Origin of the sequence: Burkholderia sp. E168m15 (assembly GCF_016586105.1) — a bacterium.
Lineage (GTDB): Bacteria > Pseudomonadota > Gammaproteobacteria > Burkholderiales > Burkholderiaceae > Burkholderia > Burkholderia orbicola.
The window spans coordinates 1-47,272 of sequence record NZ_BCPO01000043.1; the positions used below are offsets into that span (position 1 = coordinate 1).

60 protein-coding genes and 1 pseudogene are annotated in these 47,272 nt (G+C 65.8%); 39 read left to right on the top strand and 22 right to left on the bottom strand.

All coding sequences use genetic code 11. From position 1 onward, the window contains the following. The 6 genes and pseudogenes from JMF86_RS07520 to JMF86_RS07545 form a co-directional block, all read right to left on the bottom strand. Positions 1-1,124, bottom strand: a pseudogene (locus tag JMF86_RS07520) (hypothetical protein); the annotation flags it as partial. Next, positions 1,121-1,753, bottom strand: a complete 633-nt coding sequence (locus JMF86_RS07525; RefSeq protein ID WP_201316889.1) for a hypothetical protein — start codon at positions 1,751-1,753, stop codon at positions 1,121-1,123. The gene JMF86_RS07525 and the pseudogene JMF86_RS07520, both read right to left, overlap by 4 nt. A gap of 139 nt (positions 1,754-1,892) precedes the next feature. Continuing rightward, on the bottom strand, positions 1,893-2,138 hold the full coding sequence (locus tag JMF86_RS07530; RefSeq protein ID WP_201316919.1) for a zinc-finger-containing protein: 246 nt from the start codon (positions 2,136-2,138) through the stop codon (positions 1,893-1,895). Then, a complete protein-coding gene (locus JMF86_RS07535; protein WP_201316890.1) occupies positions 2,083-2,397 on the bottom strand; it encodes a hypothetical protein in 315 nt (104 codons plus the stop codon). Before JMF86_RS07535 ends, JMF86_RS07530 begins: the two co-directional genes overlap by 56 nt. Further along, on the bottom strand, positions 2,390-2,725 hold the full coding sequence (locus tag JMF86_RS07540; protein WP_201316922.1) for a hypothetical protein: 336 nt from the start codon (positions 2,723-2,725) through the stop codon (positions 2,390-2,392). The genes JMF86_RS07535 and JMF86_RS07540 overlap by 8 nt, the downstream gene beginning before the upstream one ends. Before the next feature lie 3 nt (positions 2,726-2,728). Then, the gene (locus JMF86_RS07545) at positions 2,729-2,965 is read right to left on the bottom strand and encodes a hypothetical protein (protein WP_201316891.1); all 237 of its coding nucleotides are present in this window, start codon (positions 2,963-2,965) and stop codon (positions 2,729-2,731) included. Between the two features lie 232 nt (positions 2,966-3,197). Between JMF86_RS07545 and JMF86_RS07550 the strand changes: the two genes are divergently transcribed. The 6 genes from JMF86_RS07550 (at position 3,198) to JMF86_RS07575 (ending at position 6,896) form a co-directional block, all read left to right on the top strand. Beyond that, positions 3,198-3,902 carry a site-specific DNA-methyltransferase gene (locus JMF86_RS07550; RefSeq protein ID WP_201316892.1) on the top strand — a complete coding sequence of 235 codons (705 nt, stop codon included), beginning with the start codon at positions 3,198-3,200 and terminating at the stop codon, positions 3,900-3,902. Continuing rightward, positions 3,899-5,008, top strand: coding sequence for a DUF1376 domain-containing protein (locus JMF86_RS07555; protein ID WP_201316893.1), 1,110 nt, complete (start codon positions 3,899-3,901; stop codon positions 5,006-5,008). Before JMF86_RS07550 ends, JMF86_RS07555 begins: the two co-directional genes overlap by 4 nt. Then, positions 5,005-5,268, top strand: coding sequence for a hypothetical protein (locus JMF86_RS07560; RefSeq protein ID WP_201316894.1), 264 nt, complete (start codon positions 5,005-5,007; stop codon positions 5,266-5,268). Before JMF86_RS07555 ends, JMF86_RS07560 begins: the two co-directional genes overlap by 4 nt. 163 nt (positions 5,269-5,431) lie before the next feature. Beyond that, complete coding sequence (locus tag JMF86_RS07565) at positions 5,432-5,902, top strand: RusA family crossover junction endodeoxyribonuclease (RefSeq protein ID WP_201316895.1); 471 nt, start codon at positions 5,432-5,434, stop codon at positions 5,900-5,902. A gap of 11 nt (positions 5,903-5,913) precedes the next feature. Further along, complete coding sequence (locus tag JMF86_RS07570; RefSeq protein ID WP_124503277.1) at positions 5,914-6,240, top strand: hypothetical protein; 327 nt, start codon at positions 5,914-5,916, stop codon at positions 6,238-6,240. Continuing rightward, complete coding sequence (locus JMF86_RS07575) at positions 6,237-6,896, top strand: hypothetical protein (protein WP_201316896.1); 660 nt, start codon at positions 6,237-6,239, stop codon at positions 6,894-6,896. Before JMF86_RS07570 ends, JMF86_RS07575 begins: the two co-directional genes overlap by 4 nt. 316 nt (positions 6,897-7,212) lie before the next feature. Here the strand turns inward: JMF86_RS07575 and JMF86_RS07580 are convergent, their stop codons facing one another. Then, positions 7,213-7,395: a hypothetical protein gene (locus JMF86_RS07580; protein WP_156349303.1), complete on the bottom strand. Its 183-nt coding sequence runs from the start codon at positions 7,393-7,395 to the stop codon at positions 7,213-7,215. Positions 7,396-7,590: 195 nt separating this feature from the next. Here JMF86_RS07580 and JMF86_RS07585 point away from each other — a divergent pair, with 195 nt between their 5' ends. Genes JMF86_RS07585 through JMF86_RS07610 form a run of 5 tightly spaced genes read left to right on the top strand, consistent with a single transcriptional unit; the run spans position 7,591 to position 10,418 of the window. Next, positions 7,591-8,250 (top strand): putative metallopeptidase, encoded by a 660-nt coding sequence (locus tag JMF86_RS07585; protein WP_201316920.1) that lies wholly within the window; start codon positions 7,591-7,593, stop codon positions 8,248-8,250. A gap of 18 nt (positions 8,251-8,268) precedes the next feature. Further along, positions 8,269-8,748, top strand: a complete 480-nt coding sequence (locus JMF86_RS07590) for a DUF2280 domain-containing protein (protein ID WP_201316897.1) — start codon at positions 8,269-8,271, stop codon at positions 8,746-8,748. Beyond that, positions 8,699-9,376 carry a glycoside hydrolase family protein gene (locus JMF86_RS07595; protein ID WP_236593002.1) on the top strand — a complete coding sequence of 226 codons (678 nt, stop codon included), beginning with the start codon at positions 8,699-8,701 and terminating at the stop codon, positions 9,374-9,376. Before JMF86_RS07590 ends, JMF86_RS07595 begins: the two co-directional genes overlap by 50 nt. Next, positions 9,373-9,921, top strand: a complete 549-nt coding sequence (locus tag JMF86_RS07605) for a hypothetical protein (protein ID WP_201316898.1) — start codon at positions 9,373-9,375, stop codon at positions 9,919-9,921. Before JMF86_RS07595 ends, JMF86_RS07605 begins: the two co-directional genes overlap by 4 nt. Beyond that, positions 9,918-10,418: a DUF2514 family protein gene (locus JMF86_RS07610; protein ID WP_201316899.1), complete on the top strand. Its 501-nt coding sequence runs from the start codon at positions 9,918-9,920 to the stop codon at positions 10,416-10,418. The genes JMF86_RS07605 and JMF86_RS07610 overlap by 4 nt, the downstream gene beginning before the upstream one ends. 177 nt (positions 10,419-10,595) lie before the next feature. Here JMF86_RS07610 and JMF86_RS07615 read toward each other — a convergent pair whose 3' ends face one another. Then, on the bottom strand, positions 10,596-11,630 hold the full coding sequence (locus JMF86_RS07615) for an acyltransferase (RefSeq protein ID WP_201316900.1): 1,035 nt from the start codon (positions 11,628-11,630) through the stop codon (positions 10,596-10,598). A 281-nt stretch (positions 11,631-11,911) separates the two neighbouring features. Between JMF86_RS07615 and JMF86_RS07620 the strand changes: the two genes are divergently transcribed. Next, entirely contained in the window at positions 11,912-12,112 is a 201-nt protein-coding gene (locus JMF86_RS07620; protein WP_059584186.1) for a hypothetical protein, read from the top strand. A 28-nt stretch (positions 12,113-12,140) separates the two neighbouring features. Here the strand turns inward: JMF86_RS07620 and JMF86_RS07625 are convergent, their stop codons facing one another. Both JMF86_RS07625 and JMF86_RS07630 read right to left on the bottom strand, forming a co-directional pair. Then, on the bottom strand, positions 12,141-12,566 hold the full coding sequence (locus tag JMF86_RS07625) for a hypothetical protein (protein ID WP_059584185.1): 426 nt from the start codon (positions 12,564-12,566) through the stop codon (positions 12,141-12,143). A 58-nt stretch (positions 12,567-12,624) separates the two neighbouring features. Continuing rightward, a complete protein-coding gene (locus tag JMF86_RS07630) occupies positions 12,625-13,116 on the bottom strand; it encodes a hypothetical protein (protein WP_201316901.1) in 492 nt (163 codons plus the stop codon). A gap of 52 nt (positions 13,117-13,168) precedes the next feature. Here JMF86_RS07630 and JMF86_RS07635 point away from each other — a divergent pair, with 52 nt between their 5' ends. From JMF86_RS07635 to JMF86_RS07645, 3 genes are all read left to right on the top strand, one after another. Further along, the gene (locus tag JMF86_RS07635) at positions 13,169-13,849 is read left to right on the top strand and encodes an SOS response-associated peptidase family protein (RefSeq protein WP_201316902.1); all 681 of its coding nucleotides are present in this window, start codon (positions 13,169-13,171) and stop codon (positions 13,847-13,849) included. A gap of 380 nt (positions 13,850-14,229) precedes the next feature. After that, the gene (locus tag JMF86_RS35000; protein ID WP_236593003.1) at positions 14,230-14,787 is read left to right on the top strand and encodes a DUF6566 family protein; all 558 of its coding nucleotides are present in this window, start codon (positions 14,230-14,232) and stop codon (positions 14,785-14,787) included. Positions 14,788-14,974: 187 nt separating this feature from the next. Further along, positions 14,975-15,490 (top strand): GNAT family N-acetyltransferase, encoded by a 516-nt coding sequence (locus JMF86_RS07645; RefSeq protein ID WP_201316921.1) that lies wholly within the window; start codon positions 14,975-14,977, stop codon positions 15,488-15,490. A 94-nt stretch (positions 15,491-15,584) separates the two neighbouring features. On the opposite strand, the gene JMF86_RS07650 is transcribed toward JMF86_RS07645, so the two are convergent. After that, positions 15,585-16,049, bottom strand: a complete 465-nt coding sequence (locus JMF86_RS07650; protein ID WP_027807372.1) for a hypothetical protein — start codon at positions 16,047-16,049, stop codon at positions 15,585-15,587. A gap of 301 nt (positions 16,050-16,350) precedes the next feature. Here JMF86_RS07650 and JMF86_RS07655 point away from each other — a divergent pair, with 301 nt between their 5' ends. Beyond that, a complete protein-coding gene (locus tag JMF86_RS07655; RefSeq protein WP_201316903.1) occupies positions 16,351-16,746 on the top strand; it encodes a hypothetical protein in 396 nt (131 codons plus the stop codon). Positions 16,747-16,950: 204 nt separating this feature from the next. Further along, positions 16,951-17,088, top strand: coding sequence for a hypothetical protein (locus JMF86_RS07660; protein ID WP_201316904.1), 138 nt, complete (start codon positions 16,951-16,953; stop codon positions 17,086-17,088). A 426-nt stretch (positions 17,089-17,514) separates the two neighbouring features. Here JMF86_RS07660 and JMF86_RS07665 read toward each other — a convergent pair whose 3' ends face one another. After that, the gene (locus JMF86_RS07665) at positions 17,515-18,258 is read right to left on the bottom strand and encodes a DUF695 domain-containing protein (protein ID WP_201316905.1); all 744 of its coding nucleotides are present in this window, start codon (positions 18,256-18,258) and stop codon (positions 17,515-17,517) included. A 190-nt stretch (positions 18,259-18,448) separates the two neighbouring features. Between JMF86_RS07665 and JMF86_RS07670 the strand changes: the two genes are divergently transcribed. The 4 genes from JMF86_RS07670 to JMF86_RS07685 all read left to right on the top strand — a co-directional run bounded on the left by JMF86_RS07670 (position 18,449) and on the right by JMF86_RS07685 (position 20,323). After that, positions 18,449-18,757, top strand: a complete 309-nt coding sequence (locus tag JMF86_RS07670; RefSeq protein WP_011545327.1) for a hypothetical protein — start codon at positions 18,449-18,451, stop codon at positions 18,755-18,757. Positions 18,758-18,797: 40 nt separating this feature from the next. Further along, positions 18,798-19,046: a hypothetical protein gene (locus JMF86_RS07675; RefSeq protein WP_201316906.1), complete on the top strand. Its 249-nt coding sequence runs from the start codon at positions 18,798-18,800 to the stop codon at positions 19,044-19,046. Positions 19,047-19,146: 100 nt separating this feature from the next. Further along, positions 19,147-19,689, top strand: coding sequence for an aspartyl-tRNA synthetase (locus JMF86_RS07680; protein WP_201316907.1), 543 nt, complete (start codon positions 19,147-19,149; stop codon positions 19,687-19,689). Between the two features lie 160 nt (positions 19,690-19,849). Further along, a complete protein-coding gene (locus JMF86_RS07685) occupies positions 19,850-20,323 on the top strand; it encodes a VOC family protein (protein ID WP_012328424.1) in 474 nt (157 codons plus the stop codon). A gap of 76 nt (positions 20,324-20,399) precedes the next feature. Here JMF86_RS07685 and JMF86_RS07690 read toward each other — a convergent pair whose 3' ends face one another. Then, positions 20,400-21,371 carry a diguanylate cyclase gene (locus tag JMF86_RS07690; protein WP_201316908.1) on the bottom strand — a complete coding sequence of 324 codons (972 nt, stop codon included), beginning with the start codon at positions 21,369-21,371 and terminating at the stop codon, positions 20,400-20,402. 263 nt (positions 21,372-21,634) lie between these two features. Between JMF86_RS07690 and JMF86_RS07695 the strand changes: the two genes are divergently transcribed. After that, the gene (locus JMF86_RS07695) at positions 21,635-21,853 is read left to right on the top strand and encodes a hypothetical protein (protein WP_201316909.1); all 219 of its coding nucleotides are present in this window, start codon (positions 21,635-21,637) and stop codon (positions 21,851-21,853) included. Between the two features lie 159 nt (positions 21,854-22,012). Here the strand turns inward: JMF86_RS07695 and JMF86_RS07700 are convergent, their stop codons facing one another. Both JMF86_RS07700 and JMF86_RS07705 read right to left on the bottom strand, forming a co-directional pair. Then, positions 22,013-22,636, bottom strand: coding sequence for a phospholipase D family protein (locus JMF86_RS07700; protein WP_012328425.1), 624 nt, complete (start codon positions 22,634-22,636; stop codon positions 22,013-22,015). Between the two features lie 344 nt (positions 22,637-22,980). Further along, positions 22,981-23,469 carry a helix-turn-helix domain-containing protein gene (locus JMF86_RS07705; RefSeq protein ID WP_201316910.1) on the bottom strand — a complete coding sequence of 163 codons (489 nt, stop codon included), beginning with the start codon at positions 23,467-23,469 and terminating at the stop codon, positions 22,981-22,983. A gap of 187 nt (positions 23,470-23,656) precedes the next feature. Here JMF86_RS07705 and JMF86_RS07710 point away from each other — a divergent pair, with 187 nt between their 5' ends. Then, on the top strand, positions 23,657-24,094 hold the full coding sequence (locus JMF86_RS07710; RefSeq protein WP_201316911.1) for a PaaI family thioesterase: 438 nt from the start codon (positions 23,657-23,659) through the stop codon (positions 24,092-24,094). A gap of 147 nt (positions 24,095-24,241) precedes the next feature. After that, entirely contained in the window at positions 24,242-25,294 is a 1,053-nt protein-coding gene (locus tag JMF86_RS07715; RefSeq protein ID WP_012328428.1) for an NADP(H)-dependent aldo-keto reductase, read from the top strand. A gap of 98 nt (positions 25,295-25,392) precedes the next feature. Here JMF86_RS07715 and JMF86_RS07720 read toward each other — a convergent pair whose 3' ends face one another. Together JMF86_RS07720 and JMF86_RS07725 are read right to left on the bottom strand one after the other, a co-directional pair. Next, on the bottom strand, positions 25,393-26,679 hold the full coding sequence (locus tag JMF86_RS07720) for an MFS transporter (protein ID WP_201316912.1): 1,287 nt from the start codon (positions 26,677-26,679) through the stop codon (positions 25,393-25,395). 36 nt (positions 26,680-26,715) lie between these two features. Next, positions 26,716-28,137, bottom strand: coding sequence for a M20 family metallopeptidase (locus tag JMF86_RS07725; RefSeq protein WP_077179193.1), 1,422 nt, complete (start codon positions 28,135-28,137; stop codon positions 26,716-26,718). A 163-nt stretch (positions 28,138-28,300) separates the two neighbouring features. Here JMF86_RS07725 and JMF86_RS07730 point away from each other — a divergent pair, with 163 nt between their 5' ends. The 4 genes from JMF86_RS07730 to JMF86_RS07745 all read left to right on the top strand — a co-directional run bounded on the left by JMF86_RS07730 (position 28,301) and on the right by JMF86_RS07745 (position 32,030). Continuing rightward, positions 28,301-29,254: a LysR substrate-binding domain-containing protein gene (locus JMF86_RS07730; protein ID WP_200160678.1), complete on the top strand. Its 954-nt coding sequence runs from the start codon at positions 28,301-28,303 to the stop codon at positions 29,252-29,254. A gap of 64 nt (positions 29,255-29,318) precedes the next feature. Continuing rightward, positions 29,319-30,446, top strand: coding sequence for a tRNA 2-selenouridine(34) synthase MnmH (gene mnmH, locus JMF86_RS07735; RefSeq protein WP_201316913.1), 1,128 nt, complete (start codon positions 29,319-29,321; stop codon positions 30,444-30,446). Continuing rightward, positions 30,443-31,501: a permease gene (locus tag JMF86_RS07740; protein ID WP_012328432.1), complete on the top strand. Its 1,059-nt coding sequence runs from the start codon at positions 30,443-30,445 to the stop codon at positions 31,499-31,501. The genes mnmH and JMF86_RS07740 overlap by 4 nt, the downstream gene beginning before the upstream one ends. Before the next feature lie 106 nt (positions 31,502-31,607). Beyond that, on the top strand, positions 31,608-32,030 hold the full coding sequence (locus JMF86_RS07745; RefSeq protein WP_006484198.1) for a hypothetical protein: 423 nt from the start codon (positions 31,608-31,610) through the stop codon (positions 32,028-32,030). A gap of 44 nt (positions 32,031-32,074) precedes the next feature. Here the strand turns inward: JMF86_RS07745 and JMF86_RS07750 are convergent, their stop codons facing one another. Next, on the bottom strand, positions 32,075-32,908 hold the full coding sequence (locus tag JMF86_RS07750) for an ABC transporter permease (RefSeq protein WP_201316914.1): 834 nt from the start codon (positions 32,906-32,908) through the stop codon (positions 32,075-32,077). 6 nt (positions 32,909-32,914) lie between these two features. Next, entirely contained in the window at positions 32,915-33,829 is a 915-nt protein-coding gene (nodI, locus tag JMF86_RS07755) for a nodulation factor ABC transporter ATP-binding protein NodI (RefSeq protein WP_027809857.1), read from the bottom strand. Between the two features lie 331 nt (positions 33,830-34,160). On the opposite strand from nodI, the gene JMF86_RS07760 reads away from it, so the two are divergent. Then, positions 34,161-34,658, top strand: a complete 498-nt coding sequence (locus JMF86_RS07760) for a universal stress protein (RefSeq protein ID WP_006476080.1) — start codon at positions 34,161-34,163, stop codon at positions 34,656-34,658. 86 nt (positions 34,659-34,744) lie between these two features. Here the strand turns inward: JMF86_RS07760 and JMF86_RS07765 are convergent, their stop codons facing one another. The 3 genes from JMF86_RS07765 to lexA are packed head-to-tail and all read right to left on the bottom strand — an operon-like array spanning position 34,745 to position 36,505. Then, positions 34,745-35,467 (bottom strand): DUF2939 domain-containing protein, encoded by a 723-nt coding sequence (locus JMF86_RS07765; RefSeq protein WP_201316915.1) that lies wholly within the window; start codon positions 35,465-35,467, stop codon positions 34,745-34,747. A gap of 29 nt (positions 35,468-35,496) precedes the next feature. Beyond that, positions 35,497-35,832: a hypothetical protein gene (locus tag JMF86_RS07770; protein WP_006476078.1), complete on the bottom strand. Its 336-nt coding sequence runs from the start codon at positions 35,830-35,832 to the stop codon at positions 35,497-35,499. 25 nt (positions 35,833-35,857) lie between these two features. Continuing rightward, positions 35,858-36,505, bottom strand: coding sequence for a transcriptional repressor LexA (lexA, locus tag JMF86_RS07775; RefSeq protein WP_006476077.1), 648 nt, complete (start codon positions 36,503-36,505; stop codon positions 35,858-35,860). Between the two features lie 264 nt (positions 36,506-36,769). Between lexA and JMF86_RS07780 the strand changes: the two genes are divergently transcribed. From JMF86_RS07780 to JMF86_RS07825, 10 genes are all read left to right on the top strand, one after another. After that, on the top strand, positions 36,770-37,807 hold the full coding sequence (locus tag JMF86_RS07780) for a sulfate ABC transporter substrate-binding protein (protein ID WP_011545345.1): 1,038 nt from the start codon (positions 36,770-36,772) through the stop codon (positions 37,805-37,807). Positions 37,808-37,930: 123 nt separating this feature from the next. After that, positions 37,931-38,827 carry a sulfate ABC transporter permease subunit CysT gene (gene cysT / locus JMF86_RS07785; RefSeq protein WP_006476075.1) on the top strand — a complete coding sequence of 299 codons (897 nt, stop codon included), beginning with the start codon at positions 37,931-37,933 and terminating at the stop codon, positions 38,825-38,827. Further along, positions 38,827-39,768: a sulfate ABC transporter permease subunit CysW gene (cysW, locus tag JMF86_RS07790; RefSeq protein WP_201316916.1), complete on the top strand. Its 942-nt coding sequence runs from the start codon at positions 38,827-38,829 to the stop codon at positions 39,766-39,768. Before cysT ends, cysW begins: the two co-directional genes overlap by 1 nt. Positions 39,769-39,781: 13 nt before the next feature. Continuing rightward, on the top strand, positions 39,782-40,840 hold the full coding sequence (locus JMF86_RS07795) for a sulfate/molybdate ABC transporter ATP-binding protein (protein ID WP_011545347.1): 1,059 nt from the start codon (positions 39,782-39,784) through the stop codon (positions 40,838-40,840). Positions 40,841-40,915: 75 nt separating this feature from the next. Continuing rightward, complete coding sequence (locus JMF86_RS07800; protein WP_006476072.1) at positions 40,916-41,842, top strand: CysB family HTH-type transcriptional regulator; 927 nt, start codon at positions 40,916-40,918, stop codon at positions 41,840-41,842. 176 nt (positions 41,843-42,018) lie between these two features. Next, complete coding sequence (locus JMF86_RS07805; RefSeq protein WP_201316917.1) at positions 42,019-42,330, top strand: hypothetical protein; 312 nt, start codon at positions 42,019-42,021, stop codon at positions 42,328-42,330. A 252-nt stretch (positions 42,331-42,582) separates the two neighbouring features. Continuing rightward, positions 42,583-43,533, top strand: a complete 951-nt coding sequence (locus JMF86_RS07810; protein WP_011545349.1) for a sugar ABC transporter substrate-binding protein — start codon at positions 42,583-42,585, stop codon at positions 43,531-43,533. Positions 43,534-43,678: 145 nt separating this feature from the next. After that, positions 43,679-45,292: a sugar ABC transporter ATP-binding protein gene (locus tag JMF86_RS07815; RefSeq protein WP_124677608.1), complete on the top strand. Its 1,614-nt coding sequence runs from the start codon at positions 43,679-43,681 to the stop codon at positions 45,290-45,292. After that, entirely contained in the window at positions 45,289-46,308 is a 1,020-nt protein-coding gene (locus JMF86_RS07820) for an ABC transporter permease (protein WP_006476069.1), read from the top strand. The genes JMF86_RS07815 and JMF86_RS07820 overlap by 4 nt, the downstream gene beginning before the upstream one ends. A 35-nt stretch (positions 46,309-46,343) precedes the next feature. Continuing rightward, on the top strand, positions 46,344-47,272 hold a 929-nt coding region (locus tag JMF86_RS07825), incomplete at its 3' end, for a LacI family DNA-binding transcriptional regulator (RefSeq protein WP_201316918.1).

Consider the following 47,272-nt stretch of genomic DNA (forward strand, 5'->3'; position numbering starts at 1 on the left):
ATTGTGCGCGCAAGCATGTACAGCGCAAACGCGCGATCGGTCGTCAGCCCCTCCAGAGCCTCTGCCTGCGCGGGAGATTGCGGGGCGGCGTAGAGCTTCGTGCCGATCTCGGGCATCTTCCCGGCACGCCACGAAACCTCCTTCAGATCCGGCCCGAACGCGACGATCTCGCCAACCGGTTCCGCCGCCTGCGCGGGGGCGGCCCACGATCCGCATTGCTCGATCGCGTTGAGCGCGCAGTCGCGCAGCTCGTCCAGCGTCGCGACAATCGCATCCGGTTCACCTTCAGGGCTGTTGCGGTCAGGGATTTCGCACACGTTCGTCAGGAACGTTTCGAACCAATGCGGCAGCGCCATCGTTCCTTCCGTCCTGTCGCGTTCGCGGAGGGGGGCGTGGGCAAAGGCGAGCGCTTCGAGCCACGTCGCACGTTGGCTGTCCCACACGTCCACGGCAACGCCTTCCGTTTCAGGGCGGTCGTAGCCCATCAGCTTCACGAACGCCGCTCGCTCGTCGGTCGGCGCGGGTGCCGGTGGGGTACGGGCAAACGCACGCGCCTCACGCTCGACCAGTTCAAGATCGATGCGAGCGATCCCTTGCAAGTTGTGCTCTATGGTCGGCGCTGCTGCGGGCTGCTCGACGCGGAAGCCGCCGAACGCGTGCGCGATGAACTCGGTCAGGATGAAACGGTCGTCGGCGTTCGGCTCGCGCGAATCATTGCTCTCGCCGACGATCTCGAACGTCTCGATTGCGGCGAGTGCGATTTGCGTCGTGATCGATCCGGGCTGCTCGACAGCGGATGAGCAGAATAGCGGCGCAGCATCTTTGACCGCGCGAATCCAGCGCTGCTGTGTGACCGAATCTGCCCCGTTGAAGCAGTGCGGGTCGCTTCCACAATATCCAAGGTTGCAATAGATACGATGCGCGGTTTTCCGCGCCGATTCTTCCGTCAGCGGATCAGCGCGGCTAACTTTCGAACTTGTCTCATTGCCGTCGCCGGCGCGCGCGTCGACAATGACTTCGGCGGACGGGACAACCTCCGTGAAGGGTCTGTCCATTCCCGACCGCTGTTGCGCAGCCTCGCTCGCCTGTTCGGGAGCGGGGCCTTTTCCGTTGTGGGTGGTCATCTTTCGTCTCCAGATTCGAGCGGGCCCGTGTCGCGCCATGCATATGATGTGCGCGGCTCCGAAGGGCCGGGCAGCGGCGAGTGCTTAGGCTTCGTAGCCTGCTTCGCGCGGATCTGTTCGACCATCGTCCAGACACGGGCGAGTTCCGTCTCGCCGGCCGCGTGCATGTCCAGGCCGTTCGCGAGGCAGAGCGCGGCCAGCGTGACCATGACGCCGCCGACCTCCTGCTTCGGCTCGCCCACGGGCCGCGACCAGGTGTAATCGACCAGCGCATGCGCTTCCTCGCGCGTCATGCCGCACGCCTGCACGAGCTCGCCGGCCTCCTCGAAGAACCGGTGATTGCGCTCGAGCTTGTCCGCCGAGATCACGGCGCCGAAGCACGCAAGCATCCACGGCTGCACCCGCTGCTGGAACGGAGTCGGCGCGGGAGGCTGCGGGGCGCAGGCGAGCATGGCTGCGTAGCAGAGCCGGGCTTTGTGCGCGGCTTGCTGGCAGCCAGTCATCTTTTCGAATGCGTCCCATACTTCGGGATCGCTGAAGAACTCAGCGGGCCACGATTCGAAACCATTCACAACCATGCTCTCGGTCGGCTCGATTGGCACGAGCCTCCATCCAGTCGGGATCGCCACCGGTTCCTCCGCCTGCGCGGGGACGGCTGGCTGCCGTGCATCGCGGCGAACGCCGGCCGCAGAAGGTTGCGTTCGTCGTCGCTCAGCTCGGTGTGTTCGAGGCGCGCGAGCGCGCGCCAGAGCGGGTCTTGCGTATCGGTCATCGGGGTGGCTCCTGTTGAATGACGGTGACGACGCGATCGCATGTCGCGACGTCGAACCAGCCGATGTGACATTCCTCGTGGTTCGCGATGCCGAGCTGCCGAGCCAGCCAGATATATGCGTCGGTGCGCGTCATGCGGCCGGACTGCCAGATCGGGTTGAAGGCCGCTTTCGCTCGTTTCCGCGCGTCACGAGTAGGACCGTCGGCCAGCGTGCCGAGTGGGATGGCCGTGAAGGGGTGCAGGCCGACGTATGCCCGGCATGAGCGACAGAGGAACGCCCACGGCCAGGTGCAGCGCGTCTATCAGGTGTGCCATCGGTTGAAGGTGCGCGTCGAGCGACCGATCGGCCGCGAGCGAGCGCGCGTAAGCGTCGGCCGACTCGGTTTCGCCCACGTCGGACGGCAATTCGCCATACGCGAAGCTCGAATCGGCCCGCTCCTGCACCAGTTCCTTCGTGCGCTGCAGCCATGCTTGGCCGAGCGTGTGTTTGTGCTCATTCATTTGAGACACCTCCTGCGACCGTGATGTGCCGGACCGGTGCCGGCACTTTCTTCCGGCCGGCCTTGATCAGCACGGCATCGATGGCGAGGAGGACGCCGGAGGTGAGCAGCGGGCGCCCGTTGTGGCGCGCGGCTTCGTCCTCGGCGGCGACGAGTTCGAGGGCCATCAGCGCGTCGCTCGCGACAGACTCGTCGAACAGTGGATAGGCCATGCGACCCGACTTCATGCGCGACAGCCTGCACTGCGCGCTTTCGCCCGACAGCATCAGCTTCAGCGCAGATTCGTTGACGAAGCCGACTGGTCCCGGCGTGTGCTTGATCTCGTTCATGCTTCACCTCGCGCGCGGAGCATGGCGTCTGCGATCGCGTATCGCCTCACGCGCCATGCTGCGCATTTCTTCCTCGCGGGCGCTCTTCATCGAGAGCGTTAGTGGCCGCATCGCCTTCGCGGCGAAGTAGTCGCACAGCGTCATGCCGTTTGCGCCTTGGTGCATCGTGTCGCCGTTGTCAGCGGTGTACGTCTTCGTGGTCGACGGAAACGCCGGGCCGCCGGTCTTGGTCGTGTCCATCATGCCTCCTTCGGCTCGTCGAGCATCCAGTCGATCCACGCGAGGCGGTCGAGGCGGCGCTGGGCGTAGCCGCGATTGCCGAATTCGTTGCGAGCCTGCCACGAATCCAGCCCGCTGAACGGGGAGCCGAGCTGTTCGCCGATGTAGCCCTTCAGCTCGACGGCAGCCCGAGCGAACTCGGGGTAATTGACCGCGACGTAGGACAGTGCGTGACAGATGGACGCGACCGTGGATGAACGATGAGGCGGCTCGCGCGGCCCACGCCGAGCGCGTGCGCGGCAACGTCGAGAAGGCGGAAGCGCTGGGCCGCTGGCCCGCAAACGTGATCCACGACGGCTCGCCGGAAGTGCTCGAGGCGTTCGTGCGGTTCGGCGAGAAAACGAGCGGCAAGCCATCCGGCATGAAATCCGGCGGAAAAGGGAATGCCTTCGGTCATTTCAACGGCGGCATTCCGGTTACGGGGTTCGGCGATAGCGGTTCGGCCGCGCGCTTCTTCTACTGCGCTAAGGCGACGCGCGCGGACCGCAACGAGGGCGTCGGCGGCAGCGACGCGCCGGCCGTTGCCAGCGGCGCGACGATGCGCGAGCGGGAGGACGCAGACTGGCCGGCGCGCAACGGCAACCATCACCCGACAGTGAAACCGACTGACCTCATGGCCTACCTCTGCCGGCTCGTCACGCCTCCCGGTGGCACCGTGCTCGACCCGTTCATGGGTTCAGGCTCGACCGGGAAGGCGTGCGTGCGTGAACGATTCGGATTCGTCGGTATCGACCTCGCGCTCGAATACATCGATATCGCACGGGCGCGCATCGAGCATGAATTGTCGCGTGTCGCCGCAGCGGCGGCTGATCGTGAGGCGCTCGCGCGCCAACGAGACCTTTTCGCGGACGCCGAGTCGGCGACCGCATGCGCCTCGGCGTATGGACTTTGCGAATGAACGACCTCCCGAATCCTCTCACCCCAGCGGACTGCAACCTCCGCGATTTTCCGTTCATGCCGCTCGAGGTGAAGCGCCTGTTGACGTCCGAAACGTGGATCCTCGGCAACGGCGACGAGCGCGCGGCCGCGATCACGTTGTGGCTCGAGAGCTGGCATCAGATCCCGGCCGCGAGCCTGCCGGCCGACGACCGCATGCTCGGCCATCTGTCCCAGTCGAAGAACTGGAAACGCGTGAAGGAACACGCGCTGCGCGGTTGGGTGAAGTGCGCCGACGGCCGCCTCTATCACCCTGTCGTCGCCGAGAAGGTGCTCGAAGCGTGGGTATCGAAGCTGACCAGCAGCTTATCCGGCACCACCGGCAACGCGAAGCGCTGGGGTATCGAGGTCGACACCGTAGCCGTACGCGCCCAGATCGTCGAGGCTGCGAACCTCCTGAAAGCGATCGCCCCGCAATCCGAATGGCTGCGAAAAAAGCAGGTCCGGGAGATCGTATCCGATTCGCGTCGCGATCCCGATCCGATCGCCCCCCGATCACCAACGCAATCGCCCCCCGATTCGCCCCCCGATCGCAAGGGAGAGGGAGAGGGAGATGTAAACACAGCAAGCGGCGGCGGCACAGCACAGGGAGGTGGGGAAGAACCGCCGATCGCCGCCGCCGCTTTCGTCGAAATCCTTCGCTCGTCGGGCGTCGGCTTCGCCGCCGACGACACGCGGTTGGCCGGTTGGCCCGGTCGCGGCGTGACGGCCGACGACCTGCGCGCGGCCATTGCTACGGGGCGCAAGCGCCGGGAGCGCGAGCGCTCCGAGCAGCCGCTCAACGCCGGGCTGCTCGACCTGATCCTCGGCGACCTGCTCGCCGCGCGCGCCGCGAAGCCCGCGACAGGTGCACGCACCGTCGGCGACTGGTGGCGCTCGTGGACCGGCATCGTCGAGCACGGCGGCACGCTCGGCGTCGAGCAGGGCCGCGACGAACCTCCGTTCGATTTCAAGCTGCGCGTGTTCGACGCCGCGGGCGACGGCCCGTGGTGGGACGACCACAACCGCGCGTTTCGCAACACTGCTGGCCCGGTCGCGGCCGGCGCTTTGATGGGGGAAGGGCGATGAACTGCAAAGTCGGCGACATGGCAGTCCTGATCCAAGGGGTGAATGCCGGGCATGTCTGCGAAGTGTTGAGCCCGTGGGGCACGAGGAACGGCCGTTTCGTTTGGAACGTGCGCATGGTCGTTTCGCTTCCGCGCTTTCTCGACGGCGACCGCTCTCGGCCTGATTCGCCATCGCGGGAGGGGCAATGCTGCGACGTGAACCTGCGCCCGATCAGCGGCGTGCCCGTGACGGACGACGTGGAAGACGAGGTGACGGCATGACGAAGCCCCGCATTTTCCGCGCGATCTTTCGCTCGCACATCGGTTTCGAGTGGGTTTGTCGCTCGAACGGTGCAACGGGCTTGGGCAGCACGCCGCAAGAGGCATACGAGCGTTGGAAGGCAGCGTATTGGGAGCCTGCTGAGCAATACGGGAGGGGCGTGAAGTGACCCAGCAATCCCTCATCACTGCCTCGCCAATCGCGCAGCGCGTCGAGTTCGTCGTTCCCGGCACACCGATCGCGAAGGGCCGCCCGAAGTTCGCGCGCCGCGGCGCCCACGTCAGGGTCTACACGCCCGAGGAGACGGAGCGGTACGAGAACCTCGTGAAGATGGCCGCCCGCGCGGCGATGCGCAGCGCGTCGCCTTACGCCGGCCCGATCCGCCTGATCGTGCACATCGGCCTGCCGATCCCGGCGAGCTGGTCGATGAAGCGTCAGGGCGAAGCGGCCGCCGGCGCCATCGGCGCGACGAAGAAGCCGGACGCCGACAACGTTGTCAAGGCGTTGAAGGACGGCATGAACGGAGTGGTGTACGTCGACGATGGCCAGGTCGTCGACCTCTGGGTGTCGAAGCGCTACGCGCGCACGCCGGGCGTGCGCATCGAGGCGATCGAATTGAATCTGAAGTCAGCATAAGGAGCGGGGCCTTGAAAGCTAAAAGCAAACTCACCATCAACGCGATGATCGCGGCCATGAAGCCCGGCGTCCGGTATTCGGCGCACGACCTCGCACGCCGCTTGAAGCACCCCGTTTCGTCGGTGCGCCAGCTGCTGTCGCTCGACGTCGCGCTCGCGCGGCTCGACTGCCATTCGGCGAGCCGCGGCCGGATGTACTCGCTCGCGGGCACGAGCCGCTCGCCGGGCTCGCACGTCGACACGCGCATCCGGCCGGACTTCACGAGCAACCTATCGGGCTACATGGCCGAGCTGAACACGCGCCAAGCGCTGGCGATGATGACGCGGGGTGGCCGGTGATCGCCATCTTCGAGAACACGCAGCAGGCGCTGCACGTCAGCTTTCTCGTGACGTCGCTGCCGCCGCGGCAGAAGCAGCAGTTCCGCCTGGCGCTGATCCAGATCCTCGAATCGGTCGGCCGTCTCAGTGACCGGCAGGCTGAATTCCTCGAATACCTGTACGGCACCTCGTCGGGCACGATCAACTTCGACGGGCTGAGCGGTGACGAAATCCGGGCCCAGTGCGCGATGGTCGTCGGCGCGGTGCGCGATCACCTGCTGAAGCCGGAACGCAATGCCGTGTGGCTGCGATACGCCTGCGGCATGCCCGCGCGGCCGGCGAGCGCCACGCGCGCAGCAGACCCGGGAATCCCGCCGTCGGCCGAGTGGAAGCGGGCGCTGGTCGAGATGCGCACGTATCTGCGGCCGTCGCTCACCGTGACGAACGGCAAGGCGATCATGGCGCTGATCGCAGGCCATTCGCAGGTGCGGCTGCGCCAAGACGGGCTGTCGTATCGTGAAATCGCCGAGGAGACGCACGTCACGGTTCGAACGCTCGAGCGGAACGCGCAGATCATCCGGAGGCGGCTCGTCGAGCTGGAGCACCAGGCCGTGAAGCGGCTGACGCCGCTCTTCGAGCGAAACAACGTGACGATCGCGGAGGCCGTTGAGGCGTAAGGGGTACGGCGAAAATTCCCCTTGCAAATGTGGCGGACAGGGTATAAATTTTCGTCACATTGCAGAGTTGCGACCAAAGCCCGCTGAGCCGACAAGCCAGCGGGCTTTTTCGTCGTGGTGTGCCGCGCTATACTCGACCCGGCCTTAGCTGCGCCGGCGGGAAAGACGCGGCGAGGTGATCAGCCAGCGCGCCGAAAGGTGCAGACGGGTTTCCGCCGCCCTGCTGGCACCAGATTCGTTGAGCCCGCTGAGCGAAAGTCAGCGGGCTTTTTACTGGGTCGGCTGGATCTAAACCGACTTTTAATAGTCCCGATTCCTACAGCGCGTCTATTTCCTTGGCGATCTTGGCCACGGTTGCGCCGATAAATTGTCCGAGTTGCTCTCCATTTTTGGCAGGGTCAGTGAACCACCGGTCACCGGTGGCTGGTGCGACCAAACCGGATGCGAGTGCTGTTTTGACGAGTTCGACGGCCTGTTCGGTTGCTCGTGCGGTAGTCATTAATGCTCTCCTGTTTGCGCTTATTAGACGATTTTCCGCGACCGCGTTCTAAGCACGCGGCCATGAGGATATTGCGTTAATCGAGTGATTTAAGTCAACGCCGTTTAATTATCTTAATAATTTCGCTATTTGAATAAAATTGGCGGAATTGACTTGAGCGTTTCATTATTCGAATCAAACTGCAGATGTCACAAGATGAGCAGATCTGCCGCGATAGCGAATGTGTTACCAGTATCTCGTCCGGTGCCGCCCGACATCCTCTTCGACGACTCGAACTGGATCCGGCACATCACGCCGGCCGATGGCGTCTCCGAATGGGTGAACGAGACGCTATTGCGCGATGGCGCGCCGCTGCACAACCCTGACCACGAGCACCTCATCGGCGCTGATGTCGCCTACCTCTGGGCGGCCGTCGAGAACGTGCGCCAGATGCGGCGCGTCGTCGGCCAGTGCGAAGAGGTGACGATCCGCGCCGGCGGCTGGCAGCGCGCCCGGCAGGAACAGCAGTACCTCGAATGGTTCGGCCGCGTGCCGGCGTTCCTGATCACGCTCGACGCGCACTACGCGCGCGAGTGCAACGACCTGCAGTGGTGCGCGCTCGTCGAGCACGAGCTGTATCACATCGGCCAGCGCACCGACGAGTTCGGCGCGCCGGCTTTCACGAAGGACGGCATGCCGAAGCTCGGCATCCGAGGGCACGACGTCGAGGAATTCGTCGGCATCGTCCGGCGCTATGGCGTGGCTGGCGGCGCCGGCGACACCGCGAAGCTCGTCGCCGCAGCCCAGCGCTCGCCGGAGGTCGGCCACGCCGACATCGCGCGCGCTTGCGGCACCTGCATCCTGCGGGCCGCATAACCCGACCGTTTTCCCGCTATGGCAGCACTTCCCGACCCGATCAAGGTGTTCATCGTGCAGTCGCTGGCGTGCTTCGACACGATCTCGCGCACCGCGAAGGCCGTGCGCGATGAGTTCGGCGTCGAGGTGTCGTCGCAGCAATGCGAGCGCTACGACCCGACGAAGCGGGCCGGCGCAACGCTCAGCAAGAAGTACCGCGAGATATTCGAGCGTACGCGCGCGGAGTTCCTTAGCGACACATCGCGCATCGGCGTGTCGCACCGTGCGGTGCGCCTGCGCGCGCTCGACCGAGCCGTCGCGGAAGCGGAGCGACGCAACAACCTGCCGCTGATGGCGCAGCTGCTCGAACAGGCTGCGAAGGAATCCGGCGACGCCTACACGAACCGGCGCCGCCTCGAACACACTGGGGAGAACGGCGGCCCGATCGAGAACAGGACGGTCGTCGTCGATGAAAGCCAGGTCGCAGCCGCCGTCGCCAAACTCGAAGACGAGTATTGACCCCGCCATCGAGCGGGCCGTCCTGAAGGCGAAGTGCGAGCGGGATCACCTGTTCTTCAGCAGGTACTTCTTCAAGCACCGGCAGGCGATCAAGTTCCGGGTCAACTGGCACCACGTGCTGATCGCCGACACGGTGCAGCGCGTGATCGACGGCACGCTGAAGAACGTCGTCATCAACGTGCCGCCGGGCTCGTCGAAGACCGAGCTGGTCGCGATCAACCTGATCGCGCGCGGCCTCGCGCTGAACCCGCGCGCGCGGTTCCTGCACATCAGCTACTCGGACGACCTCGCGCTGTTGAACAGCGAGACGGCGCGCGACATCGTCGCATCCGACGAGTACCAGGCGCTCTGGCCGCTGAAGGTGGCTGACGACGCGAAGTCGAAGAAGCGCTGGAACGTGCTCGTCGACGGGAAGAAAGCCGGCGGCGTGTACAACGTCGGCGCAGGCGCGTACTGCAGCAGCACGACGGCGAAGCGGTTCAACGCCGGCGAATGGAAGGGCGCGTGCCGCGCGATGAACGAGGCGGACAACGGTCGGCCGCAATGGGTGACGGCCGGCGGCCGCGTGCTGCCCGGTCTGGTGAAACGGCGCGCGGAAGAGCGTGCCCTCTGCGAGCGCGGCCTATGACGACCACGAAGACCCACGAGACGCGGCGCACATTCGCCGAGGATGTCTTCTACCCGGATCACGAGCCGCGTACCGAGTCGCCGACGTTCCGCGCGAGCAAGCGCGAGATGAAGGCAGCCGGCGGCTACGTCTGCGCGGTATGCGGTGACGACCAGGCCGTCGAGTCGCATCACCGGTTCTTTGAGTGGGCGTTCTCGCACGCGATCGACTGGAAGTGGATCCGCGGCGTCGCGCTCAACCAGGTCGACACGATGTTCAGCCACAAGCTGCAGCGCACCGTGCCGATCCCGCGCCAGCACCCCGTCTGGGACGTGATCAGGCTGACGCAAGGCTTCGACTGGGAGGCGTTCGACCCGGCCCGGCCGGAGGCGTTCGTCGATTCGACCTACAACCAACTGCTGCTGTGCGCGCTCCATCACCGGGGCAAAGATCACGGCCGGCACGAGGAAAGCGACCCGGTCTGGAGCGTGCAGGCGTTCCTGCTTCCGGACTTCGTCTACTCGCCGGACGAGCTGAAGCAGTTGCACGCGAAGGAACGGAAATGACACTTCTGAGGCTGGTTTGGCCGTATGTGCTCGCTGTGCTGCTTGGCTTTGCCGCCGGCGTCTACGGTGAGCACCTGATCAGCGCGCGCGAGATCGCGGGCATGAAGGCTGACGCCGCGACGGCTCAAGCGAAGGCGGTGGATGCCGCGCGCGCGGAGGAACAACGCCGCACCGCGGCCCAATCGGAGATTGCGAAAGATGCGAACCAACAACGAACTGCCGCGCTTGCGGATGCTTTTGCTGCTCGTGCTGCCGCTGGCAGCCTGCAGCAGCGCGTCGACCAGCTCGTCGCGGCCGCCCGCCATCCCGCCTCTGCCGCCGGAGGCCCGGCAACCGGCGACGCCCTCGATCTGCTTGCCGACGTGCTCGGCCGGTCTGACGAAACGTCGGGAGAGCTGGCAGCGATCGCTGACCAACGCGGCATCGCCGGCCGGCAGTGCGAGCGTGACTACGACGCGCTGACCGGCGCCACCAACCAGACGGAGGAATCCAAATAAAAGAAGATATTGAGCGGCGCGATGCTCGCGCTGACGGCGGTCGCGCACGTTGCAAAGGTTCTTGTGCAAATCCCGACACGACGGGTTCGAGGAGCGGGCAGGTCATCGTGTTGCCCGCTCCCTCAGGGGCGGCCGCGTGGGGTAGCGTTTCAGCTAGCGTGCTGGCGCCCTCATTCGCTAGGCAGTCCGCGCTGCTTTTGCCCGCGCGCCAGCGAAGCCATTCTTCAGGGTAAGCGCCGGCTTTTCGATCAAGAACCACGAGGCCATGGCGATCGGGGTCACGATCGCGATGGAGAGTAGCGACAGGACGATTGGATCCATACCTGTACCGAAGTGCCACACCAGCATCTGTTGAACGAGGAAGCCGTAGATGTAGACGCCGTACGAGACATCGAACCGGTTCAAGAACGCCAGTTTCGGCAGACGTTCCGCCGCGAATATGACGATGAATGGCAGTAGCAGAGTGAGCGCGTACGCCCGGAGCTTCCAGTCGGGAATGGAAGCGAACAGATAGTACGGCAGCAACGCGAGCAAGACGGAAGCTACCCATAAGATCCAACTGCGGGGCAGCGCCACGGTTGCAAGGAACGCTCCACCCCAAAAGAACACGCCGAGCCGCGCGAGTTGGAAGGTCTTCACACCGAGCATCGTTCCCTCAGCCCATAGCATATCGCCCATCAGCGCTGCGTAAAATCCTACCAGCATCAGCAGCACTCCTCGCCAGTTCAGCGCCCCCGCCCACGATACGCCGAGTAGCAGCAGGTAACATGTCACCTCGAGCGATAGAGTCCACAGCGAGCCGTTTATGACGTCGACCGGGTTCGTTGTGAAGAAGTGCGGCAGGGTAGGGACGAGTCGGAACAGCGACAGGTTCGTCAGGTATGTGAGCCAGTCCGGAAACCACGTATGCGTCATGAGCGGACCGGCGACGAAGATCGTCAATAGCAGCAATACCGCTAGTCCCGGGAAGATTCGCAGCGCGCGGTTGCGCAGATATACCAGTGGGTGCGGATTGCGCTGCAGCGACTTGCAGACCAGATATCCGCTAATCGCGAAGAAAGCGTTCACACCGAACTCGCTGAATTGCGGAAAGCCATGCCGTTCCAGCCAATCATGCGGAAGCCCAAGCACAACGTAGCTGTGTGTGAGGATGACGGCATATGCCGCGAGCAGCCGCATCGCGGTAAATGCGTTCTGATTATTTGGTGCCATATTGCCCCGCAGTTTGTTTTCGCCCGAATGTTACCCTACGGCGGCGGGTCTGTTGACATCGGCACGATCTTAGCCTCGTGCCCATCCGCGCACGCGTCGACAAACTCGGCCCGCTTTTCGAGCGCGGCACTTCCGTTCCCGGGCATCACGGACCTCGCGATTGCGAGCGTAATCGCGGCGCTGTCCAGAATCTACAGCCAGCAGTGCGAGCGCGACTACGACGCGCCGACGCCGACACGTTGATCTACTAGACTTTCGTTGCCTTGGTGACGGAGGTTCTAATGGATAACCCCGCGATCAACTGGAAAGTGGCCCCGAAGACCGCTCGATGGTGGGCCATGGATGCCGACGGACGTGCGCACTGGTATTGCATGCCGGACATCAAGCCGTTCACGGACTTCTGGGGCGTCGATATGGTTGAGGCTCCGGCGTTCGAATTCGGCGGGGACTGGCGGGTGAGCTTGGTCGAGCGGCCAACGTGACCGCAGGCGGTGCCGGGAGCGGTAGGGGCTAGTTGATCGGCTCGAGGTAGAATCCGCGCGCGGTCAGGTCCATCGTGACGTCGCTGAACGAGTCGAAAATTTCGTATCCGCATTCGACGTACGTGGTCTTGGAATCGAACCGGAGTTCCTCGACGTTGCGCTTCCATGTAAGCCGCACGTCAGTCGAGTGCCCCGGATCGAAGTGGGTGACGATCAGGTACGGGGGACGAACGCCGCGAGGCGGGTACTGCGTTCGTAGCACCAGCTCGACGTTTACGACGACATGGTGTTCCGGGATGCGGTCCGCGTAACGCAGCAGGTACGCCCGCAGCGAACGGCCGTCCCCCCGGTCCTGCGCCGAGGCGAAGCCAAACCAGTCATCGTCGGAATTGCTGAATTCTTCCGCAATTGTGCGCATGTCGGCCTCCAGTGCGACGAACGTCCAGAATGCCACAGGTGCGTCGCTAGGTCAGACCCATCGCGCGATCGTCCGAGCCCCTTTAAGCCCCGCACTACCGCATCCCGGCCCGCCGCATCTCGTCGCGCAGCAGATGCATCAGCCGATACAACTGGCCCTGCGCGCCGGCAAGGTCGCCTTTGTTCGCGACGTTCTTGTCGGTGTAGAGGTACCAGGCCTCGATGCGCTCGAGCGACTTCCGTAGCGCACGGATTTCGAGGATCAGCCACCGCACCTGAAGGTCGGTGTACTCCCGCCATAGCGCGCGCAGCTCGGCGTCCGTCGGCGCGTCAAATTCAGGCACCTCCGGCCGCAGTTTGAACCGTGGATCCGTTAGAGGAACCCGGTTGCGATCGATCCTGGTTGCTTCTATCGGTGCGGATGTACCGAGGAACACCGACCGCGGGTCCTCGTCGATCCAGTGCTCAAATTCGCGTTTGGTGAGTTCGACCGGGGTCCTTAGGCGGTTCTTCTCGCCCCGGAATCCGTACTCCCAGATGTAGGCCCACTGCGGCTTGATCACGGCTGCACCACTGTATAAAAACACAGTGTATCCCGATGTAAGATAGGGCCGTCAAGATCGAAAATTGGGGACGGCGATGTGCACGAACTACGTCGCGCCGGGCGAGGACCCAGGCCTGAGCGAGCTCAAGATCGACAGTTTTCGGGACCTGTACCGCTGGACGCCGTGGAAACCTGAGATCTACCAGGACTACGACGCGCCGATCGTCGGCTACGTCGATGGGCAGTTCAGGCCGCTGATCGCCAACTTCGGCTTCTGGCCGCGCGCGCTGCAGAAAGCCAACGTCGAGAAGGCGAAGGAGCAGGGCCGCAAGCTGCCGATCATGCGCAGCACGATGAACGTGCGCGACGACAACCTCGGCAAGTCGCCGCTGTACGGGCCGACGTGGCGTGCCGGCCGCCGCTGCCTGATTCCCGCGAAATGGATCTACGAGCCGAACTGGGAGACGGGGAAGCACATCCGATACCGGATCGGCCTGGCCGGCTGGCGGCCGCTATGCGTCGCCGGGATTTGGCGCACGCTGCCGCGGCCGGACGGCACCGAGCAGCACACCATGGCGATGATCACGGTCAACGGCGACGAGCACCCGATCATGAAGCACATGCACCGGCCCGGCGAAGAGAAGCGGTCGGTCGTCATCCTTCGGCCCGACGATTGGGAGGAATGGTTGACGACGTCGAACGTCGAGGCGGCGCGCGCGATGCTGCAGCTGTACCCGGCGGAGGACATGGCGGCTGAGCCAGCGGCAGCCGAATGAGGTGAATTTCTCTGGAAGATGAGGAATTTTCGCGACGCCAGACAAGGCTCTCGCGACATCGCATGTTCCAATGTACCCGTCTAAGTCTATGAAATATAACAAAATTGTATAAAGATTGTGATTCCTGTCGTCGTGGGTTCGAGTCCCATCAGCCACCCCAACAAATTCAAGCAAAAAGCCCGGTTCGATGAACCGGGCTTTTTGCTTTCTGGCGTTCGGACACAGCCGTCGTGTGTCTTGGTCACGGCGTTTTTAACGAAGTGGCATCCCCGTATTCAACGAAACAATCGCGATGCCATTTTGGCCTTGCGCTTCAAAAGAGCAATTGCGTAAAGCGCGCTGCGCGACAGCAACATCAAGTGCATGTAAGGGGACACCCTTTGCACAAGAGAATCAAATGCAATGGCGAGGAATTCGACGGTTACGAAATCATCGTCGAGTCCGTGCAGCCGGCGCCGGGTAGCATGTGGCCGCCGAACGTTCTGGTTAGTAAAGACGGAATCGAGTCGCCGCGGCGATATGACTTCGATACCGAATATCGGAAATCAGACGAAGCAACGAGGGCGGGTGTCGAAGTCGGGCGCGTGTTCGTGCGTGGTATCGGCCGATACCACCGCTTGTCCGGCATCTGCAATGTGATGCCGGAGAAGGCCTGGGCCTGCTTCGTTTCGCGTTTCCTTGTCGTTGCGCCGACAACGTTCGTACCAGTTTACCCGCAACGCTTCCTTACCCGCCTAAGGTTCCCGGCCATCGTGCCGTTATCTTGCCTGGACAGCCCTCGTGCCTCGAATGCTGATCCGTTTTCTTGCCTGTTCGCGCAAAACGCGGGCAGGCTTTTTTCGTTTACGCCCGTTCATAACAGATTGATTGGCGGAATCGAACAGAGGTTTGGCGCAAATCGACAAAGAGCAACAGTCTTACATGCGTGTAATGTGTGACCTTCCTCGTGCCCTCATGGTTTTGCAGGGCCGTTCGATCCCGACGACCGGAGAAGGTGTCGGGATTTTTTTTGCCCGCGTGGCGATCTCCCGACGACGGGCCCCTGCGAAATGCATCTCGCAAAGCACGGTATATTTTGCGACGACACATGTCGACCGAGAAAATCTGCAGAAGGAGTTGCTACCGATGCCGGTCACCCGGACCACACTGCGCGCGGCCACGCCACACGATGCGAACCACATCGCTCGCCTGCACACGCTGAGCTGGCAAACCGCCTATAGCCACATCCTTCCGGCCAGCTATCTGTCCGACGAGGTGCCGACGGAACATGCGGTCCGGTGGCGCAAATACTTCGATAGAAACGAGAACGAGTGGGGCCTCGTGCTGATTGCCGAGTCGAATGGCGAGCCGGTCGGCTTCGTCAGCGCCGAACGCCCCGTCGACCCGGCGCTTGGTGTGTTGCTCGACTGCCTGCACGTCCATCCTTCGCATCACGGCGGCGGCACCGGCAAGCGCATGATCGAAGCCGTTCGCGCATGGGCCCGGTCGATCGGCGTGGACAAGGTCCATCTGCAGGTGCTCGAGGGCAACGTGCGTGCGATCGGGTTCTACGAACACAACGGCTGGCAATTGGCCGGTGTCGAAACCAGCCGCATCGGCCGGACGGAAGTCACCGACCGGATTTACGCGATCCAGGCTTGAGCGCTTGCCGACATCGACACGAGCGGCGGAAAGCGAGGGCGGCTGCGGGTGGCCGCGATGGAAGCACCAGATGAAAGCCGCCCGGACTTTGACTTCACTCGCCGCAATACCGCACAAGCAAATCGGCTTCGGTCTCGTGGATTTCGACGGGCAAGATCGTGGCACCGGCATGCGCGAGATAGCGCGCGCGATGCTGGCCGTTACGGAACGATGCGACGCCGATTTTCGACAGGCCGGGAATGCCGAGCAATGTCCGCGTTCTCGTCTCGCGAAACGTGATGAACGGCATGTCCGGAATCCGCTCCCGGTTCGGATCGAGGAATTCGCGAATGCCCGCGGCCTTTCCAGGCGCCCAGTACTGAACCGACGGCAGCACATAGTCGGTGGTGTCGCGGTCGGCGCAGGCCAGCAGTTTCTTCAGGTCGATCGTCACGACCCGATGTCGAGAGTCGTCGGACGAGAATACCCGCTTGAGGTGCGTGTAGGCATAGGGCGCGTGCCCGGGAAGCTGGACGATCCAGACATCTACGCCGCTTTGTCGTGCGTGAGCGAGCGTCATGATTTCCTCTGGTGGCGCAAGCGGTCTTTGTGATTCGAGTTTAGCAGCGCGATGACGGCTGCGGAGCACGTCGATACCGGAAACAGGAAAACGGAGCGGCTGACGGCACCATCGAAAGAGTGGAAAAAAGATGAGAGCGGTCATACGTCGACCGTTCATATCGACAATTCGCGAGAATATCGCGATAACGCCAGCGAGAATGGCGTCCCGAGTGAAATTCACGCAAGATTCACACAGTGTCGCGAAGCACGTCTGGCGCGGGCATCATAAAAATCGAGAGAGCGGATTGAGCGGAGAAGCCATGTCGTCGAAACTCGAGATCGAATATCTCGATTGCCGTTTCACCGCGACGCTCGAAATCACGGAGTCCGGCCGTACCGTCGTTGTCGACAGGCAGCTCGAATCCGAGACGCGAAGCAAGACGCTCGCGTGGATCGTGTTCGATCGGTTTCTGGCGCGCAATGATTTCGCCGATGAAGAAGACGCACGCGCCAATATCGTCGCGTGGCTGGAGCAGCTTGCCGATCCGAGGCCCGTCGCATCGACCGGAATTGCGACGGCCAGCGCGATGGTAACCGGGACGGTGGCGACAGATTCGTCGACAGCCGGAATCGTCGGCGATGCCGCCATTGAAATCGTCAGCAATCTCGACTGGATCGCTTGGGTTGCCGACTGGTTTTGCGGTGGCTCGTCGTAGCAAAGAATGCGCGTTTTCGTGACGCAGATCATTGTGTGCGCGAAATTCTGCACGAAAAACGGAGTGGAAATCGCCTGGTATGAAAAAATAGAATAATCCTGCTTTGACAATACTCGCGACTTACCGGAAACTGCGCCCGGGCCTGAAAATTCCACTTGAATTAATACAAAATAAAACGCCAGAAATGAAAAAAGAACGCTGTCGATGGCCGTCGCAATGGCGACTGCCGCCGGCCTGACAGGTTGTACTGCGATGCGGTTCGAAGACGGCCGATACGAAGAAACGCTCGACCGGTTTCCCGTCAACGAGGCCGGCAAGCAACGCGTCGCGCTTGAATCATGACGATATGCGCCGGGACGCGAGCATGCCGGTTGCCGTCACGTTGTCACTAAAGGGTGAGTTGCCGCACAGACCGTCGCGCGACCCGCGATCACAATTTGACCGGTTGACCGTTCTTCCCCGGCCCGGTCAACCATTTCCCCGCTCGCTCGCGCAGGAGCGGGGGCTTTTTGCCCCTCGACGCCGGAAGGTTGCGTCGGCGGAACCGGACAGGCGTTCGGCGGGCTGCGCGACGGCACTCGTTCGCACCCCGACATCCGTTCGCCCGATCCGTACGAATTGCTTTCCTCGTGCCTGAGCGAACCCTCAGGCCCATCGCCGGTTGTTGCCGGCGATGCCTTGATCCCGGCGGCGCGTAACAACGCTGCCGGGATGTTTTTTGCGTCGCATGCGTGTCGTCACATCACGCGCAACCGGCACGCACTCCGCTTAACCTGCCTGTTCAACGCTGGTTTCCCATCCGTCGTAGTTCCCGCCGAGCGCGCGTACCTCGCGACTGAGCGCGACCGTATGGCGCGTGATGTCGGCAAGCGCCAGCGTGCTTTCGTGCGAAAACCGCACCGCCGACTTGCCGTCTTCGGTCGGCGCGACCGATTCGACCGGATAGCCTTTCGCTTCGGCCCAGTCCGCGAACTGGTGCGCGTCGCTCGGGTCGGGGAAGTATGCCCAGTGCATCACGCGCCGGCTCACGTCGGGCGCGTCGCCTTGCTGCCGCAGCCCATCCAGCGTGCGCATGTCGCGCATGATCTGCCAGTCGTCGTCGGTCGGGTAGAGCGTCTGCCAGTATGTCGTCTTGTCCGGATCGTCCTGATGGGCATACTGCAGCGCATAGGTCGTCTGGTCGGCCAGCGAGTCGACGATTTCCGCGGCTGCTTCTTCGTCGAACGGCACGTAGAAAAGAAAATCCCGGTTGCCGTCGACGGTGATGCGGCCGACCTGCACGCCGCCTTTCGCGATGATCGCGGCGTCGAGCAGATCCTCGATCTTCGCGAGATCGGCGAATTCGTCGCCGGTCGGCAGCCCTTCAGGCGATGGATGCACAAAGGGGACCCGCACGCTGAGCAGCGACGTGCGCGGATCGCCTTCGGCGATTTCCGCGAAGCCGTGGTTGAAGCTGATGAAAGCCTGATGGTCGCCCATTCTGGCAGGGAAGGTTCCCCAGGCGTCGCTCATGTGTTTCTCCCGTACACGATCGTCTGTTGACGGTTGCAAAGCGTCCCAATGTATCATCGAAAATCGCGTTGGCCGAAGCAGCGCACGCGATCGCAGGCCGTGCGCGCCGCGCGGGCGAGATCCGGGTTGGTCGCAGCGCGCCGCGCGCCGCATGCATGCGGCCGGCCGCAAAAATTCAAGGGAGATGCCGATGTCGACGTTTGCGGTGAATGGTGTCCGAATCGATCCGCTCAGCGCGCGCGTGACGCACGTGCGCTGGGCGGCCGTGAACCCGGCCGATCGCTCGTGGGCGGCGACGCCCCGCGAGGCCCCGGTGGCGGACGTGGCGCGCGCGCTCGCGTCCGGTAACGATGTCCGCGCGATCTTCTCGGCATCGGACACCACCGCAATCGGCCCCAGGCTGAAACGCGTGCTGTATCGCGATGCGTCCGAAGGCATCGAACTCGACATCGATGCAACGAGTGAGTCGCGCACGTTGCGCGATCTGCCGCAGATCTGACTGCGGGCCGTTACTCAAAACGAATCGCGCGAGCGTACTCATGATTCTCTCCAGATTCGCCATCGCCCCGCTGGCATTTGCGCTCTGTCTGGCGCTTGCCGCCTGCCAGACCGCGTCCGCGCCTGCGCCCGTGCAACCGTCGCCCGAGACCGCGTCGGCGACCGTTCCCGCCTCGTCGCCGCCGGCCGCGCCGATTCGCGGCATGGGCGTCGCGCCTCGTCTGGCAGGGCAGAGCCACTGGGCCATCGGGCAATGCACGACCAACGGTACCGTCAAGGTATGCAATTGACCGACGTCGGCGCAATGGCGCGTGATTCGCGCAGGGATCGGAATCCCGGCGTGCCGCCCGCGCCGATGGGCCGGCGGCCGTCGACACGAGCCAGCGGGCAATGAACGACGAACGCGAAACGACGGATTCGGGCTGGCACGTCGATCTCGTCGACGGAACGGTCACCGGTTCGTTGCCGGTCACGCTGGCAGTCGACAGCCGGAGCCTGAAAAGCAGGGCGGCCGTGTGTGCAGGGCTCGCCGCGGCGACCTTGTGTGGTTATGTGGCTGCCCCGACGCTCTGGCCGGTAGCGGCGCTGGCCGTGTTGCTGGCGCTGGCCAGTGCCGCGTTGTTCGTCTCGTCGCGGCGCAAGCTCGCGCTGCAGGTCGACGAGACGGGCTTCCGGCTGATCGGCTCCGCGCGCGAAAAACCCGTCACGCCGTGGCGTGACGTCACTGGATTCCGGATCGTCAGCGTTGCCGGAAATCGTTACATCGGCTATCAGTTCTCCGCCCATTCGTCGCGCACGAAGGTGCCGGGCGGCGTGATGCTGCCGATCGCCCGGTTTGCCGATCTTCCGCTCGATGCGGTGGCCGCGTTGCTGGAAGCCTGCCGCCGTCAATTCGGCCTGCCGGACGAACCGGCCGACCGAACGGGCCGATGACGCCCGATGCGGCGTCCTGCGCCCTCATCAGTCAGGCGAACAAAAAAATCCTGGGCACCGTGTCGATTTCCGTCGGCGTCGTCCGTCGTAGCATCGGAGGCGTGCGCATCGCGCGTCCGTCCCGATTTTTGATATGACAACCGACTGAAGGAGCGACACCATGCCCACGTCCGTCAAGCCGATCCCGGAAGGGATGCGCACGCTGACCCCGCATCTGATCTGTGCGGGTGCAACCGCGGCCATCGATTTCTACAAGCGCGCATTCAATGCGACCGAACAGTTTCGCCTCGCGATGCCCGACGGCCGGCTCGCGCATGCGTGCCTTGCGATTGGCGATTCGACGCTGATGCTGGTGGATGAAATGCCCGAGCATGGTGCGCTGGGCCCGAAGGCGCTGAAAGGCACGCCCGTCTGCCTGCATCTGTACGTGCCGGACACCGATGCGGCGATCGCGAAGGCGGTCGAAGCCGGCGCGACGGTCACGATTCCGGCCGCCGACATGTTCTGGGGCGACCGTTACGGGCAGGTCGAGGATCCGTTCGGGCATCGCTGGTCGCTGGCGACGCATCAGCGCGACCTGACGCCCGAGCAGATCGCGGACGCAATGGCCAGCGCGCCGCCCTGCGGCAGTTGAACCGGCGCCTTGTACGCTCGTGGCCGAGCGCGGCGCGCCCGGTTGATCCCGCCGCGCCCGCTTCGCTCGCCTGCGGTCATGCGCCGGCCGTCCTGCCGCGCTGCTTGTGTTCGTACATCAGGCGATCGGCCGACGCAAGCAGCTCGGCGACGGTGCGATGACGTGCGCGATCATAGGCAACGTGGCCGACGCTGAAGCGGATCGCATAGCCGCGTGCGTCGGCTGCGTTGCGCTGCGCGAGCGCCTGCGTCACACGTTCGACGGGTTCGGCGACATCGGCCGGATCGGCGGCGCTCAACAGCACGACGAACTCGTCGCCGCCGAGCCGTGCGATGACGTCGCTGTCGCGCAGCGCACCCGTCAACGTCTCGGCGAACGCCTTGAGCGCGCGATCGCCTTCGGCGTGACCGAAGCGGTCGTTGATCGCCTTGAAATCGTTCAGGTCGAAGAACAGCAGCACGACGTGACGGCCGACGCGATCGCACAGGCTCAGCACATGGCGGGCCAGAATCTCGAAGCCGCGCCGGTTCGTCAGCTGCGTGAGTTCGTCGGTGGTCGCGAAATGCAGCGCGGCGATCTCGCGCTCGGTCATGTGGGCAAGATCGCCGAGCAGTGCGAGTTCGTCGGGTTCGAGCGAGCGGGGGCGCGTGTCGATCAGGCACAGCGTGCCGACGGGGGCGCCGTTCGGTGCGGTGAGCGGCCGGCCGGCGTAGAAACGGATGCCGGGCGTGCCGGTGACGAGCGGGTTGTCGTGGAAGCGATCGTCGTTCAGTGCATCCTGGATCACCATCGTATCGCCCGAGAGCAGTGCGTGCGCGCAGAACGATACGTCGCGCGGCGTCTGCGTGGCGTCGAGGCCCGCATGACTCTTGAACCACTGGCGATTCGCGTCGACGAGGCTGACGAGGGCGATCGGTACGTCGAACAATCGTCGCGCGAGACGCGTCAGGCGATCGAAGCGCTCTTCGGGCGGTGTATCGAGGATCGAGAGCGAATGAAGCGTATCGAGCCGGGCCGCCTCGTCGGCCGGTTTCGGTGCGATTTGCATAGGTCTTGTCTCTTGTCCCGGCCGTCGAGCCGTCATGGGTCGTACGTCGGACAGTATCGCGCATTCTTCGATGCATCGCCATGCCGCACGTCTCGCGGCTGCGGGGATCGGCTCCGTGAGGGCCGGCGAAGATACGGTGAGAAGCCGGTGTCATCGCCCCGTGTTGCGTCCTGATGCGGAATCGGGCAGCCGATACCTCAAGGTGCGCGTCGCCATGCCGTAAAACAGGACGAGTCCAATCGTTCATCGCATCCCATCGCACCATGGTTCGAATTCTTTACGCGGGTTATCTCGCGTTTGCGCTGTATCTCCTTTACCCGTTGGTGCACGACACGCTGACATTCAGTACCGATTGCGTGCGCAGTGCGCTGCCGATGGGTGCCCCCTGGCTGTCGCCGAATGCGGCAAGCAGTGCGGACGAGCACGCGAACCGCTGTGTGTCGAGCCCGCATGTCGGCATCGCGACCGGGCGGGGGGCCTGACATCCATTGAATGCGGCGGCGTTGCGCGCGACGGGCGCTTCGCAACGCGGCATGCTGGCCATTCGGCCGAATTGAACATCGGGCCGCGCTCGCCGATCATCTGCAACACGTCGCGTGCATGCGAGCGATCGGGCGTCGGGCGAGAGCGCGTGTCGCGCGTCAGTAACTGGAGCGGTACGGCGTGCCTTGATCGAAGCGGCTTTGCCAGTGCGTGAGGTAGCGCGACGCGAGTTGCGGATTGTTCCAGACCACCACGACGTTCTCCGAATTGCGGCTGGCTGCCGACGCGCTGTAGTTGAACGAACCCGTTTCGACGTGCTCGGCGTCGATCACGAGGTACTTGTCGTGATGGATCGCATAGGCGTCGATCGTGCGCGTCGGAATGCCCGCGTTGACGAGCAGGTTCAGTGCCTGCTTGCTGTTCTTCGCGCGGTTGCCCTTGTCGTCGACGACCACCGCGACATTGACGCCGCGGCGCTTGGCGGCAAGCAATGCACGCGTGACGGGCGGCGACGTGAACGAGTAGGCGGCAACCCGGATCGAGCTGCGCGCCGCGCCGATCGCTTTCAGCACGAGCGCCTCGGCGCCGCCGTCCGGCGAGAAGGCCGATTCGACGACCTGGGTCGCGGGTGCTTCGTGAGTGGGAGCCGGCAGCCATCGCGACACGAGGTCGATCGCTTGCTGGAGCAGCGATTCGCTTTGCGTCTTGCCGAAGGCGGCGAACGGGGTGGCGAGCAGGGAAGCGGCGAGACAGGCGGCGGCGAGGCGATTGCGCGACAACATCTTGGACAGCGAATAATTTCGAGACAGCGGGCCGTGAGTGTAACGCACGCGTGGCGGCCCGGTCACGTGCGGATGCGAAGCGCTGGTCCACGCGGTGATCGGCACGGGTGGAGAGGGTGACGCAAAGTTGCGTCATGCAGCCCGCGTGTGCGAGCGGGGCGATCGACGGATAGCGGATCGGGCCGCGATGGCATGCGATTGCGTTCGTCGTTGCAAGGCGCTTGCGTGGCGAGCAACGCGCGCGCCCCGGTTGGAAGGACCTGGACTCAATGCGGCCCATGGCCGAAGCGTATGTGCAGCGAGTGCGTCAGACAGTCATTCGCGAGCCGCGTGTAGCGCGTCCGTCAATCCCTGGCTGCAGACGCCTCAGCCCCGTCGGACACGATCCACCCGGGCCCGGGCTCGGGCTGCACGTCGCGCGCGTCGAGTGGTTCGCCACAGGCCGAGCACACGGTCACCGCGTGAATCAGTTGCCCGCAGGTTCGGTGGCGCAATTGCACCGGCGGCCCCTGGCCGTCGTCCTTCCAGCGGTCGCCCCACGCCATGAGCGCGAGCAGGGCCGGGTAGAGGTCGAGCCCCTTTTCGGTCAGCCGGTATTCGAAGCGCGGCGGGCGCTCCTGGTACGCGCGCTTGACGAGCACGCCTTCGTCGACGAGTCGCGCCAGCCGTTCAGCCAGCACGTGGCGCGTCACGCCAAGCTGGGTCTGGAACGCATCGAAGCGGCGGCAGCCGAGGAACGCGTTGCGCAGGATCAGCATGGTCCAGCGGTCGCCGAGCACGGCGAGCGTGCGCGCGACCGAACAGTTCAGCGTGCCGATGTCATCCCATTTCATCGTCGAGTCTCTCGTCTCTTGCGGCGGTCGTGCGGCGGTTCAGCGAAATAGCGGGTTCGATTATAGAACCCGCCTTCGGTCGCAACGGGCGCGGCCGCGTTGACAACGGCCGGCATCGTTGACAATAATGAGTTCCAATTTAGAACTTACTCGCGCGGCGACGCGCTTTCAACCCGGAGACAACCCGATGAACCCGTTTTCCCTGTCTGGCCTCGACCTGCTGCGTGCCGCCGTGTCGGGCGACGCGCCCTTGGCATCGATTTCCGAGACGATCCCGATGCGTCCGCTCGACGTCGAGCTCGGTTACGTGAAGTTTTCGGCGCGGGCGGACGGCCGGCACCTGAACCCGCTGGGCGGTGTGCACGGCGGGTTCGCCGCGACGGTGCTCGATTCGGTCACCGGGTGCGCGGTGCATTCGATGCTCGACGCGGGCGTCGGTTACGGCACCGTCGATCTGCACGTGAAGATGCTGCGGCCCGTGCCGCGCGACGTCGAGCTGATCGCGGAAGGGCGCGTGATTCACCTGTCGCGTTCGCTGGGTGTCGCGGAGGGCACGCTGAAGACGCCGGACGACAAGATCGTCGCGCACGCGTCGGCGACCTGCTTCATCCAGCGGCCGCAGTGACGGGAGGGGGCGACACCCCCGTCCGGGCGGGCGCGTGAGCGTGCGGAGCAGCGCCGAAGGCCGCTTGTAAGCGTGCGCGGGGCCCATCTGAAGCAGTGGCTTCAATGTGATAGCGTTCCTGCTTTCCACCGACGCGACAGGAACAGCATGGAATACCGCACACTCGGCGATTCGGGCATCGAGGTCAGCCTGATCGGTCTCGGCACGATGACGTGGGGCGAGCAGAACTCGGAGCGCGACGCGCACGAGCAGATCGACTACGCGCTCGGACACGGCGTGACGCTGATCGATGCCGCGGAGATGTATCCGGTGCCGCCGAAGCCCGACACGCAGGGCCGCACCGAGCAGTACATCGGCACCTGGATCGCGCAGCATCGCGCGCAGCGCGACCGCATCGTGCTCGCAACGAAGATCGCCGGGCCGGCGCGGCAGCCGCACAATCCGCGTCATATTCGCGGCGAGGGCAACCAGTTCGACCGCAAGAACCTGACCGAAGCGCTCGACGGCAGCCTCAAGCGCCTGCAGACCGACTACGTCGATCTCTACCAGTTGCATTGGCCCGATCGCAGCACGACCACCTTCGGCCGTCCCGCGTATCCGTGGGTCGACGACGCGTACACGGTGCCGATCGAGGAAACGCTCGGCGTGCTCGCGGAATTCGTGAAGGCCGGCAAGGTGCGCGCGATCGGCGTGTCGAACGAAACGCCGTGGGGTGTCGCGCAGTTCCTGCGCGCGGCCGAGCGGCTCGGGCTGCCGCGCATCGCGAGCATCCAGAATCCGTACAGCCTGCTGAACCGCACGTTCGAGAACGGGCTGTCGGAGTTCACGCATCGCGACGGCGTCGGCCTGCTCGCGTATTCGCCGCTCGCATTCGGCTGGCTGTCGGGCAAGTACGAGAACGGCGCGCGTCCGGCCGGCGCGCGGATCACGCTGTTCGAGCGCTTCCAGCGCTACAGCAAGCCGCAAGCCGTCGAGGCGACGTCGCGTTACGTCGCGCTCGCGCAGCGTCACGGGCTGTCGCCCGCGCAACTGGCGCTCGCGTTCGTCAACAGCCGCCCGTTCGTGCGCAGCAACCTGGTCGGCGCGACGTCGCTCGAGCAGTTGAAGGAGAACATCGGCAGCGTCGACGTGACGCTGTCCGACGAGATCCTCGCAGAGATCGACGCATTGCACGAACGGCAGCCGAACCCGGCGCCGTAAACGGCGCGCGGCCCGCGCGGCAGCGATGCCGCGACGGGCCGAGTCGCACCGAGTCCGGCGGTTTCAGCGGCAGCCTTGCTGCGCCGCCGTTTCTCGCGTCAGCGCATTTTCAGCCGCGTGCGCGCGACGAACAGCGCGGCGAGGCTTAGCAGCGCACATCCCATCAGATAGAGCGCCGGCGACAGCCGGTTGCCGGTCGTGCTGATCAGCCAGGTGATGACGAACGGCGCGAAGCCGCCGAACAGCGTGACGCCGGTGTTGTAGCTGACGGCGAGCCCGGTGGCGCGCGTCTGCGACGGGAACAGTTCGGCCATCAGCGCCGGCAGCGCGCCGCAGTACATCGCCTTCAGCGCGCCGATCCAGACCAGTGCGGCGAGCATCGTCGCGAACGACGCGTGGCGCGTGAGCCACGCGAACGTCGGCCACACGGTCAGGAGCATCAGCACGGCCGCGACCGCCATCATGCGGATTCGCCCGGTGCTGTCGGACAGATGGCCGACGACCGGCGTGACGAGCGTCAGCACGAAGCCGGTCGCGAGCGTCGCCGCGAAACCGGTCGATGCGGGTAGCCCGAGCTGCTTGATCGCGTAGGTCGGCATGTACAGGATCATGTAGTTGATCGCGGTCGAGATCACGAGCGCGCCGACCGACAGCAGCAGCCGCAGCTTCTGATCCGCGAACAGTTCGCGCACCGGCGCTTCGGAGCGCGCCTGCGTCTTGAACTCGACGCCTTCGTCGACGTAGCGGCGGATGTACAGCCCGACCGGGCCGATCGCGAGGCCGAACAGGAACGGCACGCGCCAGCCCCAGCTTTCGAGTTGCGCGGTGGTCAGCGTGGCCGTCAGCAGCGCGCCGAAGCCCGACGCGAGCAACGTCGCGAGGCCCTGGCTCGCGAACTGCCAGCTCGACATGAAGCCGCGCCGCTGCGGCGCGTGCTCGACGAGAAACGCGGTCGAACTCGCGAATTCGCCGCCGGCGGAAAAGCCCTGCATCAGCCGCGACAGCATGATCCCGAGCGGCGCGAGCATGCCGATCGATGCGTAGGTCGGCATCAGCGCGATCAGCAGCGTGCCGGCCATCATCATCGCGATCGACAGCAGCAGCGACGCCTTGCGGCCCGCGCGGTCGGCATACGCGCCGAGCACGAAGCCGCCGATCGGCCGGATCAGGTACGACAGCCCGAACGTGCCGAGCGTCAGCATCAGCGACGTCGCTTCGCTCGTGGCCGGGAAGAACAGCTTGGCGATCGTCACCGCGAAGAAGCCGTAGACGATCAGGTCGAACCATTCGAGTGCGTTGCCGATCGACGCCGCGAAGATGATGCGCCGGATCTTCGCGGCGCTGGGGCGCGCGGCGTCCTGCGAGGTCAGGGTGGTCGTATTCATCGTGTGTGCAGGTCCCGTGAAAAGGGGCGAAGCGCGTTACAGGGCGGCGCCGGCCGCGGCGGATGCCGCGCGGCGAACGGGCGGCGCGTCGTCGCCGAGATCCCAGAAGAGGCCGGCCATCATCTGCAGCCCCTCGCTGACGACGCTCGCGAGCAGATGCTCGTCGGGCGCGTGCTGCGAGCACGCCGGGTACGAGTGCGGCACCCACAGCGTCGGCAGCCCGAGCGTGTCGGCGAACACGTCGTTCGGCAGCGTGCCGCCGAGATTTGGCAGGATCGCGGGCTTCTTGCCGGTGGTGCGCGCGAGCGACGCGACGGCCCAGCGGACCCACGGATCGTCCGGCGGCACGCGCGTCGCCGGTGCGCCGCGTTCGACGTCGATCTCGACGTCGGCGAAGCCGTGCGCATCGAGGTGCGCGCGCAGGTGCGCCTGCAGCGCTTCCCAGTCGGTGCCGACGACGAAGCGCAACTGGCAGTGCGCATACGCGGCGGGCGGGATCGCGTTCACGGGATGCTCCGGATTGCCGGCCTTGAACGCGAGGATTTCGAGCGTATTCCAGCCGAACACGCGCTCGGCCGCGGACAGGCCGGGCTCGCCCCAGTCGGCGTCGAGCGCCGGGTCGCCGGGACCGCCGCCGACCGACAGATCGGCGAGCGCGTCGCGCACCGCGGCCGGGATCGGCGGCGGGCGCAGCCCCGCGACGCGAATCGCGCCGCGCGCGTCGACGAGGCTCGCGAGCGCATGCGCGAGCACGATCGCCGGGTTGCGCAGCAGTCCGCCCCAGTTGCCGGAATGATGCGCGCCGTCGCGGGCGCGCAGGCTCAGCTTGAAGTTGACCGCACCGCGCGAGCCGAGGAATACCGTCGGGCGCGCGGCGGCGATGCGCGGGCCGTCGGACGCGATCAGCACGTCGGCCGCGAGCGCGTCGCGCTCCTGGCGGCACAGCGCGTCGAGGCCCGGCGAGCCGGTTTCCTCGCCCATCTCGATCAGCAGCTTCGCGTTGAAGCCGAGCCGGCCGCCGCGTGCGTGGAGCACGCTCGCCAGCGCGGCCAGGTTGATCGTGTGCTGGCCCTTGTTGTCGGCGCTGCCGCGGCCGTACCAGCGGTCGCCGTCGGCCGTCAGCGTCCACGGCGACAGCGGCGCGCGCCACTGCGCGTCGTAGCCGCGCACGACGTCGCCGTGGCCGTAGATCAGCACGGTCGGCAGCGCGTCGTCTTCGTGGCGCGACGCGAGCAGGAACGGCCCGCCGCCGTCGACGGGGTTGTCGACGATCCGCGACGTGAAACCGAGGCGGGCGGCCTCCGGCGCGATCTCGTCGGTCAGGTAGGCGCGCAGCGCGGCTTCGTTGCCGCGGTCCTGGCTTTCGGTGCGCAGGCCGACGCGGCGGCTCAGGGTCGTGAAGAACGCACCGGACTCGAACTGGTTCAGCGCGTGCTGGATGGCGGCGGTACGGCTCAAATCGGGTCTCCTCGGTCGGGTTCGCCGTGCGCGGGCCGCGCAGGCAACGTGAAGTGCGATCGATTCTAGGAAGCCGGTTTTTTTGTCACAATGATCGAATTTCGAACCTTTCTTTGCCGAAAAGGCAAAGCAGCGCGGCCGGATGCGGCGCGGAGACACGACGATGGCGGCTTTTCTGCATGGCCTGGCACTGCGGTATTTCGTCGAGGTGGCGCGTACCGGCTCGATCAGCGACGCGTCCGCGCGGCTGCACGTGGCCGTGTCGGCGATCAGCCGCCAGATCGCGAAGCTGGAGAGCGAGCTCGGCGCGCCGCTGTTCGAGCGGCGGCCGCGCGGGATGGCGTTGTCGGAGGCCGGCGAGCGGTTGCTGGCGTTCGCGCAGCGCAGCCTGCTGGAGGCCGAGCACGTGATGAAGGACATCGGCGGGCTCGACGCGCTGCACGGCAGCCTGCTGAAGATCGCGTGCTCGGAAGGGTTCGCGATCGATTTCCTGCCCGGCGTGCTCGCGAGCTTCAAGGCGCGCCACCCGGGCGTCGATTTCATCGTGTGGGTCGTGTCGCCAGCGGACGCGACCCGGCGCGTGCGCGACGGCGATGCGGACATCGCGTTGACCTTCAGCCTCGCGCCGGAGAAGGGCGTGCGTGTCGACCACACGGAGCGCGCGCCGGTCTTTGCGCTGGTCCGGCACGATCACCCGCTCGCGGCGCGCGACGCGGTGTCGCTTGCCGATGTCGCGCGGTACGCGCACGTGCTGCCCGAGGCCGGCACGACGGTGCGCCAGCTGATCGACATCGCGTGTGCGCTCGACGGGCTGCTGCTCGAGCCCGAACTGACGAGCAACAACACCGCGGCGATGTACGGCTACGCACGGCGCACGGGCGCGGTGATGTTCACGGGGCTGCTGTCGGTGCGCGACCGTGCCGATGCGGACGGCTTCGTCGTCGTGCCCATGACGAACCCGCAACTGCGCGAACGCAGCATCCAGGTGCAGACGATGGCGGGGCGCGATCTGCCCGCGTCGGTACGCGCATTTCGCGACCACCTGATCGACGCGATGCAGGTTGCGTCGTCGTCGCCGACCGCCGCGCGAGGCCCGGGACGCCGGCCCGTGAGATAATCGTCAATCCGCCTTCCGTGCCCATGCGGCTCCTCGAGCCGCATCGCCCCTGTTCGACGCCAAATTGAAGAACCTGATTGTCACCCTCGATCGCGCCGGCGAGTTCGACGAGATCATCGACGTGCGCACGCCGCTCGAGTTCGCCGAGGATCATATCCCCGGCGCGCTGAACGCGCCCGTGCTCAGCAACGAAGAACGCGTGCTCGTCGGCACGATGTACCGCCAGGTGTCGCCGTACGAGGCGACGCGCGTCGGCGCGGCGATCGTCGCGCGCAACATCGCGCGCCATCTCGACACGACGTTCGCCGACCGGCCGCGCAACTGGCGGCCGCTGATCTACTGCTGGCGCGGCGGCAAGCGCTCGGGCTCGATGACGACCTGGTTCAACCTGATCGGCTGGAAGGCGCGCCAGCTCGACGGCGGCTACAAGGCGTACCGCCAGTCGGTATGCGCGACGCTCGACTCGCTGCCGACACGCTTTCGCTACATCGCGCTCGTCGGCCATACTGGCTGCGGCAAGACGCGCCTGCTGAACGCGCTGCGCGACGTGGGTGCGCAGACGCTCGATCTGGAAGCGCTCGCGTGCCATCGCGGCTCGCTGCTCGGCGCGCTGCCGGGCAAGCCGCAACCGGCGCAGAAGGGGTTCGATTCTGGGCTCGTCGAGACGCTCGGGCGTTTCGACCCTCAATGGCCGGTATTCGTGGAGTCGGAAAGCCGCAGGATCGGGCTCGTGCAGCTGCCGATCGCGCTGATCGAAGCGTTTCATGCGGGCCCGTGGGTGCAGGTCGAAGCGGCTCACGACGAGCGGATCGCGTTCCTGCTCGATGATTACGCGCACTTGTTCGACGAGCCGGATGCGTTCAAGGCACAGCTTCATCGGCTGATCGGCCTGCACAGCCGCGAAGAGGTGACGCGCTGGAAGGGGCTGATCGATGCCGGCGCGCGGGCCGATTTGTTCGCCGAACTGATCGACAGGCATTACGATCCCGCCTACGCGCGCACTTACCGCGCGACGTACAACAAGCCGAACCGGGCGCTGACCTTCACGTTCCGGCCCAACGCGGCTGACGTGCGCGAGCAGGCGCGCCTGCTGCTGGCCGAACTCGCGCAAGCCGGGTTGCCCGCTTCGGCCGCGCTCGCCGCCGGCACGGCATTCGAAACCGACAAAGACCAATCGACCACCATACGATGACGACCACACGCACCCAACCCAGTCCGGCCCTCGGCTGGATGACCTTCCTGCTGATCGCGGTCGCGGGACTGTTCTATGTGAAATGGTTCCCGTACTACAACAAGGCATTCGTTGCCGCCGAGCACCATTCGATCGGCCAGTCGATCCTGATGGGCACGTCGGCGGCCGCACCCGAGCCGTCGCTGAAGGCGGCCCTCGATTACGCGTGGGCATACGGCAAGGCGATCTGGCAGGCGATGGTGCTCGGCCTGCTGCTCGGCTCGGCCGTGCAGGCGCTGCTGCCCGCGCACTGGGTGGCGCGCGTGCTCGGCCGCACGGGGTTCGGCAGCGTCGCCGCGGGCGGGCTGCTGTCGCTGCCCGGGATGATGTGCACGTGCTGCGCGGCGCCGGTCGTCGCGGGCCTGCGGGCGCGCCACGCGTCGCCGGGCGGTGCGGTCGCGTTCTGGCTCGGCAACACGGTGCTGAACCCGGCGGCGCTGGTGTTCATGGGCTTCGTACTCGGCTGGCACTGGAGCGCGCTGCGCCTCGTGCTCGGCATCGCGATGGTGTTCGGGATCGGCTACCTGCTGAACCGCATCGCGCGTCCCGAAGACCGCAGCATCGACGATGCGCAGCTCGCCGCGCTGGCGGCCGAGCAGGCCGCGGCCGGCAATCCGTTCGTCCGCTGGATGAAGCTGCTCGCGCGCATGGCCGTGCGGCTCGTGCCCGAATACATCGTGCTCGTGCTGCTGCTCGGCGCCGCGCGCGCGTGGCTGTTCCCGCATATCGGCCCGGACATCGGCAATCACCTCGGCTGGATCGTCGCGTTCGCGGTCGCGGGCATGCTGTTCGTGATCCCGACGGCCGGCGAGGTGCCGATCATCCAGGCGATGCTGTCGCTCGGCATGGGCGTCGGTCCGGCCGCCGCGCTGCTGATGACGCTGCCGCCGATCAGCGTGCCGTCGCTGGCGATGCTCGCGCGTTCGTTCAAGCCTTACATGCTGGCGATCGTCGCGACGCTCGTCGTCGTATTCGGGATCGTGAGCGGCTTGCTCGCGATCGCGTTCGGGTTCTGACAACGCGGGCGACACGCCGGCCCGGCGCAATCGTCGCATTCGTATTCATCCGGCGCCGCCGCTTCACGTGTGCGGCGCCCTTTACAAGAAGCAAACAGGAAAACGCATGACCCAACCGAAGATTCATCCTCGACTCGAAAAGGCGCTGACGCGCGGCGATCTCGCGATCCGCCAGGCCAATTCCGCGCGGGCGACTGCCGTGCTGCAAGCACTCGGCACGATGATCATCGAGGCCTCCGCAACGATCGGTGTCGAGGCCAGCATCGACATTCCGCAAGGCGATCGCATTTACGATCCGGTCAACGGCCTGTGGCCGCAGAAGATGCTGGTGTCGTTCGACGGCCCGGTGGACGAAGCCGACAAGGAAGAACTGCGCACGGTCTATCTGGTGGCCGACGATCCGGGTACGCAGTTCCGCGTGGAATGGCATCGCGCGGACGGCAAGCTCGGCCGCCAGGAAGGTGGCCCGCTCGCGACCGTCGCGTTCCTGACCGACGTTGAAATTCCGTGGAGCGACGACGACGAGTAACGTCGTCGCATGAAGCCGGCGCCCGGTGTCCGGCGCGCCGGCCGTCAGCGCATCATCCGCCGCCGGAACAGCCACGCGGACAGCAGGAATCCGCCGACCGCGTAGCCGGCGAGCACCGCGACGTGCAGCGCGATGTCGGTCGCCGGCCGGCCGAGCATCGCGGGCCGGATCAGTTCGACCGCATTCGCGAGCGGCAGCGCCTGCGCAGCGTGCTGCGCAAGCGGCGGCAACTGCGTGATCGGGAAGAACACGCCCGACAGCAGCAGCATCGGCGTCAGCACGAGCGTCTGATAAAACATGAAGAAGTCGTAGGACGGTGCGAGCGCCGTGACGATCATCGCGATGCTGGCGAACGCGAGGCCGGCCAGCGCGATCACCGGCAGCGCGGCGAGCATCGACGGAAACTGCGCATAGCCGAGGCCGCCCGCGACGAGCATGATCGCGCCGCCCGACAGCAGCGCCTTGCTGGCCGCCCACACGATCTCGCCGAGCACGATGTCGCCGAGCGCGAGCGGCGTATGCATGATCGCTTCCCACGTGCGCTGCACGTGCATCCGCGAGAATCCCGAATACATCGACTCGAAGCTCGCGGACATCATCACGCTCGAGCCGACCGTGCCGGCCGCGAGGAACGCGATATACGACACGCCGTCGACATGGCCGAGCATCAGCCCGAGCCCGAAGCCCAGCCCGAACAGATAGATCATCGGATCGGCGAGATTGCCGAACATCGATGCGAGCGCGAGCTTGCGCCACACGAGATAGTTGCGCCGCCAGATGGCGATCCAGTTGCTTGCGTTCGCCGGCATCGCGATCGCGAAGCGCGACTCGCGCAGCGGGGCCGACGGCGTGGTGGCGGAATAGTTGCGAACGTCCATGGTCGATCAGTCCTGCATCTCGCGGCCCGTGAGCCGCAGGAACACATCCTCCAGATTGGCCGGGCGATGCAGATAGCGCAACCCCGGGCGGCCCTTGAGTCGTGCGGTGAGCGGTTCGGGATCGATCACATAGCAGAACAGTGTCTCGCCGCTGATCTCGGTGTGCTTCGCGAATGCCGACAATTCGTCGCGCAGCGCGGCCGGATCCGGCCCGTAGATCTCGATCACGTCGCAGCCGATCTCCGATTCGATCAGGGCGTGCGGCGCGCCTTCGGCAATCTTGCGGCCTTCCTCGATCACGCACAGCCGATCGCACAGGCGCTCGGCTTCCTCCATGAAATGCGTGGTGATCAGGATTGTCTTGCCGCGGGCGAGCAGCGAACGCAGCCGTTCCCACATCAGATGCCGCGCCTGCGGATCGAGGCCGGTCGTAGGCTCGTCGAGCACCAGCACATCGGGATCGTTGACGAGCGCGCGGGCGAGCGTGAGGCGGCGTTTCATGCCGCCCGACAACTCGCCGACCTTCGCATCGGCCTTGTTTTCCAGCTTCGCGAATTCGAGTAGCGGCGGCACGAGCGCGCGTGCCGCCTGCGCCGACATCCCGAAATAGCGGCTGAACACGAGCAGGTTCTCGCGCACGGTGAAGTCGGGGTCGAGATTGTCGAACTGCGGGACGACGCCGACCCGCTGGCGTGCGTGTCGCGCCCGCGATGGAACCGGTTCGCCGCACAGCGAAATGGCGCCTGCATCGGGATGCGCGAGGCCGAGCAGCATCTTCAGCGTCGTGGTCTTGCCGGCGCCGTTCGGCCCGAGCAGGCCATAGCATTCGCCGGCCTTCACGCTGAAGGACAGACCGTTGACGACGAGCTTGTCGCCATAGCGCTTTTCGACGTTGCGGAAATCGATCGGTGCGACGGACATGGGCGTGTTGTCGTTTTAAGCGGGCGCATTCTGCTGCCCGGTGCGTGGCCGGTTTGCGAACGGATCGGGCGCAGGGGTGTCTCACGGGCATGACCGAGGCGCACGACGCCGGCGCGCGGTGGCCCGCTGGAGGTCGAGCGGGCCATTCTAGTGCATTGGCCGCATCGCTTCAGGGCATGTCTGCCCGGTGTGATGCAATTGCGCACCGATCGTGCGCCGCATCATCGCGCACGCGCCGCGCGGGGCGAATCAGCGTTTTCCATCCCTTGCGTCTTGAATTGCGGCGCACCATGATGAATGCGTAGGCTCGTTGTCGCGATAGGGAGGCTTCATGGCTAGCTACAACAAGATTTTGCTGTGTTACGACGGCACGCTCGAAGGGCGCAAGGCGCTGCGTTACGGGGCCAATCTCGCAATGGACCTGAAGGCCGAAACGCATTTGCTGTCGGTCGTCGACATGCGTTCGAGCATTGCGCAAAGTGCAGGTTTGCTGACCGATGTCGCATGCGGACGCTTCGAGGAAACCGCGCGCGAAATCCTGCAGGAAGGCGTGAACTGGCTGCGCGAGCGCGGCGTGCAGGCCGAAGGCCATTTCGCATTCGGTTATCCGATCGACGAAATCGCGAATCTCGCGTCTGAACTGAAGGTCGACCTCGTCGTCGTCGGCCACCGGTGCCGCAGCGGATTGTCGAGATGGTGGATGGGGTCGGGCAATACGCAACTGCTCGATCGCGTGAACTGCAGCATCCTGGTGGCGTGTTCGTCGGCGGAAGAGCAGAAGGCCGAAATCGCGCGCGAGCGTGAAGCGGCTACGGCGAACGGCAAATGACCTAAAGGCTCGACGACTGCCTGACCGGCGATGCGGCCGGTCAGGTGCCGCGCTGCATCAGCAGTGCGGGCATCGAATGCGGCCTGCTACGCATGCAGGTCGATCCCCGACAATTTCCACGAAAACAGCCCGAAGCGGTGGAAAATCGCCGCATAGCGCGTGCCGTCGGCACTGCGCTGGTACGTCACGACGAATTCGTCGATATTTCGATAGCCCGCGCTGGTTTGCTGCTGGTGCGGCGCCTGGGTTGCTTCGCTCGGGCTGGCCGGTGCGGCGGGCACGGGTGCCGGCGACGAGGCCGCCGGAGCGGCCGCGTTGCTGCCCGGTACGGCAGTACTGGCCGGAGCAGGATTGGCGGCCGGCGGCGCGGCAGGCGTGTTGCCGGGGGCATTACCTGCTGGCGGCCGATTCGACCACTCAGGCGGACGCTCGCCCGGATTGCCGCGTGGCGGCAATCCGCTCATCAGCGCAGCGACGCCTTCCGGGGTCGCGTACGCATCGACCAGCGGGCCAATCAGCGCGGACCCGATCAGCGCGCCGATCACCGCGAACGGATTGTCCTTCTTCACTGCGTCGATCCGGCGCATCAACTCTTCCGTGACCTGCTGCTTCAGGCTGATGCGCAGCGACGGAAAGTCGACGTACTCGCTGATCGCCTGCGCATCGCGTGCATCGATCGCCGATTTCAGGCGACCGAGCGCGACATACGGCGACGCGTATGCATAGCCGAGCGCCCCAATCAGGGCGACGACCAGCGCGACGATCAGCAGGGACTTGAGTCGCCATGCGCGGCGCGACGATCCAGTCACGTTGCCTCCGGTGCGGGACGGTTCCGCAATCAGAGACCGCCCGGCGTGGCCGATCGTTCCTCTGCGATGCAGCGATCGATCATCCGGCACACGGCATCGATCGTGCCCACCATGATCAAGCGCGACCGGCCGTGATAGACGCGCACCGGCGCGCGGCGCGCGGGTTCCGCGTGATTGAGACCGGCGTTCAGCGAGACCCGCGCGAACGCGGGGAGCGCTGACGGCAGCAGGGACGCCTGCCGTTCGACTGCGACTTCTTCTTGCACTGGCGCCGCCGCGGACAGCGGTGCGCAGGGCGTGCGGCCGCGCAGATGACGCAGGCGACCGAATTGACGGAAAGGCAGCAGGCGGGCAAGGCGTTCCATGATGTTCTCCTGGAGAGACGGAATGTCAGAGTTCGCCCGAGCGGATCAGCCCGACGGCGATGCCTTCCAGCGCGAAATCCGCGCTGCCGGCCTTGACGAAGATGTTTTCGTAATCCGGGTTCTCCGCGATCAGCTCGAGGCCGCCGGGCCGGCGCATCAGCCGCTTGACCGTGACGTCGTCGCCGAGACGCGCGACGATGATCTGGCCGTCCTTCGCTTCCGTGCGCTTCTGCACGGCGAGGAGGTCGCCGTCGAGAATGCCGGCGTCGCGCATCGACAGGCCGCGCACCTTCAACAGGTAGTCGGGCTTGCTGGTGAACAGCGCGGGATCGCACGCGTAGTGCTGCGAGATGTGCTCCTGCGCAAGGATCGGGCTACCGGCCGCGACGCGGCCGACGAGCGGCAGCGACAGTTGCATCAGGCCGGCATGCGGCAGCGTGAACTGGTGCGGGGCGTCGTCGATGCCGAGCAGCCGGATGCCGCGCGATGCGCCGGCGGCCAGCTCGATCACGCCCTTGCGAGCCAGCGCGCGCAGGTGCTCCTCGGCCGCATTCGGCGAGCTGAAGCCCAGTTCGGCCGCAATCTCGGCACGGGTGGGCGGGAATCCGGAGCGCTCGATCGCGCGACGGATCAAGTCGAACACTTGCTGCTGACGGGCGGTGAGTTTGGTCATGGCTCAACTGTATGGATAGACAGTGAGCTGTATTTTTATACAGTACTTGGCGAATTTCAAGTGTTACTTGAGGTTCGACGCGATCGCGGCGGTTCCGGCGTGATTTCGCGACGCCCGGACGCCGGTTCGTCCGCCGCAACCGTCCATCCCGTCTGCGTTAGCACTTTTGAGTATTAAAAAATAAGGAACGATTATTTTTAATCATGTAACCCGTTCGATAGACTGGCCCGACATCGCAATACCGACAACACTGGAGAACCAAGGATGGCGAAGCGCAATACGGGGCTGGTGGGCGGAGTGGGCCGCCTGATCGCAACACTCGCGCTGGGCGCGGCGGCGGCGCTGGGCGTCGCGACGCATGCCCAGGCCGATACGACCTTCCTGAATGTGTCGTACGACCCGACGCGCGAGCTGTATCAGGATTTCAACCAGGCGTTCGGCAAGGAGTGGAAGGCGAAGACGGGCGAAACCGTCAACTTCAAGCAGTCGCACGGCGGCTCGGGCGCGCAGGCGCGCTCGGTGCTCGACGGCCTGCAGGCCGACGTCGTCACGCTGGCGCTGGCGTACGACATCGACGCGCTCGCGAACAAGGGGCTCGTGAACAAGGATTGGCAGAAGCGTCTGCCCGACAACGCATCGCCGTACACGTCGACGATCGTGTTCCTGGTGCGCAAGGGCAACCCGAAGGGGATCAAGGACTGGGACGACCTGACCAAGCCGGGCATCTCGATCGTCACGCCGAACCCGAAGACCTCGGGCGGCGCACGCTGGAACTACCTGGCCGCATGGGCCTACGCGCAGCACAAGCCGGGCGGCAACGAGCAGACGGCGAAGGAATTCGTCACGAAGCTCTACAAGAACGCAGGCGTGCTCGATTCGGGCGCGCGGGGCGCGACGACGAGCTTCGTGCAGCGCGGGATCGGCGACGTGCTGATCGCCTGGGAAAACGAGGCGTTCCTGTCGGTCAAGGAATTCGGTACCGACAAGTTCGAGATCGTCGTGCCGTCGGTGAGCATCCTGGCCGAGCCGCCCGTCGCGGTGGTCGACAAGGTGGTCGACAAGAAGGGCACGCGCAAGCTGGCCGAGGCCTACCTGAACTACCTGTACAGCCCGCAGGGCCAGGAAATCGCGGCGCGCAACTACTACCGGCCGCGTTCGAAGAACGTGCCGGCGGAGCTGACCAAGCAGTTCCCGAAGCTGAAGCTGTACACGGTCGACGACACGTTCGGCGGCTGGACGAATGCGCAGAAGACGCATTTCGCGGACGGCGGCGTGTTCGATTCGATCTACAAGCCGCAGTAACGCCATAACGACAAGCGGCGCGCCACGACAGCGCGCCGCACCCCCGACGGGCCGCCGGCGCGATTCACTGCGCCGGCGTTTGCGTCGGACCCGTGAGCAGCATCGACCCAGCAAGAGCATCCGATGACGACGTACACCTTTCGCAAGCCGAGCGCGCTGCCCGGTTTCGGCGTGACACTCGGCATCACGGTGGCCTATTTGAGCCTCGTGGTGCTGATTCCGCTCGCCGCCACGTTCCTGAAGACCGCGACGCTGTCGTGGGACCAGTTCGTCACCGCCGTCACGTCGCCGCGCGTGCTCGCGTCGTACCGGCTGACGTTCTCGGCCGCGCTCGGCGGCGCGCTGATCAATGCCGTGTTCGGCTTCCTCGTCGCATGGGTGCTGGTGCGCTACACGTTCCCGTTCAAGCGTCTCGTCGATGCGGTCGTCGACCTGCCGTTCGCGCTGCCGACGTCGGTGGCCGGCATCTCGCTCGCGGCCGTCTACGCGACCAACGGCTGGGTCGGCCAGTATCTGGCGCCGCTCGGCATCAAGATCGCGTTCACGCCGGCCGGCGTGCTGGTCGCGCTGACCTTCATCGGGCTGCCGTTCGTCGTGCGCACCGTGCAGCCGGTGCTCGAGGATTTCGAGCGCGAGCAGGAAGAGGCCGCCGCGTGCCTCGGCGCGTCGCGCTGGCTGACGTTCCGCCGCGTCGTGCTGCCGGCCGTGCTGCCGGCGCTGCTCACCGGTTTCGCGCTCGCGTTCGCGCGCGCGCTCGGCGAATACGGCTCGGTGATCTTCATCGCCGGCAACGTGCCGATGAAATCCGAGATCACGTCGCTGTTGATCATCACGAAGCTCGAGCAGTACGACTACGCGGGCGCGACCGCGCTGGCGGTCGTGATGCTGGTCGTGTCGTTCCTGATGCTGCTGCTGATCAACACGCTGCAGTGGTATCTGCAGCGTCGTACGAGCAAGGGCGCGAGCGGTCCGGCGCCCGCCACCGTCACCGCCGCTGCTGCCGCCGCAGGAGGCCAGTAATGACCCAGGAGGCCACCGTCGTGCTGAAAACCCCGTCGCCGGCCGCGCGTACCGCGAAGCGGCTCGACCCCGTCAGCGAGTCGCGCGTCGTGCGCTGGCTGCTCACGGGCATCGCGCTGGCGTTCCTCGCGTTCTTCCTCGTCGTGCCGCTCGCCGCGGTGTTCGTCGAGGCGCTGCGCAAGGGCATCGGCTTCTATCTCGAATCACTGGCTGATCCCGACGCGTGGTCGGCGATCAAGCTGACGCTCACCGTCGCCGTGATCGCCGTGCCGCTGAACCTCGTGTTCGGCGTGTGCGCATCGTGGGCGATCGCGAAGTTCGAATTCCGCGGCAAGGCGCTGCTGACGACGCTGATCGATCTGCCGTTCTCGGTGTCGCCGGTGATCTCGGGCCTCGTGTACGTGCTGCTGTTCGGCGCGCAGGGCTGGTTCGGGCCGTGGCTGCAGGATCACGACGTGCAGATCATCTTCGCGGTGCCGGGCATCGTGCTCGCGACGATCTTCGTCACGTTCCCGTTCGTCGCGCGCGAGCTGATCCCGCTGATGCAGGCGCAAGGCACCGACGAGGAAGAAGCCGCGCGCGTGCTCGGCGCGTCGGGCTGGCAGATCTTCCGCCGCGTGACGCTGCCGAACGTGAAATGGGGCCTGCTGTACGGCGTGATCCTGTGCAATGCGCGCGCGATGGGCGAGTTCGGCGCGGTATCGGTCGTGTCCGGCCACATTCGCGGCGTGACCGACACGATGCCGCTGCACGTGGAGATCCTGTACAACGAATACAACTTCGCGGCGGCGTTCGCGGTGGCGTCGGTGCTGGCGCTGCTTGCGCTCGTCACGCTCGCGCTGAAGCTGATCGCCGAGCGTCATCTGGCGGCCGAACTGGCCGACGCGGACGCTGTCCCCGCACATGCCGGCCCTGTCGGCGCCGTTTCGTCGAAATCGTAAAGAGGCAACCAGAATGGGTATCACCGTCCGTAACCTTCAGAAGCGCTTCGGCGATTTCACGGCGCTCGACAACGTCTCGCTCGACTTCCCGCCCGGCGAACTGGTCGCGCTGCTCGGGCCGTCCGGCTGCGGCAAGACCACGCTGCTGCGCGTGATCGCGGGCCTCGAGCACGCGGACGCCGGCCAGGTCGTGCTGCAGGGGCTCGACGTCGCGTCGGTCGGCGCGCGAGATCGCCAGGTCGGCTTCGTGTTCCAGCACTACGCGCTGTTCCGCCACATGACGGTGTTCGAGAACGTCGCGTTCGGGCTGCGCGTGAAGCCGCGCCGCGAGCGGCCGTCGGAAGCCGCGATTCGCGAGAAGGTGCACGAACTGCTCAAGCTCGTGCAGCTCGACTGGCTCGCGCAGCGCTATCCGTCCGAGCTGTCGGGCGGCCAGCGCCAGCGCATCGCGCTGGCCCGCGCGCTCGCGGTCGAGCCGAAGGTGCTGCTGCTAGACGAACCGTTCGGCGCACTCGACGCGAAGGTCCGCAAGGAATTGCGCGGCTGGCTGCGTCGCCTGCACGACGACCTGCACATCTCGACGATCTTCGTCACGCACGACCAGGAAGAGGCGCTCGAAGTGGCCGATCGCATCGTCGTGCTGAATCGCGGCCACGTCGAGCAGGTCGGCAGCCCGCAGGACGTCTACGATCATCCGCAAAGCGCGTTCGTGTACGAGTTCCTCGGTGCGGCGAACCGGTTGCCGGGCACGGTCGCCGGGCGCGGCTTCGTCGCCGAGGGCGCGGCTGCGCCGATCGAGGTCGACGCCGATTTCGCGGGCCCCGCGAACGCGTACGTCCGGCCGCACGATCTGCAGCTGTGGCCGGTGGGCGAAGGGCATCGCGACGGCATCGCGGTGGACGTGCGGCGCGTGATTCCGCTCGGCGGTTCGGTGCGGGTGGAGCTCGAGGCGCGCGCGGGCGGCGCGCTCGAGGCGGAACTCGATCGCGACGCATGGCGGGCGCTGTCGCTGCAGGTCGGCGACGGCGCGACGGCCGTACCGCGCGCCGTGCGGGTATTTCCCGCGCGTTGACGAGACAAAGCAGGGCAGAGGGCGGGTTTCGCTCCGATTGAACAATCAAACAACGACAGCCTAAGAGGCATACCCATGAATTTTCAGCAATTGCGGTTCGTGCGCGAAGCGGTGCGCCAGAACATGAACCTGACGGAAGTCGCGAACGTGCTGTACACGTCGCAGTCGGGCGTGTCGAAACAGATCAAGGATCTGGAAGATGAGCTGGGCGTCGACATCTTCATTCGGCGCGGCAAGCGGCTGACGGGGCTCACGGAGCCCGGCAAGGCGGTGCACCAGCTGATCGAGCGGATGCTGCTCGACGCCGAGAACCTGCGCCGCGTCGCGCGCCAGTTCGCCGATCAGGATAGCGGCCATCTCGTCGTCGCGACGACGCACACGCAGGCGCGCTACGCGTTGCCGAAGGTGATCCGGCAGTTCACCGACGTGTTCCCGAAGGTGCATCTCGCGCTGCGCCAGGGCAGCCCGCAGCAGATCGCGCAGATGATCCTGAACGGCGAGGCCGATCTGGGCATCTCGACCGAGGCGCTCGACCGCTATCCTGACATCGTCACGTTCCCGTGCTATTCGTGGCACCACACGGTCGTCGTGCCGAAGGGCCATCCGCTCGTCGGCCGCGCGAACCTGACGCTCGAGGAAATCGCCGAGTACCCGATCATCACGTACGACCAGGACTTCACGGGCCGTTCGCACATCGACCAGGCGTTCACGCAGGCGGGCGCCGTGCCCGACGTCGTGCTGACCGCGATCGACGCGGACGTGATCAAGACTTACGTCGAACTCGGGATGGGGATCGGCGTGGTCGCGGCGATGGCTTACGATCCGCAGCGCGACACGGGGCTCGTCGCGCTCGATACGCAACACCTGTTCGAGGCGAGCACGACGCGGGTCGGGCTGCGCAAGGGCGCGTTCCTGCGTGCGTATGCGTACCGGCTGATCGAAATGTTCGCGCCGCACCTGAACGAAGCGGAAATCGCGGGGCTGTTGCGCGAAGCCGTTTGATTTGACCCGAGCGTGTCGCGCGCCGTCCGGGCCGTTGCCGCGGATGGCGCGACTTGCACCACGTGTGCGTTGCCGCATACGGCACCGGGCGGCGGCAGGGGATTGCCGCCATCACGGCTGAAGCATCCGCCGATGCGATAACACGCAAGGTGCGTCGCGTCAGGTGACGATCGCCGATGTTTTCAGCCAACAGAAAAACAAGAACAACCTGCGACGCCGAACCTCGGCGCGAAACGCACAATCGGCAGTCGTCCTCGTTCACAAGGCTGCGCGTTCAAATCACCGGTTCCGTCACAGTCGACGACATATCGCGACGGCGAACGCGGCCGGGCTTCGTGCCGATCGTCGACGCGATCACGCTGTCCGGAACGACCCGCGCCATCACCGGCAAGCCGGCTACGAAGCACTTCGACGATCCGCCGCCGGCGTCGCGAGTGTCGTATTTGCGCGTCGTGAAGCGCGCTCGCGCGCTCCGAATAAACCCTTAAATATTGATCAGACAGGTTGCGCGCCGAAGCGAATCGGTACAGCATAGCCTTCACTCCGCCGGCGTCCCGCCGGCGGTGGCGCGTCAACGACAGCACGCGCCAGGCAGTCGGCCGTCTGCCTCGCTTCCATTCCGTGGTACCGACAGCAGCATCGATGGCCATTGCCCGGGTAGAGTGGCGCAAACGTTTGCTCACATTAAAACAACAGTCGAATAACAATCCGGCCTTCGGGCCAGTCGCCAGGAGATGTGTATGAATGTCCGCTTTCGCCGTCGCTTCCTGACCGCCGCGCTCGCCGCCGTCGCGGTGGCCGCCGCACCGGCCGTCCACGCGCAATCCGCGGCCAAGCCGAAGGTCGCGCTCGTGATGAAGTCGCTCGCCAACGAGTTCTTCCTGACCATGGAAACGGGCGCGAAGGAATACCAGAAGCACAACGCGAACCAGTTCGACCTGATCACCAACGGCATCAAGGACGAGACCGACACCGCGAACCAGATCCGCATCGTCGAGCAGATGATCGTGTCGAAGGTCGATGCGATCGTGCTCGCGCCGGCCGATTCGAAGGCGCTCGTGCCGGTCGTGAAGAAGGCCGTGGACGCCGGCATCGTCGTCGTGAACATCGACAACCGGCTCGATCCCGACGTGCTGAAGTCGAAGAACCTGAACGTGCCGTTCGTCGGTCCGGACAACCGCAAGGGCGCGCGCAAGATCGGCGATTACCTCGCGAAGCGGCTGAAGGCGGGCGACCAGGTCGGCATCGTCGAAGGCGTGTCGACGACGACCAACGCGCAGCAGCGCACGGCCGGCTTCCAGGACGCGATGAAGGCGGGCGGGATGAAGGTCGTGTCGGTGCAGTCGGGCGAATGGGAGATCGACAAGGGCAATGCGGTGGCCGCCGCGATGCTCAACGAATACCCGAACCTGAAGGCGCTGCTGTGCGGCAACGACAACATGGCGATCGGCGCCGTGTCGGCCGTGCGCGCGGCCGGCAAGCAGGGCAAGGTGCTCGTGGTCGGCTACGACAACATCAACGCGATCAAGCCGATGCTGAAGGACGGCCGCGTGCTCGCGACCGCCGACCAGTACGCGGCGAAGCAGGCCGTGTTCGGTATCGACACGGCGCTCAAGGCGATCGCCGAGCATCGCAAGCAGGCCGACATGTCCGGCGTGGTCGAGACGCCGGTGGATCTCGTGACGAAGTAACGCCGCGCCGATCCGGCCGCCGCCCTCAAGAATCCGGCGCGGCGGCCGTTATCCGGTGTGAGCGCGATCACGGCCACTGCATGCACATGCACTAGTGAGCGTCATACCCGCGCGCCCCGTGCGCGCGGCCGCAACCAGGATCGCGATGGAACCGACCTTCCAACCCTCCCGTTCAGCCCATCCCGTGCTGTCCGTATCCGGCATCGGCAAGACCTATGCCGAACCCGTGCTCGCCGACGTCACGCTGACGCTCGACGCGGGCCAGGCGCTCGCGCTCACGGGCGAGAACGGCGCCGGCAAGAGCACGCTGTCGAAAATCATCGGCGGGCTCGTCGACCCGACCACCGGCACGATGCAACTCGGCGGTGAGGCGTACGCGCCGGCGAGCCGCACGCAGGCCGAGGCGCTCGGCGTGCGCATGGTGATGCAGGAGCTGAACCTGCTGCCGACGCTGAGCGTCGCCGAAAACCTGTTCCTGAACCGCCTGCCGCGGCGCTTCGGAATCATCGATCGCGCGCGGCTGCGCGACGACGCGCGGGCCGCGATGGCGCAGGTCGGGCTCGACGCGGTCGACCCCGATACGCCGGTCGGCGCGCTCGGCATCGGCCACCAGCAGATGGTCGAGATCGCGCGCAACCTGATCGGCGATTGCCGCGTGCTGATTCTCGACGAGCCGACCGCGATGCTGACCGCGCGCGAAGTCGAGCTGCTGTTCGAGCAGATCGACCGGCTGAAGGCGCGCGGCGTCGCGATCGTCTACATCTCGCACCGGCTCGAAGAGCTTGCGCGCGTCGCCGAGCGCGTCGCGGTGCTGCGCGACGGCCGGCTCGTGCACGCGGGGGACATGGCGGCGACGACGTCCGACGGGCTCGTCACGCTGATGGTCGGGCGCGAGATCGGCGAGCACATCGATCTCGGCGAGCGCCGCTTCGGCGCGCCGCGGCTCGCGGTCTCGGGCCTCACGCGCGGCACGGCGGTGCGCGACGTGTCGCTCGAGGTGCGCGCGGGCGAGATCTTCGGCATCTCGGGGCTGATCGGCGCGGGACGCACCGAGCTGCTGCGGCTGATCTACGGCGCCGATACGCCGGATGCCGGAACGATCGCGGTCGGCCAGCCGCTGAAGCCGGCGCGCATCGCGTCGCCGGTCGACGCGGTGAAGCTGGGCATCGCGCTGATCACCGAGGATCGCAAGGGCGAAGGGCTGCTGCTGTCGCAGTCGATCACCGCGAACGTGTCGCTCGGCCAGCTCGACCGGCTCGCGCGCGGCGGCATCGTCGATGCCGCACGTGAAACAGCGCTCGCCGAGCAGCAGATCGATGCGCTGCGAATTCGTACGCACGGGGCGGCGCAGCCCGTCGGCGAACTGTCGGGCGGCAACCAGCAGAAGGTCGTGATCGGCCGCTGGCTTGCGCGCGACATGGGCGTGCTGCTGTTCGACGAGCCGACGCGCGGGATCGACGTCGGCGCCAAATTCGAGATCTACACTTTGATGGGCGCGCTCGCGCGCGAAGGCCGCGCGCTGGTGGTCGTATCGAGCGACCTGCGCGAGCTGATGCTGATCTGCGACCGGATCGGCGTGATGTCGGCCGGGCGCATGACCGCCGTGTTCGAGCGCGGCAACTGGACCCAGGATGCGCTGCTGGCCGCGGCGTTCGCCGGCTTCGGCCGCGAGACGCCGGCGGCCGCCATGCAGCATCCGGACGCGGGGCAGGCGCGCGGCGCCGCTCCGGGCACTTCGACGACAGGACCACAGCAATGACCCAGCCTCCCGTATCCCCGACCGACGCAGGCGCGCAGCAGGACGTGACGGGGCGCCGCGCGCGCACGCTGTCCGGCACGCGGCTCGGCCTGTCGAACTATCTCGGGCTGGCCGGCGCGCTGGCCGCGATGATCGCGCTGTTCTCGGTGCTGAGCTCGCATTTCCTGACCTACGACACGTTCAGCACGATCGCGAACCAGATTCCCGATCTCGTCGTGATGTCGGTCGGGATGACCTTCGTGCTGATCATCGCCGGGATCGACCTGTCGGTCGGCTCGGTGCTCGCGCTCGCCGCGTCGATGGTCAGCGTCGCCGCGCTGAAATGGCAGTGGGGGCCGCTGCCGGCCGCGCTGATCGGGATCGCGGTCGCGACCGCGACGGGCGCGCTGACGGGCGCGGTCACGGTGGGCTGGCGGATTCCGTCGTTCATCGTGTCGCTCGGCGTGCTGGAGGCCGCGCGCGGCCTCGCGTACCAGCTGACGAATTCGCGCACCGCGTATATCGGCGACGCGTTCGATTTCCTGTCGAACCCGATCGCGCTGGGCATTTCGCCGGCGTTCCTGATCGCGGTCGCGGTGATGATCGCGGCCCAGTTCGTGCTCACGCGCACGGTGTTCGGGCGCTATCTGGTCGGGATCGGCACGAACGAGGAAGCGGTGCGGCTTGCCGGGGTTAACCCGAGGCCGTATAAAATCCTCGTATTCGCGCTGATGGGCGCGCTCGCGGGGCTCGCGTCGCTGTTCCAGATTTCGCGGCTCGAGGCGGCCGATCCGAACGCGGGCGCGGGCCTCGAACTGCAGGTGATCGCCGCCGTCGTGATCGGCGGCACGAGCCTGATGGGCGGGCGCGGCTCGGTGATCAGCACGTTCTTCGGCGTGTTGATCATCTCCGTGCTGGCCGCGGGGCTGGCGCAGATCGGGGCGAACGAGCCGACGAAGCGGATCATCACGGGTGCGGTGATCGTGGTGGCGGTCGTGCTCGATACGTATCGCAGCCGGCGTACGCGCGTGCGGTAAAAAGATAGACAGAACAGACCAGAGAGAAACGGGAAATGGCGACGATCAAGGATGTGGCGGCCATGGCGGGCGTGTCGTTTACGACCGTCTCGCACGTGGTGAACAATTCGCGGCCGGTGTCCGCGGATGTGCGTGCGAAGGTCGAGGGCGCGATCCGCGAGCTGAATTACGTGCCGTCGGCCGTGGCGCGCTCGCTGAAGGCGCGGGCGACGGCGACGATCGGCCTCGTCGTGCCGAACAGCACGAATCCGTACTTCGCCGAGCTTGCGCGCGGCATCGAGGATCAGTGCGCGGCCAACGGCTATTGCGTGTTCTTCTGCAATTCGGACGACGATCCCGTGAAGCAGCGCAACTACCTGCGCGTGTTGCAGGAAAAGCGCATCGACGGGCTGATCGTCGCGTCGGCGGGCGAGGACGCGGTGCTCGCGCAGACGCTCGCGGATATCCATGCGCCGCTCGTCGTGGTCGACCGCAACATCGAGGGTCTCGCGGCCGATCTCGTGCAGATCGACCACGAGCGCGGCGCGTATCTCGCGACGCGCCACCTGCTCGAACTCGGGCACGCGAAGATCGGCTGCATCACCGGGCCGACCGACACCGCCGTCAGCGCGATGCGCGTGCACGGCTTCATCCGCGCGATGGCCGAGCGTGGCGTCGACATCGTGCCGGGCGCGATCGCCGAAAGCGATTTCTCGTGCCTGGGCGGCTATCACGCAGCGTCGCGGCTGTTCGAATCGGTGCGGCCGAGCGCGATTTTCGCGGGCAACGACCTGATGGGCGTCGGCGCGCTGCGCGCGGCGGCCGAGCGCGGGATGCGCGTGCCCGACGACTGCTCGATCATCGGCTTCGACGACATCGAATTTTCCCGCTACACGTATCCGGCGCTGTCGACGGTCGGCCAGTCGGTGCGCGCGCTCGGCGAAATGGCCGCGCAGACGCTGATCGAACGGATCGGCGGCGGTTC

Coding starts and splice junctions, on each gene's coding strand:
- JMF86_RS07750 (WP_201316914.1), bottom strand. CDS start 32,908: ATGGACGTTCGCAACTATTCCGCCACCACGCCGTCGGCCCCGCTGCGC.
- lexA (WP_006476077.1), bottom strand. CDS start 36,505: ATGACCAAACTCACCGCCCGTCAGCAGCAAGTGTTCGACTTGATCCGT.
- JMF86_RS07540 (WP_201316922.1), bottom strand. CDS start 2,725: ATGAACGAGATCAAGCACACGCCGGGACCAGTCGGCTTCGTCAACGAA.
- JMF86_RS07590 (WP_201316897.1), top strand. CDS start 8,269: ATGGCAGCACTTCCCGACCCGATCAAGGTGTTCATCGTGCAGTCGCTG.
- JMF86_RS07675 (WP_201316906.1), top strand. CDS start 18,798: ATGATTCTCTCCAGATTCGCCATCGCCCCGCTGGCATTTGCGCTCTGT.
- nodI (WP_027809857.1), bottom strand. CDS start 33,829: ATGTCCGTCGCACCGATCGATTTCCGCAACGTCGAAAAGCGCTATGGC.
- JMF86_RS07585 (WP_201316920.1), top strand. CDS start 7,591: ATGAGCAGATCTGCCGCGATAGCGAATGTGTTACCAGTATCTCGTCCG.
- JMF86_RS07770 (WP_006476078.1), bottom strand. CDS start 35,832: ATGGAACGCCTTGCCCGCCTGCTGCCTTTCCGTCAATTCGGTCGCCTG.
- cysW (WP_201316916.1), top strand. CDS start 38,827: ATGACCCAGGAGGCCACCGTCGTGCTGAAAACCCCGTCGCCGGCCGCG.
- JMF86_RS07800 (WP_006476072.1), top strand. CDS start 40,916: ATGAATTTTCAGCAATTGCGGTTCGTGCGCGAAGCGGTGCGCCAGAAC.
- JMF86_RS07560 (WP_201316894.1), top strand. CDS start 5,005: ATGAACTGCAAAGTCGGCGACATGGCAGTCCTGATCCAAGGGGTGAAT.
- JMF86_RS07580 (WP_156349303.1), bottom strand. CDS start 7,395: ATGACTACCGCACGAGCAACCGAACAGGCCGTCGAACTCGTCAAAACA.
- JMF86_RS07595 (WP_236593002.1), top strand. CDS start 8,699: ATGAAAGCCAGGTCGCAGCCGCCGTCGCCAAACTCGAAGACGAGTATT.
- JMF86_RS07715 (WP_012328428.1), top strand. CDS start 24,242: ATGGAATACCGCACACTCGGCGATTCGGGCATCGAGGTCAGCCTGATC.
- JMF86_RS07805 (WP_201316917.1), top strand. CDS start 42,019: ATGTTTTCAGCCAACAGAAAAACAAGAACAACCTGCGACGCCGAACCT.
- JMF86_RS07695 (WP_201316909.1), top strand. CDS start 21,635: ATGGTTCGAATTCTTTACGCGGGTTATCTCGCGTTTGCGCTGTATCTC.
- JMF86_RS07740 (WP_012328432.1), top strand. CDS start 30,443: ATGACGACCACACGCACCCAACCCAGTCCGGCCCTCGGCTGGATGACC.
- JMF86_RS07730 (WP_200160678.1), top strand. CDS start 28,301: ATGGCGGCTTTTCTGCATGGCCTGGCACTGCGGTATTTCGTCGAGGTG.
- JMF86_RS07780 (WP_011545345.1), top strand. CDS start 36,770: ATGGCGAAGCGCAATACGGGGCTGGTGGGCGGAGTGGGCCGCCTGATC.
- JMF86_RS07810 (WP_011545349.1), top strand. CDS start 42,583: ATGAATGTCCGCTTTCGCCGTCGCTTCCTGACCGCCGCGCTCGCCGCC.
- JMF86_RS07700 (WP_012328425.1), bottom strand. CDS start 22,636: ATGTTGTCGCGCAATCGCCTCGCCGCCGCCTGTCTCGCCGCTTCCCTG.
- JMF86_RS07605 (WP_201316898.1), top strand. CDS start 9,373: ATGACGACCACGAAGACCCACGAGACGCGGCGCACATTCGCCGAGGAT.
- JMF86_RS07545 (WP_201316891.1), bottom strand. CDS start 2,965: ATGGACACGACCAAGACCGGCGGCCCGGCGTTTCCGTCGACCACGAAG.
- JMF86_RS07680 (WP_201316907.1), top strand. CDS start 19,147: ATGAACGACGAACGCGAAACGACGGATTCGGGCTGGCACGTCGATCTC.
- JMF86_RS07795 (WP_011545347.1), top strand. CDS start 39,782: ATGGGTATCACCGTCCGTAACCTTCAGAAGCGCTTCGGCGATTTCACG.
- JMF86_RS07610 (WP_201316899.1), top strand. CDS start 9,918: ATGACACTTCTGAGGCTGGTTTGGCCGTATGTGCTCGCTGTGCTGCTT.
- JMF86_RS07635 (WP_201316902.1), top strand. CDS start 13,169: ATGTGCACGAACTACGTCGCGCCGGGCGAGGACCCAGGCCTGAGCGAG.
- JMF86_RS07535 (WP_201316890.1), bottom strand. CDS start 2,397: ATGAATGAGCACAAACACACGCTCGGCCAAGCATGGCTGCAGCGCACG.
- JMF86_RS07660 (WP_201316904.1), top strand. CDS start 16,951: ATGGCCGTCGCAATGGCGACTGCCGCCGGCCTGACAGGTTGTACTGCG.
- JMF86_RS07690 (WP_201316908.1), bottom strand. CDS start 21,371: ATGCAAATCGCACCGAAACCGGCCGACGAGGCGGCCCGGCTCGATACG.
- JMF86_RS07665 (WP_201316905.1), bottom strand. CDS start 18,258: ATGAGCGACGCCTGGGGAACCTTCCCTGCCAGAATGGGCGACCATCAG.
- JMF86_RS07745 (WP_006484198.1), top strand. CDS start 31,608: ATGACCCAACCGAAGATTCATCCTCGACTCGAAAAGGCGCTGACGCGC.
- JMF86_RS07615 (WP_201316900.1), bottom strand. CDS start 11,630: ATGGCACCAAATAATCAGAACGCATTTACCGCGATGCGGCTGCTCGCG.
- JMF86_RS07720 (WP_201316912.1), bottom strand. CDS start 26,679: ATGAATACGACCACCCTGACCTCGCAGGACGCCGCGCGCCCCAGCGCC.
- JMF86_RS07820 (WP_006476069.1), top strand. CDS start 45,289: ATGACCCAGCCTCCCGTATCCCCGACCGACGCAGGCGCGCAGCAGGAC.
- JMF86_RS07760 (WP_006476080.1), top strand. CDS start 34,161: ATGGCTAGCTACAACAAGATTTTGCTGTGTTACGACGGCACGCTCGAA.
- JMF86_RS07650 (WP_027807372.1), bottom strand. CDS start 16,049: ATGACGCTCGCTCACGCACGACAAAGCGGCGTAGATGTCTGGATCGTC.
- JMF86_RS07685 (WP_012328424.1), top strand. CDS start 19,850: ATGCCCACGTCCGTCAAGCCGATCCCGGAAGGGATGCGCACGCTGACC.
- JMF86_RS07815 (WP_124677608.1), top strand. CDS start 43,679: ATGGAACCGACCTTCCAACCCTCCCGTTCAGCCCATCCCGTGCTGTCC.
- JMF86_RS07645 (WP_201316921.1), top strand. CDS start 14,975: ATGCCGGTCACCCGGACCACACTGCGCGCGGCCACGCCACACGATGCG.
- JMF86_RS07620 (WP_059584186.1), top strand. CDS start 11,912: ATGGATAACCCCGCGATCAACTGGAAAGTGGCCCCGAAGACCGCTCGA.
- JMF86_RS07710 (WP_201316911.1), top strand. CDS start 23,657: ATGAACCCGTTTTCCCTGTCTGGCCTCGACCTGCTGCGTGCCGCCGTG.
- JMF86_RS07550 (WP_201316892.1), top strand. CDS start 3,198: ATGAACGATGAGGCGGCTCGCGCGGCCCACGCCGAGCGCGTGCGCGGC.
- cysT (WP_006476075.1), top strand. CDS start 37,931: ATGACGACGTACACCTTTCGCAAGCCGAGCGCGCTGCCCGGTTTCGGC.
- JMF86_RS07555 (WP_201316893.1), top strand. CDS start 3,899: ATGAACGACCTCCCGAATCCTCTCACCCCAGCGGACTGCAACCTCCGC.
- JMF86_RS07655 (WP_201316903.1), top strand. CDS start 16,351: ATGTCGTCGAAACTCGAGATCGAATATCTCGATTGCCGTTTCACCGCG.
- JMF86_RS07670 (WP_011545327.1), top strand. CDS start 18,449: ATGTCGACGTTTGCGGTGAATGGTGTCCGAATCGATCCGCTCAGCGCG.
- JMF86_RS07705 (WP_201316910.1), bottom strand. CDS start 23,469: ATGAAATGGGATGACATCGGCACGCTGAACTGTTCGGTCGCGCGCACG.